Here is a 57,671-nt window from a genome sequence, read left to right as displayed (position 1 = left end):
CAAGAAACGAGTGAAATCCCAGCTAGTGGGGTGTTCATCTACGTTGGAAACCTACCAATTACCGGTGCTTTTGAAGACCTAAACATCACTGATGATAAGGGTTGGATCAAGACCAATGATAGAATGGAAACCGCTAAGCCAGGGATTTTTGCAATTGGTGACGTGCGGGCGAAGGAATTAAGACAGGTGGTTACTGCCGTTGGTGACGGTGGAATTGCTGGGCAAAACGCCTTTCATTACATTCAAAATATGTAAAGTGTTTATTCTTTCAAAAATAGATGACCGTGTTAAAATAAAAATAACGAGTGGGGGAGGGTACCTTCCCCACTTTTTATTACGCAAAAATATTAATAGATTAATATTGAACAATTAAAGGGGGATAATTAGATGGCAACCATTAATCGAATTATGAATAATAAATTCGACTTAGTTTCAGATTACCAGCCAACTGGTGACCAACCAAAGGCAATTCAAGAGCTGACGGAAGGGGTCAAAAAGGGTGATAAAGAGCAAATCTTGTTAGGGGCAACTGGAACTGGGAAGACGTTTACTATTTCTAATGTGATTAAAAACTTAAACAAACCAACCTTGGTTTTATCCCATAATAAAACCCTAGCGGGGCAACTATACAGTGAATTGAAGCGCTTTTTCCCGCACAATGCAGTTGAATACTTCGTTAGTTACTATGATTACTACCAACCAGAAGCATACGTGCCATCTAGTGACACGTACATTGAAAAGGACTCGTCAATTAATGATGAAATTGATCAATTGCGCCACGCTGCCACGAGTGCGTTGCTAGAGCGAAATGATGTTATCGTAGTGGCATCCGTTTCCGCAATTTTTGGATTAGGAAGTCCTAAGGAGTACTTTGACCACACGATTCCGTTAAAGGTTGGTCAAGAAATCGACCGGGATACGTTACTCCGGGAACTGGTTAACATTCAATTCGACCGGAACGACATTGACTTTCAACGGGGGCGGTTCCGGGTCCGGGGGGACGTAGTAGAAGTCTTCCCAGCATCTGGGAGTAAGTATGCCTACCGAATTGAATTTTTTGGGGATGAAATCGATCGAATTAGGGAGATTGACACCCTAACTGGTGAGATTATCAGTGATAAGGAAAAAATTGTGATTTTCCCAGCCACCCACTTTCTCGCGGATGACCAAATTATGGATCACGCCCTGGATGGAATCCAAAAGGAATTAGACACCCAACACGCTAAATTAGAGGGGGAAGGGAAGTTGCTAGAAGCGCAACGGCTAAAGCAACGGACCACCTACGATATTGAAATGATGCGCGAAATGGGCTATACCAATGGGATTGAAAATTATTCCCGGTTTATGGACGGTCGCAAGCCCGGTGAACCACCATACACATTGATGGACTTCTTCCCGAAGGACTTTTTAATGGTCATTGACGAATCCCACCAGACAATTCCGCAGGTCGGTGGAATGTACAATGGTGATAAGGCGCGGAAGGAGCGGTTAATTGAATATGGATTTAGACTACCTAGTGCGATGGATAACCGGCCCCTTAAGATGCCCGAATTTGAAGACCATATCCACCAAGTGATCTACATGTCCGCAACCCCAGGCCCATACGAATTAAAGAATGCGGATCAAGTTGTTCAACAAATCATTCGACCAACCGGCCTACTGGATCCAATCGTCAAGGTAAGGCCAATTATGGGACAAATGGATGACCTCGTGGGTGAAATTAACAAGCGGATTGAGCGGAACGAACGGACCTTCGTGACGACTTTGACCAAGAAGATGTCTGAAGATTTGACTGACTACCTTAAGGATCTGGGAATTAAGGTGCGCTACCTTCACAGTGACATTAAAACGCTAGAACGGACCAAGATTATTCATGACTTACGGGCCGGGAAATTTGATGTGCTGGTAGGGATTAACCTACTGCGGGAGGGAATTGACGTGCCCGAAGTATCGTTAGTAGCGATCTTAGATGCCGATAAGGAAGGTTTCTTAAGAAATGAACGTTCGTTGATTCAAACGATTGGGCGGGCTGCCCGAAACGAAAATGGAGAAGTTATCATGTACGCTGATGCGATGACCGACTCGATGAAAAAGGCAATTGATGAAACGAAACGGCGGCGTGAAATTCAAGAGCAGTATAACCATGAACATGGCATTACGCCACACACCATTAAAAAGGCCATTTCACCAGTAATTTCTGTCAGCGGCGATAAGATTGAAGAAGAAAATGCTGATACTAATAATGAAATCATCGAAACGGACTTTAAGAAGATGACGAAGCAAGAAAAGAAGGCAATGATCAGTCGGCTCGAAGATGAAATGCAGAACGCTTCAAAGCGGCTTGACTTTGAACACGCTGCTAATCTTCGGGACACAATCATTGAACTACAAGCAAAAATGTAAGGAGTGGGGTTAGTTGCTAAATGATAAAATTATTATTCGTGGGGCGCGTGAGCATAACCTAAAGAACATTAACGTTACGATTCCTAAGAATAAGTTGACCGTAATGACCGGTCTTTCTGGATCCGGGAAAAGTTCCTTGGCGTTTGACACCTTGTATGCGGAGGGCCAACGGCGTTATGTTGAAAGCCTTTCTTCGTACGCTCGTCAATTTTTAGGCCAGATGGATAAACCCGATGTGGATTCAATTGAGGGGCTAAGTCCCGCAATTTCAATTGACCAGAAAACAACCTCCCATAACCCCCGTTCGACGGTCGGTACGGTTACGGAAATTAATGATTACTTTCGGTTGCTTTGGGCGCGGGTCGGAACCCCGATTTGTCCTAACGATGGCACTAAAATTACTAGTCAATCGATTGACCAAATGATGGGGGAACTATTAAACCTTCCCGAACGAACGAAGCTCCAGATCCTAGCGCCAGTGGTGCGGGATAAGAAGGGCCAACATAAGGAACTGCTTAAAAAGATTAAGCGGGAAGGGTTCGTGCGCATCCAAATTGATGGAGAAGTGCGCGATTTAGATGATCAAATTGAACTAGATAAGAATAAACGCCATACCATTAACGTGGTAATCGACCGGATCATCATTAAGGACGGCATCAATTCCCGGTTATCAGATTCATTGGAAGCGGCTCTGCGATTAAGTGACGGCTACGCAATTGCTGATTTCATGGGGGCTCGTGACAACCTAGTCTTTTCTGAACACTATTCGTGTCCATTTTGTGGCTTTACGGTGGGGAAGTTGGAACCACGGCTCTTTTCGTTTAATTCCCCACTTGGGGCCTGTCCAGACTGTGATGGGTTAGGGGTTAAACTAGAAGTTGACAAGGACTTGGTAATCCCAGACCGCAGTAAAACGTTATCTCAGGGGGCATTAGCACCTTGGAATCCAATTAGTTCTGAATACTATCCCAACATGTTGAAGCAGGCCTGTGAACAGTTTGGCATTGACATGAATACACCGTTTAACAAGCTTCCCAAGAAGCAACGTGACTTGGTGTTGTTTGGCTCTGGAAAGCAACAGTTCCACTTTAACTTTGAAAGTAACTTCGGTGGGACCCGGGATCTCGATATGCCATTTGAAGGGGTTATGAACAACATTAACCGGCGTTTCAACAATACGAATAGCGAATTTACCCGGAAAACGATGCGCGAATACATGACTGAGTTGACTTGCCAGACCTGTCATGGGTACCGATTGAACGAACGGGCCCTCTGTGTAAAAATTAATGATCAAAACATTAGCCAGGTAGCGGCGATTGACGTTCAGAAGGAATTGAATTACTTTAGCGCCCTTAAATTTGGCGAAAAGGATTCGGTGATTGCCAAACCAATTATCAAGGAAATTATTGACCGTTTAACGTTCCTCAAAAACGTCGGGCTGGATTACCTAACGCTAGCCCGGTCTGCCGGAACCCTTTCTGGAGGTGAATCACAGCGAATTCGCCTAGCAACTCAAATTGGCTCTAACCTTTCAGGTGTGTTATACGTATTGGATGAACCATCAATTGGACTCCACCAACGGGATAACAACCGGTTAATTAAATCACTTCAATCAATGCGGGACTTGGGAAACACCCTCGTAGTTGTGGAGCATGATAAAGATACGATGGAAGATGCTGACTACATTGTGGATATCGGTCCTGGAGCTGGTCAAAACGGTGGAAAAGTGATGGCGGTTGGAACCCCCGCTGAAGTTGCAAAGAACCCCAAGTCGTTGACTGGTCAATATTTATCCGGGAAGAAGTTTATTCCAGTTCCGTTAAACCGGCGGACTGGTAACGGCAAGAAGATTACCATTACCGGGGCCCAGGAAAATAACCTAAAGAACGTTACGGTAAGCTTTCCACTGGGTGAGTTTATCGTTGTTTCCGGGGTCTCTGGATCGGGAAAGTCAACGCTAGTGAACATGATTTTAAAACGGGCGCTAGCACAAAAGTTAAACCATAACTCCACCCGACCGGGAAAGTACAAGTCAATTCGGGGCTACAAGAACATTGAAAAATTGGTTAGTATTGACCAAAGCCCAATTGGACGGACTCCCCGGAGTAACCCAGCCACTTATACCGGCGTATTTGATGATATCCGCGATTTATTTGCTGAGACCAACGAAGCTAAACTACGCGGGTACAAAAAGGGCCGCTTTAGTTTTAACGTAAAGGGCGGCCGGTGTGAAACCTGTCATGGGGATGGAATCCTTAAAATTGAAATGAACTTTCTACCAGACGTTTACGTTCCCTGTGAAGTTTGTCATGGGAAGCGTTATAATGCGGAAACCCTGGAGGTAGAATACAAGGGGAAAAACATCGCCGACGTATTAGACATGACGGTCAGCGAGGCCCTGGACTTCTTTAAAGCAATTCCAAAGATTACCAGGAAGCTAAAGACGATCGATGAAGTCGGTCTGGGCTACGTTAAGTTAGGGCAATCCGCCACCACGCTTTCTGGTGGGGAAGCCCAGCGGATGAAGTTATCAGCTGAACTCTATAAAAAATCGAACGGGAAGAACTTCTACATCTTAGATGAACCAACGATCGGGCTGCACACCGATGATATCGGTAGACTGTTAAACATTTTACATGAATTAGTTGATAAGGGAAACACCGTGTTGATTATTGAACACAGTCTAGACGTGATTAAAACTGCTGATTATCTGATCGACCTTGGTCCTGAAGGTGGGGACGGCGGTGGTCAAATCATTGCTACGGGAACTCCCGAAGAGGTATGTAAGGTAAAGGATAGCTACACTGGCCAGTATTTAAAGCCGGTCCTTGAGGAAGATACTGCACGGACCCAAAAGTTAAATAAGTGATAAGAAAAAGCCGAATGTTCGTCTTTTTGTTAGTGAGTTCATAAAAGAAACACCAGGTATGTTATAATATTAGAGACGTCCTTTAACGGGCTTAAAATAAACTTAACAAACCGAAAATAATTACCTGAATTCAAAAATAAGGAGCGTAATCAGAATGCCACAGATAAAGTCGCACCAACCCCGTATCGTTGTTATTGGTGGGGGGACTGGCGTTCCCGTGATTCTAAAGGCGCTTAAGGACACGGACGTTGACATTACCGCAATTGTCACCGTTGCTGATGATGGTGGATCATCTGGAATCCTCAGAAATTACATTAACGTGGTCCCACCAGGCGACATTCGCAACGTCATCGTAGCGCTATCTGATGCTGATCCTGAATTTTTAGATCTTTTTCAATATCGCTTTAAGGGAACTGACAAATTTTTAGCGGGGCATGCAATTGGGAACCTCTTGATTACCGCCCTATCAGAAATGAAGGGCAACATCTTCCAAGGGGTTCAAGACCTTACTAGAATTATGAGCGTTAAGGGGCATATTTATCCTGCCAGTGATGATTTAATTACCCTTCACGCAGAGTTTACAGACGGAACCAAATTAGCGGGTGAGTCTGAAATTACCAAGGCTAATAAAATGATTGAACGGGTATGGGTGGATCGTGACGATCAAAAGGGCGCTCCTAAGGCGGCGCAACCAGTGGTCGATGCGATTCTAAATGCCGATCAAATCGTATTAGGACCGGGGAGTTTATTTACTAGTATTCTACCGAACCTAATGATTCCAGAAGTTCATGATGCAATTTTACACACGAGTGCTGAAATTGTGTATATTTGTAATATCATGACGCAAAATGGTGAGACCAATGGATTTACTGATTCTAACCACGTGGCCGTTTTAAATCGCCATTTTGGCCAAAATATTGTTGATGCAGTAATGGTTAACAATAAGCGGGTTCCGGTAAATTACATTCGGCGGAATGAAGATGAAACCTCTAATCAGGTGACTCATGATCAAGCGGGCCTTGAACGGCAGCATTGTAAGGTCATTGCATCTGATTTCTTAAAACTACACAATCACGGAGCATATCATAACGGCGTAGCGGTTTCGAACGAGCTACTAAAGTTAATTGAAAATAATTAATGGATAACGAATGGAGTGACTAAAATGTCGTATGCTAGTCAAGTCAAAAAGGAATTGACGACGCTGAAGGTGCATAAAAAGAATGCCAAGGCCGAGTTAATGGCATTGATTAGAATGAATGGCTCTTTAACAATCGTTAACCATGATTTAATTTTGAACGTTCAGACTGAAAATCCCGCCATCGCGCGGCGGATTTATCGGTTATTATTGGAATTTTATGATGTTGAGAGTAATTTAATCGTGCGGAAACGCATGAAACTAAAGAAAAATAACGTTTACGTGGTGCGAATTACCACGAATACTAAGGAAATTTTGGATGATTTAGGCATTTTAAATGGCTATGAATTGGTGGAGACAGTTCCAGATTCACTATTGGCCAATGATTCGCAGGTTCGTTCATACCTCCGGGGCGCGTTTTTGGCTAGTGGTTCGGTTAATAACCCCGAAACATCGCGTTACCATCTGGAAATTTACTCTTTGTATGAAGACCATAATGAAATGATTACCCAGATGATGAATCGCTACCACTTGGAAGCCAAGACCACCAGTCGGCGCAGCGGCTTTATTACCTACTTAAAGGGCGCCGAAAAAATTGCGGACTTCTTACAGTTAATTGGAGCCACGAATTCGATGCTGCACTTTGAAGATATCCGCATTGTAAGGGATATGCGTAATTCGGTGAACCGCCTGGTCAATTGTGAAAATGCCAATATGAACAAGGTGGCAAATGCAGCGACGAAACAAATCGCAAGCATCAATTTTATTGCTGAAACGGTTGGGTTGGACCAACTACCAGATAAATTACGGGAAGTTGCTGAAATTCGGTTAGAAAATAAGGAAGTGACCCTAAAGGAACTAGGAGAACTAGTGCCTAGTGGGACCATTTCGAAGTCCGGAATTAACCACCGGTTGAAAAAGATTAACGACTTTGCTGAAAAGATCCGGGCGCAAACTGAAGAACGGATTGTAGCCATTAGCAATGATTAATAATTTGATACATTTCGAAAGCATCCTTTGCTTAAAATTAAAGGGTGCTTTTTATTTTGAAATCACGGATAATAGACATTAAGGATATCAATTTTTTATTTTAATTATTTATGATAAGCGGAGGAATTGTAAATGGAAACTGGATTTCAAAAGATTGAAGCAAACCTTAAAACCGACCGCCATACGGTCAAATCATGGCTGATTTTTGCACTGGTACTATTTGTGATTGCGTTACTATCCAATCTCTTTATTTACGGTGGTGGGAGTAGTAATTCGATTGGAATGCCTAATGGGAATTCGTGGTTAGTTGCACTATCAGCGGGCGTGCGGATTCTGATTATTTACCTAGGATTATCATTAATTCCGGTGCCATGGATTACTAAGGCGCTCTGTTTTATTAGCACTGCATTGGTACTGAGTGGCTTTGCCGGGACCATTATGGGCTTTTCGTTTCCTAATCTGGGTGGGTTTTTAATTTGGGTTGGCTTCCGGATAAACTACGCCTGGCTGATTTTTATGCTGGCAACGATTGCAGTTCAAACCATCAATAATCGTAAATATCAATCGACAGGTAATTACCTAGGGGATTGGTTTTCTGCCCTTAAGGGCGGACTAACTGATCACTGGGTGCCAACGGTGATTTCAATGGGGATTTACGTTGTCCTAATGGCAATTACCAGCGTTGCAATCAATTAATAACAAAACCGACTCGAAACTTACCGAGCCGGTTTTTTGTCCAAAAAATGGGTGGTCAACTATAGTTCGTAGCTAACCACCCATTAAAATTTAATTTCACCCTTATTAGAATGAGTTAATTATTTTTTAGTATCTTTATCTTGTTCGCTTTTACTAGTCATGATGCCATCTAGTAATCCATACTTAACCGCTTCTTCAGCAGTCAAGTAGTTATCCCGATCGGTATCCCGGTTAACCTTAGCAACCGTTTGACCAGAATTAGCAGCCAAAATCTTGTTTAACATCTTCCGTGCACTCAAAATGGATTCGGCAGCGATTTCAATATCACTTTGCTTCCCTTGGGCACCACCAGATGGTTGGTGAATCATAACTTGGGCGTGTGGTAATGCAAAACGCTTCCCCTTAGTACCAGATGAAGCAAGCACACTGGCCATTGAAGCAGCCATTCCCATAACGATAACTTGAATGTCTGACTTAACGAAGTTCATCGTATCGTAGATTGCCATTCCAGATGTAATCACACCACCTGGTGAGTTAATGTATAGGTAAATATCCTTATCAGAATCTTGAGCGTCCAAGAATAGTAATTGAGCGATGATTGAGTTGGCCATGTCATCTTCGATTGGACCAGATAACATAATAATCCGGTCTTTTAATAACCGTGAGTAAATGTCATAGGCTCTTTCGCCATTGGCGGATTGCTCAATCACAGTTGGGATTAAGTTCATTATAATTGTCCCCCTAAATATTGATTTAATAATTTTAAAATTTAAACTATATAAATTCTATCTTAATAGTCAGTGAAGGTCAAAACATTTGCCCACCATGAATGGTAGTCCTAATTAATGCTATTTTTTTAAACCGAATTAGCATCCTTATGAATCAACGATCAGTTGTACTAGTACCGTTCCGCCTCGATTTCAGCGGGAAACGTTAACAACTAAGACCATTAAATAGCGAGATCATTTTTAATTACTTGTGTAATAACGATAATGAGATAAACAATCCAATTGTAGCAACAATTGTTGCCACCACTAGCCAACCAAATCCGCCTTGTGGTTGATTATGGGCAATTACTGGTAATAGTGTCAATAACTTATGGTTAGCATTAGCTTGGATGATGATCCATGCATCCGCTAGATATAAAATAATGGTAATAAAGCCGATTATTAATGGAATTATTTTGCTCAATTTAGGGCACCTCATAAAAATATTACTTATAACTATTGCTAAAATTATTTTTTCCCGATTTTTTTAAACGTAATGCTGAATGGGGGTTGAACGGCGCTTCGATGGTAGCGTGCAATGATGGCAGTCATTAAGCGCCAGCAAATGAACCAATAAAAACCGTTAACAGCATGGCTGCTAACGGTTTTTTACTTAGTGCGCCTGGGGGGAATCGAACCCTCATCTCAAGAACCGGAATCTTACGTGCTATCCATTACACTACAGGCGCATTGATTTATCTATCAATCAAACAATATAAAACTATAGCGTAAAACAGTCTAAAATGCAAGGGGGATTATCAGAAATTTAATCAATAAGCGCTATGTTTTGCAAATTATGAAAGCGGTTGATATACTGCCCTTAAAGATAATTATTACTTAGTGTTTGTTTTTCAAGCTCCCGCGGTTCAAAAAAGATTATTGAGCACCAGGGCTGACACTAGCAGCAAAAAGTGGTAATATACTGTTGTACTGCTTTAAAATAATATTTATCTTATTATTTCCTAAAGGAGGAAAATTCAGTATGACTGTAAAAATTGGTATTAATGGTTTTGGACGGATTGGACGTTTAGCTTTCAAGCGGATCCACGAACTTAACTCAAGCGACATCGAAGTTGTAGCAATTAACGATTTAACTACTCCATCAATGTTAGCTTACTTATTAAAGTATGACTCAACTCACGGTAAGTTCCCAGGTAAGGTTTCTTCAACTGACACTGGTATCGTAGTTGATGGTAAGGAATACCCTGTATACGCTGAAAAGGATGCTTCACAAATTCCTTGGGTAAAGAACAATGGTGTTGACTATGTTCTTGAATGTACAGGTTTCTACACTTCAGCAGAAAAGTCACAAGCTCACTTGGACGCTGGCGCAAAGCGTGTTTTAATTTCAGCACCTGCTGGTCAAATTAAGACTGTTGTTCCTGGTGTTAACTTGGATTCACTTAATGCTGACGACAAGATCGTTTCTGCTGGTTCATGTACTACTAGTAGTATTGCACCATCAGCTTACTTCTTGAACAAGGAATTCGGTATCAAGGTTGGTACCATGACTACTATTCATGCCTTCACTTCCACTCAAGCTATCTTGGATGGTCCTAGAGGTAAGAAGATGAGAAATAACCGTACTGCTAGTGCAAATACGATTCCTCATTCAACTGGTGCCGCTAAGGCTCTTGGTTTAGTTGTTCCTGAATTACAAGGTAAGCTAAACGGTGTTGCTCAACGTGTTCCATTAGTAGATGGTTCATTAACTGAATTAACTGCTATCTTGGACAAGAAGGTTACTGCTGACGAAGTTAACGCAGCAATCAAGAAGCACACTGAAGGAAACGATGCATTCGGTTACGCTGAAGATCCAATCGTTTCAAGCGATATCATTGGTGATACCCACGGATCCGTATTCGACCCTACCCAAACTGATGTAACTACTGTTGGCGATGACCAATTAGTTAAGGTTTGGACTTGGTACGATAACGAATGGGGCTTCACTTGTAACATGGTTCGTACTTTATTGAAGTTTGCTCAACTATAAAAAGCAGTTTTAACTAATTAAATAAATTAAAACTAATAAAGGTGGGGGAGGTTTACTCTCCCACCTTTTTATTTATATCCTTAACATTTAAATGTGGCTAGCCTTTTGTTTTGAGATTAGGGGTTAAATGCTGTATCATTAAGGGTGTTAAGTTACTATCTATTTAGGAGGTATCTAAATTGGCTAAATTAACTGTTTCTGATTTAGATTTAAAAGATAAAAAAGTATTAATGCGTCTTGATTTCAACGTTCCAATTAAGAACGGTGTGATTGGTGACGATAATAGAATTGTTGCCGCTCTTCCAACTATTAACTACGTGATTGATCATGGTGGTAAGGCAATTATCTTCTCTCACCTTGGCAGAATTAAGAGTGAAGAAGACAAAAAGGAACTTTCACTTCGTCCAGTTGCCGAACGGCTTTCTAACCTATTGAACAAGCCAGTAACTTTCGTTCCAGCTACTGAAGGTCCTCAATTAGAAGATGCTATCAATAAGTTGAACGACGGCGATGTTTTATTAGTTGAAAACACTCGTTTTGAAGACGTTGTAAATGGTGAATATGTAAAGCGTGAATCCGGTAACGATCCAAAGCTTGGTGAATACTGGGCTTCACTTGGGGATGTATTCGTAAACGATGCATTCGGAACTGCTCACCGTGCCCACGCTTCAAACGTTGGAATTGCTAAGGCAATGGAAGCTGCTGGTAAGCCAGCTGCTGTTGGATTCTTAATGGAAAAGGAAATTAAGTACCTTGGAAATGCTGTTAACGATCCAAAGCGCCCATTTGTTGCCATCTTAGGTGGTGCAAAGGTTTCTGATAAGATTACCGTTATCGATAACTTATTGGATAAGGCTGATAAGGTGATTATCGGTGGTGGAATGACTTATACTTTCTACGCTGCTAAGGGAATCAAAATTGGTAGTTCATTAGTTGAAAAAGATAAAATCGATTTAGCTAAGCAAATTTTGCAAAAGGCTGGCGATAAGTTAGTATTACCCGTTGATAACGTGGTAGCTGACAAGTTTGCTAATGATGCAAAGACTGAAATTGTTGAAGGTGACATTCCTGATGGAATGATGGCTCTAGATATCGGTCCTAAGTCAATTCAAGAATTTGAAAGCGTTCTAAGAGATGCTAAGACTGTTGTTTGGAACGGACCAATGGGTGTGTTCGAAATGAGCAACTTTGCTAAGGGAACCTTAGCAGTTGGTGATTTCTTAGCTAACCTTAAAGATGCGACTACAATCGTCGGTGGTGGTGATTCCACTGCTGCTGTTAAGCAATTAGGAATCGCTGATAAGTTAACCCACGTTTCAACTGGTGGGGGTGCTTCACTTACTTACCTTGAAGGTAAGACCCTTCCAGGAATTGCTGCTATTTCTGACAAGTAATTAGCTAGTTCATAATTGAGAAGTCGTACTTTTAGTACGGCTTCTTTTTGCTTACATATGTTTTCATTAAGTTTCCGCATTCAGTGGGGGGACCAAGTAGATTTATAGTAAAATTAGATGGGTACGAATTCAATCGTTCGTGCCAATATCCTGATAAGGGGGAGCTTTTTAATGGTTGCCAATAAACGAATCCCATTCATTGGGGCCAATTGGAAGATGTATTTAATGCCGAACCAGGTAATTCCATACATTGAAGCCATCAAGCACAATATTCCACGGCCAAGTGAGGCTCAGGTAATGATTGCTGCTTCGCCACTGTACCTATGGCCACTACTGGAACACGCTAAGCAATCCGACGTGATCATCGGGGCTGAAAATTGCGATTACCATGATACCGGTGCTTATACTGGTGAGGTAAGTCCGAAGGCCCTTGCTGAAGCGGGCGTTACCTACTCAATCGCTGGTCATTCTGAACGCCGGCACTACTTCGATGAAGATGATGAAGTGGTTAATAAAAAAGTGCATGCACTACTTAGAAATAACATCAAACCAATTGTATGTTGTGATGAAACATTGGTCCGCACTGAAACTCACGATGGCGTTCACTGGGTGGTCAGCCAAGTGATTGCAGCGTTTAAGGATGTTTCAGATAAGGATGCTTTGAAGATGATGATCGCATACGAGCCCCGGTGGGCAATTGGAACTGGAATTACCGCTAGTGCTGCGGAAGCAGAAGAGGGTTGTGCATTGATAAGACAAACCATCAGCCGGATTTATTCACCAGCAATTGCTGATGCGGTCCGGGTCCTGTACGGGGGGAGTGTTACGCCTAAAAATGTAAAGGCGTTGATGGAACAACCCGATATCGATGGAGTTTTAGTTGGGAGCGCTAGTTTAGACCCGAATGAATTCCTAAACTTAATTCATTATTAATTTTTCGAATAATTAGCTATTAATTATTGGTTTTAAAAATCAAAAAATGGTATCATAAAAGTGTAAATGATGAGTAGATTTTATATTTATTCAGTTTTAAGGGGGCGTTGAACAGTCCCTAGTAAAATGTCTCATTTTTGCGATAAGCTTTGCATTTCAAAGCAGTTCACATTTATCACCCGCCGTTTTGAACGGTGGAAAATTAACTTTCACTTAAGGAGAGAATACAATGTCAATTATTTCCGATATTTTTGCTCGCGAAGTCTTAGACTCACGTGGTAACCCTACTGTTGAAGTAGAATTATATACTGAAGCCGGTGCTTTTGGCCGTGGAATCGTTCCATCTGGTGCCTCAACTGGTGAACATGAAGCTGTTGAATTACGTGATGGCGACAAGAACCGTTACATGGGTAAGGGTGTTCTTAAAGCTGTTGACAATGTTAACAACATCATTGCAAAGGAAATCGTTGGTTACGATGTAACTGACCAATTAGCTATTGACGAAGCTATGATTAAGCTTGACGGTACTCCTAATAAGGGTAAGTTAGGTGCTAACGCTATTTTAGGAGTTTCATTAGCTGCTGCTCGTGCTGCTGCTGACGAATTAGGCGTTCCATTATACAACTACTTTGGTGGTTTTAATGCTCACTTGCTTCCAACTCCTATGATGAACGTTATTAATGGTGGTAAGCATGCTAATAATAAGGTTGACTTCCAAGAATTCATGATTATGCCCGTTGGTGCTAAGAGTGTTAAGGAAGCTATCCGGATGGGTTCAGAAACTTTCCATAACCTAAAGAACATCTTAAACGACCGTGGTTACTCCACTGCCGTTGGTGATGAAGGTGGATTTGCTCCTGACCTACAAAACAACGAAGAACCATTCGAAATCTTAGTAGAAGCAATTACTAAGGCTGGTTACAAGCCAGGTAAGGACATTGCAATTGCCTTTGACTGTGCTTCATCAGAATTCTACGATCCAAAGACTAAGAAGTACAACTTAGTTGGTGATGGTAAGTCATACTCAGCTGATGAATTTGTTACTTTACTTGAAAGCTTGGTAGATAAGTACCCAATCGTTTCAATCGAAGATCCATTGGATGAAAACGAATGGGAAGACTGGCAAATGGCTACCCGCCGTTTAGGTAAGAAGGTTCAATTAGTTGGTGATGATTTATTCGTTACTAACACTGATTACCTAGCTAAGGGAATTAAGATGGGTGTTGCTAACTCCATCTTAATCAAGCTTAACCAAATTGGTACTTTAACTGAAACTGTTCGTGCCGTTGAAATGGCTAAGGAAGCTGGCTACACTGCTATCATCTCACACCGTTCTGGTGAAACTGAAGATACTACTATCTCAGACTTAGTTGTTGCGCTTAACGCTGGTCAAATTAAGACTGGTTCAATGAGCCGTGGCGAACGGATTGCTAAGTACAACCAATTAATGAGAATCGAAGACCAATTAGGAAACGTTTCCGAATACAAGGGTATTCACTCATTCTACAACTTAAGCGAACAAGCTCGCGAAAACATCATTAACAAGTAATTCCATTACTTGTTAATCGAAAGCTTTGGAACCTAGTTCCAAAGCTTTTTTGTTGTGTTATGATAATTAATATCACGATGTGGGGGCTTAATTAGCAAATGCAAAGATTAAATTGGAAACAAATTGCGTATTTATGGGATGGAGCAATCATTGGGCTTGCTGTGGGTGCGGTGGTCAGTCTCTTTCGATGGTTAATTGAAACCGATTTAAACTGGGTCAAGGAACTTTATCAGTGGACGCATGCTAATCACTGGGGAATGGTTATAATTTTAATGATCAACCTCATAATTTGTTTTATTGTGGGGCGGCTCATTCAAGCCACCCCTGATATCAAGGGTTCTGGAATTCCACAGGTGGAAGGTCAATTAGCTAATCAACTGGATTACCCGTTCTGGCCGGTTCTTTGGAAAAAGTTCATCGGCGGGGTGTTAGCAATCGGTAGTGGCCTGTTTTTAGGGCGTGAGGGACCTTCGATTCAGCTGGGGTCCACTACTGCCCAGGGGGTTGCCAAACTGCAGGGGTTGAACGGTAGCGCTCGGCGGGTGGCGATTGCAGCCGGTGCAGCGGCAGGACTAGCTGCTGCTTTCAATGCACCAATTGCAAGTTCGCTATTTGTGTTGGAGGAAATTTACCACGAGTTTCCGTTGCGCGTCTGGCCCACAACGATATGTGCATCAATCGCTGCAAACCTGGTTTCGACTGAACTATTTGGATTAACCCCGGTGTTGCATATTGAATACGCCCACCCGTTCCCATTGAATCAGTACTGGATTTTAATTGTGTTGGGGATTTTACTAGGGTTGAGTGGAATTATTTATCAACAAACCACCCTGCACCTAGACCGCTTTTATCGTCTTTTTAATTGGATGCCAAGTCAATATTTAGTGGTGGTGCCATTATTGCTAGTGATTCCAATTGGCTATTTCATTCCTGATACGCTAGGTGGGGGGAATGGCTTAATTCTATCGGTAGCTCATTCAGTTCCTGGTTTGGGAATCCTGTTGGTTTATTTACTAGTTCGATTTATCTTTTCTGCCATTTCCTATGGTTCAGGGGTTCCTGGTGGCATTTTTCTCCCGATTTTAACGTTGGGAGCACTATTGGGAGCGCTTTATGGTCAGGGTCTGGTTGTTTTACATTTAATGCCTGCTGGATTGGTAATTAACCTAATTATCATTGCAATGGCAGCGTATTTTGCTTGTATCACCAAATCACCGTTTACTGCAATTTTACTGATTACTGAAATGGTGGGGACAGTAACCCACTTGATGTCGCTTGCGGTGGTATCTTTGATCGCCTATGCGGTGGTTGACTTATTGAACGGGAAACCAATCTACAGTCAAATGCTTACTAACCTTTTAAAAACCAAGGCTAAAAACTAGTTGAATTGGAAAGAGTTACTTAGATATGTTAAAATGTTGAATAGTAGATTGAGCCTTGAAGAAAATAGGAGGCATTATTTTGTATAACTTTTTGATGGTAATTTTTTGGATCATTAGTATTTTGATTATTATTGCGGTACTAATGCAACCAGCTAAAACTAACGATGCAATGTCATCACTTACTGGTGGTGCTGACGACTTATTCGCTAAGTCAAAGCCACGTGGATTTGAAGCATTTATGCAACGAGTAACTACGGTTCTCGGTATCTTATTCTTTGTTGATGCACTTGCATTGGTTTGGATCTCATCACATTAATTAGGAAACCTTCTGTTTGATTGCGGAAGGTTTTTTATTATATTAAGGTTATTGAATTACTTTAAAATTAAATAATGTTAGAATATAAAGTAGTTAATAACCGAAATTAAAATCGATTGAAATCGAAATCTATAAATAATAATGAGGAAGATATTTTGGAAGATAATAAATTAAAAGATGAAATTGAAGCGGTCCTTAAGCAGAATGCCAAGACCAGCTTTGAAGTTAGTGAAATTTCTGATGAGTTAGGGTACCACGGCTCGGAAGCCTTTAAACTGATTATTCAGGAACTAGCTAGACTGGAACGAGAAGAAAAAGCCCTTGTTACTGAAGAGGGGAAATTTACCGTTAACCCGAAGTCAATGAAGCCCCAGGGGATTTTTCACGCTAACGCAAAGGGATTTGGATTCGTGGACTTTGATGAAACTGAATCGGACGCCTTCATTGCGCCTGACTATACGATGCATGCAATGAACGGCGATACCGTTGAAATTGAAATCCTAAAACCAGCTGCGCCTGGCTCTGATCAAGGGCCCCAAGCAAAGGTCACTAAGATTTTGGAACATAATTACACTCAAGTAGTTGGTGAATTTATTCAAACTGGTGATGACAACGGCTACTACGGTCAGGTCCAATTAAAGGATAAAAAGATCATGAACTACAAGTTCTACATTACCGAAGTGGGACTAAAGCCCACTGCAGGGGAAGTAGTAACTGCAGAGATTACCGAATACCCTAATGACGACCATCCAGATTCCATGGTCGGAATTGCAAAGCAGGTGATCGGAAGTGTCGATGATCCTGGAATCGACATCCTACAAATTGTCTATGCCCATGATATTCCAGCCCAATTTCCAGAGGACGTCCTTCAAGAAGCAGATGCGATTCCAGATCACGTTTTAGATTCAGAACTAGCGGGTCGTGAAGATATCACGGATCAAAATCTAGTTACTATCGATGGTGAAGCATCAAAGGATTTGGATGATGCGGTTACTGCTTGGAAACTACCGAATGGGAACTTTCATTTAGGGGTACACATTGCTGACGTTAGTCACTATGTGAAACCAGGTAGCTTACTTGATGAGGAAGCCTACAAGCGGGGGACTTCAGTTTACTTGACCGACCGGGTGATTCCAATGTTACCACGCCGATTATCGAACGGAATTTGTTCGTTAAATGAAGGGGTGATTCGGTTATGTATGAGTTGTGATATGGAAATCACACCAGCTGGAAACGTTGTTAAGCATCGGATTCACCCTAGCTTTATGCGTTCGAAAGCCCGGATGACTTATACCGCCGTTAATAAAATTCTAGAATCAAAGGATCCCCAAACAATGCAAGAATACGCAGAGTTAGTGCCAATGTTTGAAACAATGGGCGAACTCCATAAGATTCTTTACAAGCACAGAAAACAACGGGGTGCAATTGACTTTGACGATCGGGAAGCAGAAATCATCGTTGATGAAAAAGGGCACCCAATTGATATTAAGCTTCGGGTGCGGGGAACGGCTGAAAAGATGATTGAATCCTTTATGTTGGCCGCAAACGAAACGGTTGCCCAACACTACAGCGAAAAGCACGCTCCATTTATCTACCGGGTGCATGAAACGCCCGATGCGGACCGTGTAAAGAAGTTCTTTGAATTCTTAACCGCCTTTGGGATTAACGTTAAGGGTGATCCTGCTAAGCTTAAACCAAAGATGCTCCAAAACATCCTAAAGAAGGTTGCTGGCAAGCCCGAAGAAGCCGTTGTTTCAGTGATGATGCTACGGAGTCTTAAGCAAGCCCGGTATTCTGATCAATCACTTGGTCACTTTGGTCTGGGAGCTGAATTCTATACCCACTTTACTTCGCCAATTCGGCGGTATCCAGATACGACTGTTCACCGTTTAATTCACCATTACGAAGAAAATGGAATTAATAAGGAAAGTAAGGCTAAGTACGGGGGCCTCTTGGAAGAAATTGCGTCCCATTCTTCTAAGTGTGAACGGCGTTCAATTGATGCTGAACGGGATACTGATTCAATGAAGAAAGCTGAATACATGGCTGATCACATCGGTGAAGAATTTGAAGCGACGGTTAGCTCCGTGCTTAAATTTGGGATGTTCATTGCATTACCAAATACCGTTGAGGGATTGGTTCACATTAGTCGGATGAAGGATGACTACTACGAATACGTTGAAAAATTCCTAGCATTAGTTGGTCGGCGGACGAAGCGGACCTATAAGATTGGGCAAAACGTCAAGGTGAAGGTAATTGGTGCTGATCCAGCCCAAAGTACCGTTGACTTTGAAATTGTTAATCCAGAGGATACCCCAACCAGTGATTTACTACCTAAACAAAGTCACGGTCGCGGGAACGGCAACCGGCGCTCTAACAATAACCGCAATGGCAACCGGAATCGTAACGGTGGTGGTAACCGTAATGGGAACCATGGCAATAATCACAATCGATCAAACAATAGTCATTCCAATGGTAATCACCGTGGTAACGGTCAGCACAATAATAATCACCGTTCCCACTAATCAAGCAAGGTGAGGTGAAAAGCGATGGCTAAAAAGAAACGTCAACCAAATAACGATAATTTAATGGCGCAAAACCGGAAGGCCCGTCATGACTATACGATTGAAAGTACAATGGAAGCCGGCATGGTCCTAAAAGGAACTGAAATTAAGTCGATTCGGGACCGACGCGTTAATTTAAAGGACGGATTCGTTCGAATTCGGAACCATGAGGCGTACCTCGAAAACGTGCACATTAGCGAGTATGCAGAGGGAAATCAGTTTAATCACGACCCCTTACGGAATCGAAAGTTGTTGTTACACAAAAAGGAAATTACCCGCTTGTTGAATGACACGAAGGCTAAGGGAATCACAATTGTGCCCCTAAAACTCTACATTAAAAATGGCTTTGCCAAGGTGTTAATTGGGGTTGCTAAGGGGAAACATGAATATGATAAGCGTGAGACACTGAAGAAGCGCGATCAAAACCGTCAGATTGATCGTGTTTTGAAACACTATTAAAAAGCGATTCTTAAGTTTTTTGAGAACCGCTTTTTGTGGTTAATGATGTTAATCAAAATTTGAAAATTTACTGGAGGGCGGACAATGAAGCAGTTTATTCATAATGACTGGTGGCCGGTTTTAAAGCCAGAATTTGAGAAGACTTACTACCAAAACCTACGGCGCTTTTTGGTGGATGAATATAATCACTACCAAATTCATCCGGCAATGAACCAAATTTTCGAAGCTTTTAATTGGACCCCGTTTAGTAAGGTGAAGGTCGTTATTTTGGGTCAAGATCCATACCATGAACCCAACCAAGCAGTCGGACTCAGTTTTTCCGTAATGCCGGGGGTGCAAATTCCACCTTCCTTACAAAATATCTATAAGGAACTTGATAATGACCTCGGGATTAAGCCGGTGAACCATGGCTTTTTAGAGCAGTGGGCTAAACAAGGGGTGTTACTTTTGAACTCCGTTTTAACCGTTAGAAACGGGGCCGCCTTTTCGCATAAGGGGAAGGGCTGGGAGGAACTAACTGATGCCGCAATTCGTAAGCTATCCGAGCGTAAACAACCAGTCGTGTTCATTCTTTGGGGCCGTGCGGCTCGCGATAAGGTTAAGCTGATTAATACCAACACCAATATCGTATTAGAATCAGCACATCCTAGTCCGCTTTCTGCTCATCGGGGGTTCTTTGGTTCGCGACCATTTTCCAAAACCAATGAGGCGCTAGTTGCAATGGGGGAAACCCCCATCAATTGGCAACTACCTGAACACGTTAACGTTGATCAAGCACGGGCGGATTTAAATGCCCAGTAATGGAGGATTAAAAATGGATTTATTTGAAAGTTTAAAGCAAAAGGTCAGCCAAGACCAAAAAACAATCGTATTTCCAGAGGGAAACGATATTCGCATTATCGAAGCAACCAGCCGACTAGCTACTGATGGAGTTGTAAAACCAATTTTATTAGGCGATCCAACCGAAATTAAAAAAGTAGCAGTTGAAGCCAGTGTGGACTTAACTGGGGTAACCCTATTTGACTACCAAAACCTCCCCGTTGATGAAGCAGCTGAATATGTAACCGCATTAGTTGAACGGCGGAATGGAAAAACCGATGCAGAAACTGCTAAGAAGTGGTTAGCCGATCCTAATTACTTTGGGACGATGATGGTGTACTTAGCTAAGGCTGATGGAATGGTTTCTGGTGCGGCTCATCCGACTGGTGATACGGTACGTCCAGCGCTACAAATCATCAAAACTAAACCCGGAATTAAATTAGTGAGTGGCTGCTTTATCATGATGAAGGGGGACCAACGCTACGTTTTTGCTGACTGTGCCATTAACATCGAATTAGATGCCGCTGGAATGGCTGATGTTGCGCTAGAAAGTGCTGAAACTGCCAAGCAATTTGGCATTGATCCTAAGGTAGCAATGCTTAGCTTTTCAACCAAGGGGTCAGCCCGTGGTCCAATGGTTAAGAAGGTTCAAGAAGCTACTGAGCTAGTGCACGCTAAACAACCAGCACTAGCTGTTGATGGAGAATTACAATTTGATGCAGCCTTTGTCCCTGCAGTAGGGGCTAAAAAGGCACCAGATTCTAAGGTTGCGGGACAGGCAAACGTTTTTGTATTCCCAGAACTCCAATCCGGAAATATCGGTTATAAGATTGCCCAACGTTTCGGTGGCTTTGAAGCTCTTGGTCCAATCTTACAAGGGTTAAACAAGCCCGTATCAGATTTATCACGAGGATGTAACGCTGAGGATGTTTATAAGGTTGCCATTATCAACGCCCTTCAAGCTATGGACTAGGATAAGGGGGTGGATTAGATTTGAAAACGATCACTGTTGACACTCCTGAAGCAACGATGAAACTTGGCAGGGCAATTGCTTCGCATCTAAAGCCAGCGGACCTCATCTTATTGGATGGGGACTTAGGCGCTGGTAAGACTACCTTTACCAAGGGGTTAGCTGCGGGCTTAGGAATCAAACGCAACGTTAAAAGCCCAACGTTTACAATCATTCGTGAGTATCAAGACGGTCGCTTACCGCTTTATCACATGGATGCTTACCGCCTAGATGACGGGAGCGGTGATGAGTTAGGCCTTGATGAGTATTTTAATGGGGATGGCGTAAACGTTGTTGAATGGTCTAAGTTCGTTGCAAACGAATTGCCAGATAACTACCTGCGCATTGTTTTTAAACGCAATGATGACTTGGAAGACAACGCCAGGACGCTGACGTTCGATCCCCATGGAAATCATTTTGCAACCATTTTAAAGGAAAGCATTGATGAAGATGGCAAATAACGAAGAGCAAGTTTCAATTGGACTGGCTACCGGCGAAGACGCTGCGGCAGTCTTAAAATTAATGAACCAACTAATCACCGAATCAGATACATTTACGATTGATCCGGGGCTGGCCGAGTTGTCAGTTACTCAGGAACAACGTGAAATTATGTTAGTTAACCAGACTCGCAGCAATGTAATTTTAGTGGCCCGTTTAGGAGCTGACATTATTGGAATTGTTACCGTTCAACAACTAAATGATTCGCAAGATGGTGAGTTAGGGGTTGCGGTTTTGAAACAATTTTGGAACCACGGGTTAGGAACCGCTTTAGTCGATGAGGCCCTTAACTGGGGAACGTCCTTTAGTAACCTTAATCAGATAGTACTAACGGTGGAAAACCGTAATCAAGCTGCAGTTCATGTTTACCACCAGCTAGGGTTCATTGATAATCCCGGTCGGCGCATTATTCCAGTCCCTGGCAATGAAAAGTCAACCACTGAGATGACCTATAATTTAAAGTAAAAAGCTAATCGCCGTGTGGCGACTAGCTTTTTTTACTTAATGACCTGGACGAACGGTTTTAATTGATCGTCACCAAATTGGCGTTGTTCGTAGCGCAGGATGTTAGCACAGGCCAGACTATCATCCAATGCATTGTGGTGGTGATTTAATTCGATGTTTAAATTTTGGCAGATGGTGTTTAGCTTGTGATTGGTAAATTCAGGAAATAGAGCTCGACTTACCGCTAGGGTATCTAATGTTAAGTACTGCGGTTGGACTAGATGGTAACGTTCTAGGCTTTTTTTCAAGACACTATTATCAAATCTAGCATTATGGGCAACGATGAGTCGATTTGGGGCGAAAAATAGCTTGATTTTGTCCCAAACCGCTGGAAATGTCGGCGCATCTACAACGTCAGATTCATGGATCCCGTGAACCTGAACGTTACGCCAGAAAAACGGGACTTCAGGGTTGATTAACGTGTAAAATTCACTGGCAATTTCGTTATTACGGACAACCGTTAGGGCAAGTGAGCATGCACTCGCACGGCTACCTGCTGCGGTTTCAAAATCAATTGCGACAAAATTCATAATTAGAATTCCTTTCTATTATTTTTATAAACGGTTATTCATAATTGAGAGCTTATTTCATGGTAAAATTATAGTATATCGATTTAAGAAGGACGATTTCAATGAATAATTTTAACCCAAAAATAAAAGATTTAACCATTAAAACCAACGAACCGCTTTCCAATTATACGTTTACAAAGACTGGGGGCAACGCCGATTACCTCGCACTGCCCGATAATGAAGAACAATTGAGCCAGCTACTAGCAGTGGCTAATGATTCCGGGATTGCAATTACGGTGCTAGGCAACTCCAGTAACTTAATCGTGAGCGATCAAGGGATTCGCGGTTTAACGGTCATTTTGACCCACCTAACAGCGATTAAGGTATCTGGAAACAACATTAGTGCTGAAGCAGGGGCAGCGTTAATTGATGTAGCAATTGCCGCTCAAGAACATGGCCTTTCTGGCCTAGAGTTCGCTGCTGGGATTCCCGGCAGCGTCGGTGGGGCCGTCTACATGAACGCGGGTGCCTATGGTGGCCAAACTGCAGATGTAATTAACTACGCAAAAGTAGTTGGATTTGATGGAGATGTAAAAACATTAACCAACTCCGATTTAGAGTTTGACTACCGCCACAGTGTGATTCAAAACGGGCACAATGCCGTTTTAGCTGCTGAATTTGAGCTAACTCCTGGCGATCCTAATTTAATCTTAGCTAAAATGGACCACTTTAACGCCCTGAGGGCTTCAAAGCAGCCCCTTGAGCTACCATCCTGTGGAAGCGTGTTTAAGCGTCCTAAGGATCATTTTGCTGGCAAGCTGATTCATGATGCTGGGCTCCAAGGCTACCGTTTTGGTGGGGCCGAAGTATCAACTAAGCATGCCGGGTTTATTGTTAATGTGGGTGGAGCAACTGCCACCGATTATATCAACGTTATTCGTCACGTTCAAGAAACAGTATATCAAAATAGTGGGATTCATTTAGAAACCGAAGTAAAGATCATTGGTGCCAAATAATCTTATAGAATTGGAGATGATTTTATAAATGGTGATTATCGAGTTAATCATTCTATTAGTTGTACTACTGTTAATTTCAACGGTAATTGGACATTATTTACCGTTGATTCCGGGAAGCTTAATTCAAATTGGATTAGGGCTATTACTGTCAATATTTACTAACTTCCAGATTAATTTTGAAACGGAGTGGTTCTTGCTCCTCTTTATCGCCCCATTACTATTTAACGATGGAAAACGATTTCCAAAACGAGAGCTGTGGCAGCTCAAGCTCCCGATTTTTGTTAACGCGATTGCATTAGTGGTCATTACCATGGTGGTAGGGGGTGTGATTATTAACTGGCTAATTCCAGAGATGCCATTCGCGGTTTGTTTTGCGTTGGCGGCGATCCTATCACCAACCGACCCAGTAGCGGTTCAATCGATTGCCAAACGCTCCAACCTCCCCAGTAACATTTTGCACTTGGTCAGTGGGGAAAGTCTGATCAATGACGCCAGTGGACTAATTTGTTTTAAGTATGCGTTGGCAGCTACGTTAACTGGTCAGTTCATGCTCAGCAATGCAGTTGGTGACTTTTTCTATATTAGTATTGTAGGGCTGTTTGTTGGAATTGTGATGATGTACCTATTGGTTCAAGTCCGTGATCACCTCTATAATCACGGCGTTAATAACATCGTCTTTTTCACCGTGGCGTACTTAGTGACACCGTTTGTAATTTATTTTGTCAGTGAAGATTGGCTGCATGCATCTGGGGTAATTGCGGTGGTAGCTGCCGGAATTACCCTCCATCTAAAAGACTTAAGGGGAACCGCAGTGAATCCAGAGCTAACGTTAGTTACTGAAAAAACCTGGAATACCATTATTTATATTTTAAATGGAATTATCTTCATATTGCTTGGCTTTTCGCTTCCCCAGGCAATGGGGAAGAGTATTCAAACCATTCAGCTGGGGACGATTGAGCCCATTATCTATTCAGTGCTTGTTTGGTTGTTATTACTGGCGATTCGAATTGGTTGGACGATTGTTTATAAGTTATTTGCTACCAATTGGGATTTTAAATCCATTAACCTAAGAATTGCCACTCTATCAGGATTATCTGGAGTCCGAGGTGCTGTTACAATGGTCGGGGTACTATCAATTCCACTACTAACCCCGGCTGGCAAACCGTTTCCAGAGCGGCCAATGGTTCTCTTTATTGCTGCAAGTGTGATTATTTTAAGTTTAATTAGTGCAATTGTTTTCATTCCACTTTTAACTGATAATCAGCCGGTTGAAATTGATGATGATCAGTCAATTTCAGAGGAACGCGCCCAAATTCAGATGGTCCAAAGTGCGATTAATGAAATTCAAAGAAGTCAAAATGAGCATAATCAGCAGGCTGCTTTTGATTTGATTTTTCAATACCAACTAATGCTTAGGAAGTTAAATCACGACGTACGCTCCAATCGGGTTAACGACTTCAGTTTTAACAACGAATTAGCGTTGCGTAGAATTGCGTTTAGTGGTGAACGGAAGGCCGCGCTTAAGATGTATGAAGAAGGGGTCATTAAAAAGGATGAGTATGGAGCCGTAATCCAGATTATTAACAGAAGGGAAACGGCGATGTTTGATTCAATTGGGATGAATAAATCTAGTTCTAACATTATTAACGATATTAAGAGTTTCATTTCTGGAATGAAGAAGTTTTTCCTCTCAAGCCGTCGCTTTAAGCATCATCAAGATGAAGCGCTACGGCGTAAATGGGCAATGATAATTGAGACCATAAGCCAATCGGCAATTCAAGAGATTCGTAACTACTTAAAGCGTAATGACATTGATGCTAGTTCATTTGAACCCCAAATGGTTGATCATATAATTGGATTTTATCGGAATCGGATTAATCGTGTTAATTCCGCTAATAATGACGACTATGAACAACAATATGATAATTTGCAGGTAAAGGGCTTTGGGGCTCAGCGCCTTGAAATTCAACACCTGCTAGAAACTAAGCAAATTAACCAATTGACTTCCAACGACTTAAGACAACACATTAACTACCTAGAAAATATTATGATGGCTAGTCCAGCTTCTGATGAAGATTAAATAAATAAGCGTCCACGAATCTTAGATTCCGTGAACGCTTATTTTGCTTTTTGATTAATCATAATGACCCAGTAAATAACAAGTTGAACTGCCATCATAGTTCCGGTAAACATCAACATTTCTGGTGTCCACATCTTAATTAGTGGCGTGATGAATAACCGGGGACTCAGTAATAAGTAAAGGGTGTGGAGCCGAAGAAATCGCCCGATAAAAACACCCACTGAGGCGGTAAAGGTAAAGCAAATAACGAGGAGGGCATATACCCACTTAGAATTCAAATGGAGCTTATTCATTAGGGAGTTCATGGTAGTTGATAGCGACCAAGCGCCGATAAATGCACACACGATGGCGCTAATTACTAACAACATGAAGTTAATCCACATCGGATCGGAGAGACGGAGTAGCCCGGTTGTCTTATCGTATGGATTTAATAGCGAAAGGTGAAATAAATCCGTTAAAATATATGGAGCATTGGGATAAAATAATATCCAAATAATTAATAATGGCCAGTATAAAATACTCTCTTTAATAAGCTTTGAATTTAAATTAAGCCCAATTTCAATTGGAATGTACGCTAAGAACGTATTTAATAATAGGAAATTAAATGGTTGCCTAACGAACCATCCCACAATGACAAACCAAACGATGAAAAAGATGCGAATTTGCCAATTCTTGGAAAGATGCAATCGAAACCCTCCTTTTTAATCAATTGTATTTTATTTAATTCTAACAAAAATGAACTAACTTTAGAACGATGTTTAAAAATAAGTTCTTAATAACGTGATATAATAAACCTAGTGTTAATATTTGGAGGTTATATGATGAGTAACTTTTGGAATAATTTGTTTACTCTTGGCCATTTTAGCAGTTTAATTGATATTTTAGTAGTTTGGTTCATTACATATGAATTAATCATCCTGCTACGTGGTACAAAGGCAGTTCAATTATTCAGAGGAATTATCGTGATTGCGATAATTAAAATTCTGAGTGTGCTACTGGGGCTTGGAACCGTTTCTTGGATGGTTGACCAGGTAATTAATTGGGGATTCATTGCAATTATCGTGATTTTCCAGCCAGAAATTAGACGGGGGCTAGAACACCTCGGTCGGGGATCATTAATATTCCATTCTAAGAACCAAAATGAAGAAACCGAGCAAATGATTGATAGCTTAGATAAAGCAATTCAATATATGTCTAAAAGACGAATTGGAGCACTAATTACAATTCAAATGGAAACGGGGCTAGAAGACTACATCGAAACTGGGATTGACTTAGATGCCCACATTTCAGGAGCCCTATTAATCAATACTTTTATTCCTAACACCCCCCTTCATGATGGTGCTGTGATTATTAGAAATCATAGAATTGCGGTGGCTGCTGCATATCTACCACTATCACAAAGTACGATGATTCCTAAGGAACTAGGAACGCGACACCGGGCAGCAGTTGGAATATCTGAAGTTACCGATGCATTGACGATCGTAATTTCAGAGGAAACTGGTGAAGTTTCAATTACTAAGGATAATGAGTTACTAAGGGGAATGACGCAAAAGGATTACTTGAAGTTTCTTCATGACCAATTAATTGAAAAGCAACAAGTGAGTCATAATATCTTTACAGCGATTGGGAGTTGGATCAGTAACCTTAGTAAAAGTGGAAAGGGGAATTAGGAATGCGAAAATTCTTCAATAGCACATTCTTCTACTTGATTCTTTCTTTTATTTTTGCAATTTTACTATATGCGTATGCTAATCAAGATAAGCTCAATTTTACCAGTGATAATAATAGTAATATTACCAAGTTAGCATCAACAAAAAAGGCGAGTGTGTCTGCTAATTTACAATTAAACGTTAATAGCAGTAAGTATTTTGTAACTGGATATCCAGATAAAGTAAATGTCTCCTTAAGTGGCCCGACTGCATTGGTGACGACTACCACTAATACCCAGAATTTCCATATCTATGCTGATTTAAGTAAGTTAGGAGTTGGGAAGCATCGGGTTAAGCTTTCGCAGGATGGTTTAAACTCGGAGTTAAATTATAAGATTAATCCATCCTATATCACCGTTAATATTCAGCCCCGGCAAACGGTTTCACTACCTGTTAGTGCTAGTTATGATAAAAATATGATTGCTTCCGGCTACCATGTTGGTAAGGTGGTAGTCTCTGACGCAAAGGTAAAGGCAACTGGGGCTTCAAGTGAGATTAGTAAAGCGGTTAGGGTAATTGCTAAACTCAACCTATCCCAAAATACTAATAATACGGTTAATTCGCAGGCGATTTTAGAAGCTGTAGATCGGAAGGGCAATACCGTGAACGTGATTTTAACCCCTGCCACTACCAATGTGTACCTACCAATTAGTAGCGGTAACTTTAAGGAGTTACCAATTAAATACAGGGTGGATAATAAGGCCTCTAATAAGACCTATACGATTACATCCAGCACCAAGAAGGTTAAGGTCTTTGGGACCTCCAGTGAGTTAGATGGTTTGAACGACGTTACCGTGGCAGTGGACGTTAGTCGAATCACTTCCAATCAAACGAAGACCGTTCAGCTTGATAAATCGCTGAACAAGGTCAGTGGCTTTAACCCAAACAAGATCAAAGTAAGTATTGAAGTAAAAGATAAGTAGGAAATGAGGAATAGATAATGAAATATTTTGGAACCGATGGAGTTAGAGGAGTTGCTAACCGCGACCTAAGTCCTGAGTTAGCTTTTAAGTGTGGGCGTGCTGGTGGCTATATTCTTACTAAGCATTCTGACAGTAAGATGCCCCAGGTGCTAGTTGCCCGCGATACTAGAATTTCAGGTCAAATGTTAGAAGAAGCGTTAATTGCAGGATTACTATCAACTGGAATTGAAGTGCTCCGTTTGGGGGTAATTACCACTCCCGGAGTTGCATATTTGGTCCGGACGCAAGATGCTGCTGCCGGGGTCATGATTACCGCTTCCCATAATCCAGCTGAATACAACGGAATTAAGTTCTTTGGTTCTGATGGATATAAGCTTTCAGATGAATTAGAAGAAGAGATTGAAGCCATCTTAGAAGAAGATCACGATGATTTACCACGTCCTTCAGCTGAAGGATTAGGAACTGAGGATGACTTCTCTGAAGGGGCCCAAAAGTACATTCGTTTCTTGAATCAAACGGTCTCTGATGACATTGCTGGAATGCATATTTGTGTTGATGCGGCTAATGGTTCCACTAGTAACTTAGTTTCACGCCTCTATGCCGATGCAGGGGTTGAATTTGATACGATGGCTACTCAACCAAATGGAATTAACATTAACGATAACGTTGGTTCGACCCATCCAGAACAACTTCAAAAAATGGTGGTTGAAAAGGGAGCCGAAGTTGGCTTTGCGTTTGACGGTGATGGTGATCGTTGTATTGCGGTTGATGAAGAAGGAAACTTGGTTAATGGTGATAAGATCATGTTTATTTGCGGTAAGTACATGTCCGAACATGGCCGTTTAAAGCAGGATACGATTGTTACAACGGTAATGAGTAACCTTGGGATGTACAAGGCCATGGAAGCAAATGGAATGAAGAGCAAGCAGACCAAGGTGGGGGACCGTTATGTAGTGGAAGAAATGAACGCTGGCGGCTATAATCTTGGTGGTGAACAGTCTGGTCATATCGTATTTTTAGACTTCAACACGACTGGTGATGGAATGTTGACCAGTTTACAATTACTCCATGTAATTAAGGCTACCGGGAAGAAACTATCAGAACTTGCAGCGGAAATGAAGACTTATCCCCAAAGTTTGATCAATGTTAAGGTCGCTGACAAGAATTCTGCACTGGATAATCCTTCCGTGAAATCCGTAATTGAAAACGTAGAACATGAGATGAACGGTGACGGTCGGGTGTTAGTAAGACCTAGTGGGACCGAACCACTCCTCCGGGTAATGGTTGAAGCATCCACCCAGGAACTATGTCAAAGTCACGCTGAGAAGATTGCAAAAGTGGTTGAAAAAGAATGTGGTGTAAAGTAAGATTATAAATTATTAATGAATACTAAAAGCTCGCTTAGCGGGCTTTTTTATTCGCCATTTATATTTAATTTATATATACCAATCTTAATTTTTAAATTGTTGACATATCGCTATAAGCGTTGTAAAGTATCTACTTGAACGATTGAATACGATATTAATTATTGTCTATACCAATTTAATTTAAAAATAAAAAGGGGCTTAAAAATATGTGTGGAATTGTTGGAGTAACCGGTAATGATAATGCCGTTAAACTTCTCATTCATGGACTTGAAAAACTAGAATACCGGGGGTATGATTCTGCCGGAATCTACGTTAACGATCAAGACGGGAAGGATTACCTAGTAAAGCGCAAGGGTGCAATTTCCGAACTAAAGGCTGCAATTACTCCTGAAGTTCACGGAAGCACTGGAATTGGTCACACGCGTTGGGCCACCCATGGTGGCGTAACCGTTGAAAACGCCCATCCGCAATTTTCACAGGATGACCGTTTCTACTTGGTTCACAACGGAGTGATCGAAAACTACAAGGAATTAAAGAATCAATACCTTTCAGACGTTAACTTCACTAGTCAGACCGACACTGAAGTCGTAGTTCAACTAGTTGATCACTTTGTTACTAAGGAAGGAATGGCAACCAAGGATGCCTTCTTAAAGACGATTTCACTCCTTAAGGATGGGGCTTCCTATGCATTCCTATTAATGGACCGTGAACAACCAGATACGTTGTTCGTAGCTAAGAATAAGAGTCCACTTTTAATTGGACTTGCTGATGGTTTTAACGTGGTTTGTTCTGACTCCGTTGCCATGTTGAACGTTACGCATGAATTCCTGGAACTAAAGGATGGGGAAGTAGTTACTGTTAAGCCCCATTCAGTCGACATTGAAGACCGGGAAGGCAACCACATTGAAAGAAAGCCTTTCCACGTCGATACTGATGCTTCCGAAGCTGATAAGGGGATCTATCCTTTCTACATGCTAAAGGAAATCAACGAACAGCCAAACGTTTTAAGAAAGCTATCCCAAAAGTACCTTTCTGACGATGGTGATTCCAAGGTTGATTCTAAGATTTTAGATGCAATGAAGGCTGCTGATCGGCTCTACATTGTGGGAGCCGGAACTAGTTACCATGCTGGATTAGTTGGAAAGAACCTCTTCGAAAAATTAGTGGGGATTCCAACTGAAGTGGAAGTGGCTTCTGAATTTGCGTACGATGATCCATTGTACTCTGAAAAGCCATTCTTCATCTTCCTGAGCCAAAGTGGTGAAACCGCTGATAGTCGGGTGGTTCTCCAAAACGTTACAAAGCAAGGATTCCCAACCCTAACGATTACTAACGTTCAAAATTCAACCCTTTCTCGGGAAGCTGATTACACGTTACTACTTGATGCGGGTCCAGAAATTTCGGTTGCATCAACTAAGGCTTATACCGCTCAAATCGCATTGGAAGCAATCCTTGCTAAGTCATTGGGTGAATCATTAGGCCTTAAGCGGGCAATTGACTTTAACCTCAGACAACAATTAGGGGTGGTTGCTACTGGAATGCAAGCTGTAATTGATGAAAAGGAAAAGCTTGATGAAGTTGCTAAGAAGTACTTCGTTAAAGCTACCAAGGCCTTTTACATTGGCCGGGGAATTGATTACTACGTTTCATTAGAAGCTGCCTTGAAGTTAAAGGAAATTTCCTACATTATTGCTGAAGGATTTGCTTCTGGTGAATTAAAGCATGGGACCATTGCCTTGATTGAAGAGGGTACTCCAGTAATTGCAATTGTGACCCAAGCTAAGACCGCTGGTTTAACTAGAAATAATCTTGAAGAAACTAAGTCCAGAGGTGCAAAGACCTTCACGATTTCCACCGAAGCCCTTGCTGAAGATGGTGATGAAATGGTCTTACAAGATGTTGATGAAATGTTAACGCCATTGTTAAGTGTTGTGCCAGCTCAACTACTAGCCTACTACACTAGTTTAAACAAGGGATTGAACGTTGACCGTCCTCGGAACCTAGCAAAGAGTGTAACTGTCGAATAGTTTAAAATTTAGCAGTTAGGGATTGAATTGTGTTAGACTAATAATAGTTGTTCTCTAGATTAGAGGTGTTTACACAATGAAATATACTAAAAAACGTAAAGCTAGTAAAAACGATCATCGTAAGCAGGCGACCTGGGAAAAATTTAAGAACCAACAAAACAAATTAAACGCTAGTCGTCGTGGTGTTAAAAATAGATAAGTAATTTAAAATCCTTAAGGTTATTTTTAATCTTAAGGATTTTTTTTGCAATTTCTTAAACTGATTATGTTATTCTATTCATTAAATAAGAAATTAAAGAGAGGCAGATCTAGATAATGAGTCACAAACTTAGGATAATGTTCATTGGGGTATTTACCCTAGTACTTAGTGTTAATTTTATGGGGGTTCATACTGCAAAAGCAGATACCGCTTCGGACTTTATTAGCAAACTGTCGCCAGTTGTTAAGACCGTTGCTAAAAAGTATAATTTATATCCATCATTAATGCTGGCTCAAGCGGCCTTAGAAAGTAGCTACGGACAAAGTTCCCTTGCTACAAATGATTATAATTACTTTGGGATTAAGGGTAGCTATAATGGTCAATCTGATACCTTAAAGACGGCTGAGTATGATAGTAGTGGTAATATTTACTACGTTAATTCTAGTTTTAGGAAGTATCCCAATGCGCAGAGCTCGTTAGAGGATTATGCTAATTTAATTCGAAACGGACTGGTTGGTGCTTCGAATTTTTATTCTGGGACCTGGAAGGAAAATGCCAAGTCAGTAAATGATGCCGCAACTGCTTTGGTTGGTAAATATGCAACTGATCCTAACTATGCCAATAAGTTGATTAGTATCATTAATAAGTATAATTTAACGAGTTTGGATAGTGGGATTACCGAGCAAAGTAATACCGTTGCTAACGGAGATACTAACACTACAACTAGTGGCACGACGACAGTTAGTACAACCACTAATAATACAACAACTGCTGCCAGTGATAACGTTAAAGTGAGCTACTATGATGGTGATGGCAATGAACAGGTGCCGTTATCGAGTGGATTTAAAAAACAGGTTCTTTATGATCAAATTAGTGGGACTGCTAGTAACGTAAAGAGTTATAACTGGAAGAGTAGCTTAAAAGCGGGATCCTTAGTTTATGCTGATCGAGTTGGTTACGTTAAGGGAAATTCTGGAAATCAGACGTGGTATCGAATTCGTTTTACTAACGAGAGCAACGCTAAAAGGTACTGGGTCAAATCTCAATCGCTAAAGTTTCCAACTGTAAAATACTTTAAATTTGCCCCAACCGTTACCGCTAATTTGCTTAGTAAGCGGGTTGCTTACGACCACGTTTACGGAAGTAATACGCTTTCAAGTAAGATTACCGACCCAGATATTGCCAGTCGGGTAAAATACACCGCGAATATGATTGGGATTTCCGGAAGTAAGAATAACGCTCAGGTATGGATTCGCTATAAGTTAAGTAGTGGCAAGAATGCCTGGATTCAAATTAAGCGGGTAAGTGGAATTCAAACGCTACCTGTGAGTGTTAGCAAGCGGCTAAGTGCTCAGTACGGTAAATACGCCCTATATAATGGAATTCCGGGGACCAGTGGCGTTCAAGAACAAAGTTGGAATACAGTCTCAGAATCATCTATCTCAACCGTTAATGTCGATTCAATTGCAGTTGACGCTAACACTAAAACGATCTGGGCTGAAATTAAAATTGGCAATCAAAAGTATTGGATCAATAATAACGCTTTATATTAATTAACCTTTCAGAGTCGGATTATGTTTGTTATAATGTTACTTTGTTGTATATCAAGTTAACGAAATTAAATTTAGGAAGTATTAAAATGGCTGAAGAACAATACAAAATTAAGGTTCAAAATGTAACCAAGGAATATGATTTATTTAAGACCCAAACTGATAAGCTAAAGTCTTTCTTCTCAATCAATAATAAAAACGTACCGCACTTCTGGTCGTTAATGGGGGTTTCATTTACGGTTAAACCGGGTGAAGCACTTGGGATTATTGGAGTGAATGGTTCTGGTAAATCAACAATTTCAAACATTATTTCTGGAATCATTCCCCAAACCACTGGACAGGTGGATGTGAAGGGTGATACTTCCATCGTTGCGATTAATTCTGGACTTAAGAAGAACTTGACTGGTCGGGAAAATATCCGGCTAAAATCATTGATGCAGGGGTTGACCAACCAAGAAATCGATGCAATGATGGACGACATTATTTCATTTGCTGATATTGGGGACTTCGTTGACCAACCGGTTAAGAGTTATTCTAGTGGGATGAAGTCGCGGCTAGGGTTTGCGATTGCCGTTCACATTAAACCCGATATTTTAATCATTGACGAAGCCCTATCAGTTGGAGATGATACCTTCTACCAAAAGTGTGTCGATAAGATTTCAGACTTCCGAAAAGAAGGCAAGACGATTGTATTCGTTAGTCATGCACTCAAACAAGTGGAATTACTTTGTGATCGGGTGGCTTGGATTAACTATGGAAAGTTAAAGCAAATCGGCCCAACGGAAGAGGTCATTAGTGAATACCGGAAGTTTACGACTTGGTTCAAGAAGTTAACCAAGAAGGAAAAAAAGCAGTTTGAAAAGAAGCAAAAGGACATTCAAAAAACCTTTGATATCAATGCTTATGAAAAAGAAGTAGTAAACGAAACTGAAGCCGCTAATCCGAGTGATAAGAATGTTCCAAGTGAAATTAATCACCGTTTTTATGGTTCAGTATTGAGTGAAAAGATGACATGGTCCGCCAAGTTGATGACATTCTTAGTTGCTGTCGCAGTTATCTTTTTCTGTTTGGTCAATGTTTCTGGCCACCCAATTAGTCACATTGTGGAGAAACCAGCGAGCCTATTTAAGCCGACTAAGGTGTTAGAAGTTCCGAATAATCGGACCCATACAACAAAAATTGTCTACAAGAAAACTCATGATAAGAAGTAAGCAAAGTGAATAGGGGCGCATTAATTGGCTGATGATGAATATAAGAGTCATGAAACTCTGACCCTGATTGAAGAAATCACCCGGTTAGATGGTTCTAAATACATTGAAATTAGCAATATGGTTCAAAATGGGCGGGCAGAATTAGCTGCCGAACGGAAGTTGATTCAAGAAGTTCGGATTATTCAACTGAACATTCCGCATTCAATCCACGTGGCTAAGTATGAGGACTATATTAATAAAAGTTATTCAATGCCGACTGAACATTTCGATCGCTTTACGGAGTGGAAGAAACCACCTGCAATGCAGGCGGAAATTGCTGCAATCCTAAAGGAAAATCACGTCGGATAGTTAATAAAAAAAACGAATCAATTAACCTTTAGTGAGGTCGATTGATTCGTTTTTTAGTTCGAAAAAAGGGCAGTCATTTAAGTTGACTGCCCTCTTGAATATGTGTCTGATAAATTAGTAGGTGCGAAAGAGAAATAGATATACCAATCATCAGTAGACTGAAATTATGTATTCATTTTACTATCTTTAAACTTCTTAAGATAAACTTATCATTTACAATATATATAATAACAAATCGTCCCATAAATATCAATGGCAATTACCTGAAAATTGTAATTTTTTTCACAAAGCGTCAATAAGTCTGATTTGACAACTTTAAAAAATTCGGGATATAATAAAATAAATAAATATAAATCGGTTGGAGCACGTGCTTTCAAGAATGGTTCTGTTTTGGGTTGGCAGAACGTTTTTGGAGTTCGTGCTTTTTTGTTTGGATTTTAGGAGGGCGTAAAATGACGTTTCTATTTGATGTAATTTTAATTTTAATTAGTGCTTTTCTGGGTGGTCAATTGGCTAGACGCTTCAATGTTCCAGTCGTGGTGGGTCAATTAATTGCTGGGCTGATTATTGGTCCCGGGGGGCTTAATTTGGTCCACTTAACCCCTTCAATACAAGCATTAGCAAACTTAGGGGTGATTATCTTGATGTTTTTAGCGGGTTTGAATAGCGATATTCAATTGTTAAGACGGTATTTAAAGCCGAGCTTGGTAATTGCAACGTTAGGGATTCTGGTGCCAATGGGACTGACCAGTTGGTTTGGAACCCTAATTGGTTGGCCAGTCAAGGACGCCCTCTTTTTAGGGGTTATTTTTAGCGCCACTTCGGTGTCAATTACGGTGGCGGTTTTAAGGGAAATGAACCAATTAAGGAGTCGGGAAGGGACTACAATACTAGGGGCAGCGGTGGCTGATGATGTCCTGACTGTCATTCTATTGGGCTTAACCGTTACTTTGACTGGGGAGCGGCTAAGTGGACAAATTACGGCAGGATTGAACAGTTTGCTAGTGATCACTATGCAGGCGCTGTTCTTTGTAGTCGTATTTTTGGCGGCTAAATATGTGATTCCTAAATTATTGAACCTAGCGGGGGCAATTGAGACCCCATATGCAGTTACGTTAGTTGCATTAATAGTTGGATTAGTTTTTGCTGAAGCTGCTGAACTAATTGGATTAAGTGCAATTACCGGTTCCTTTTTTGCCGGATTAGCAATTAGTCAACACCCAGTCCAAAAGCGCGTTGATAATCAGATAAGTGCGCTGGGCTACCTCTTGTTAATCCCCATTTTCTTCATTAGCATTGGATTAGAAATGAAGGGGGCGGGAGTCATTCAACAGTTGCCATTATTTCTAGCATTAACCATTTTGGCTGTTATTACAAAATTAATTGGGGCTGGATTTGGCGCACACTTAATGGGATTTAAATGGCAGAGTAGTTTTATGATTGGGGCCGGAATGGTTTCCCGTGGGGAAGTGGCATTGATTATTGCTCAAATTATATACGTTAATAAATTGCTATCAATTGACCAATATTCAGCAATTATTGGAGCTGTAATTGCTTCCACTATTATTTCACCGTTTATCCTAAAGATGAGTCATAAATTGCTTAAAGCACACTAAAAAAGGATGCCCATAGGCATCCTTTTTTAATATTAATCCCTAGTATTCCGAGTTTCTCTAGAATGAATTGGATGTAAAATCCGCTTTTGAACTAGGTATTGATCATGTTGCATGTTAAAGAATAGTGGTGAAATCTCTTGTACGGTATTACTGAACTCTAATCCATACCAACTAACTGGTGAAGCAGTGATGTTTTGAAGGAAAATTCTTCCAGAAATCAACTGCTTATCCAACTGACTAACCTCCGTATTTAGGGCTAGGTCTGACGGCCGTTCGTTAATCAAGATAAACTTGAAATCCCCAACGGTCCGGTTTTTAATGGTGGAATAGTGTTGAACTTGTTTTTCAATAACGCCTTGTTCGATTAAGTTGTTAACGATTTGGTGGAGGTAAACACTAACCGTTTGGGGTTTTCTAAATCCAAGGTAGAGTTGAACATCCACTACGTTATCAGTTTCTAACATATCGACGGTGTAGTTACTTTCGTATGGAGAACTAGTTTCGTTCACGGTCACGAACCAGTAAACTTTGGCTCTTTTCGGTTCCTTATCTAAAATCGAATATATTGTATTCCGCTTGATTTGGTAATCCTTCTTAATCTTAGTCATGTAGACTAGGTTAGAAGTGTAATATGGAATCGTACTATCCTTGCTAAGGGCGCTTAGCTGATCACGGAAGGTAAGGAGTGATACGTACTCACTTTCTCTTTCGTAGTGATCACGCCGCTTGTTTCCGAAGAACCAGATAATCATTACGTAAAGAATGGCCATCATAATGAAGAAGGTTACGTAGCCACCCTTAACGAATTTAACTAAACTAGCCAGGAAGAAGATCGATTCAATTACCGCAAAGAATGAAGCAATCGAATAAGCTAAAATCCGATTAATTTTAGAAGCTAGGAACTCAAACAGTAGAATCGTGGTTGAAAGCATCGTAATTGTAATTGCCAATCCGTATGCGGCTTCCATTTTTTCAGAACTACCGAAGAACCAAACTACAAATAGGGTCACCCCACATAAAATCCAGTTAACGGTGGCGATGTAGATTTGGCTTCGAACGTTACTAGGGTGCTTAATGATGAAGCGGGGTAGGAAACGTAATCCGATGGCTTCATCCACTAACGTATACGACCCAGTAATTAACGCTTGTGAGGCGATGATAGCAGCTAGGGTTGCAATGATGATTGCAAATGGCCGAACTTCATTTGATAGCATTGCATAGAATGGATTGATACTTTCCACTGCTGCATATGCAGGATCCTTAGCATGGGTGATTACCCATGCTCCCTGACCGAAGTAGTTTAAAATTAATGCTAGGTAAACTAGTGGCCATGTAAAGTAAATGTTTTTCTTACCAACGTGTCCCATATCAGAGTACAGCGCTTCAGCACCGGTAGTTGCTAGGAAGATACTTCCTAAAATGAAGATTCCAGCTTTATTACCGGGACTAAATAGCACTTCAAATGCATAGTAGGGGTTCAAAGCTTTGATAATTTCAGGATACTGAGCGGTATTTATTAATCCGGCAACGGCCAGAAAACCAAACCAAAGAACCATGATGGGTCCGAATGACTTTCCAATCGTTCCGGTCCCGAACCGCTGAATTAGGAATAATCCCAACAGAACACAGGTAGTAATAATCAACACATCTGATTGTGAATTACTAAAGTGAATTCCTGCGATAGTTTGATTTTTTAACCCTTCAATTGAAGACGTAACGGTAACGGCTGGGGTTAACGTTCCATCAGCAAGCAGGGCGGCCCCACCAATCAATGCTGGCCAAACTAGCCATTTGGCTCTTTTTCTAACTAATGCGTATAGCGCAAAAATGCCACCTTCATGGTTATTATCTGCCCGCATTGTGATAATCACGTACTTAACAGTAGTGATTATCATTAACGTCCAAAAAATTAATGATATTGCTCCAATGATGTAATCAGGGGTGGTATCAGCCATCTTTCCTTGATCACCAATGATTGCATTCATTACGTAAAGTGGCGATGTACCGATATCACCGTAAACAATCCCAATGGCAATTAAAGTTCCCGCCAGGGTTAGTTTATTTAAGTTAGCCTTCATGACTAAGCCTCCATAAAATTTGGTTATTTAGCTCAATATCGATTAAGATAAGTAGGTGAGCTTTTTTAAAGAATATGAAAAGATTATCACTAATTTGTGCTTTTTGAAAGGAAAATTTAGACTTTTGTTTAATCATTTTAAAAAAATATTCACAGATAAGTTATTAATAATTTCGTTTGCCGTCTTATTACTGGTTAATCTGGTTGGTAGAATGCGCATCACAGATATTGATTGGGCAACGATTGGCACCCTTTTTTCTTTGATGGTCGTAATTCAATTAATGAACGGTTTAAATATTTTACGGGTAATTAGTGACCGTTTGATTAAAGTGGTTAAGAATAGCCGCCAGTTTGCGCAGTTAATGGTAGTAGTTGCATTTATCGGGGCCATGGGAATGACTAATGACGTAGCGATTATTTCCATTCTCCCGCTATACCTATTTACTGCTAACCAGTACCGATTGCCAATTCTAATGCCGGCAACGTTAATCACGATTGCGGCTAACTTAGGAAGTGTCCTCACTCCGTTTGGAAATCCGCAAAACCTATTTTTATTTAGTGATTACCACTTTAGTGGAGCCAATTTCTTTGTAATTACCACTCCGATTGTGTTGGTTAGTTTAATTTTAACGCTCCTATTAACGTTATGGATTCCTAAAAATGCACTGGTGATCAATGAAAAGTCCGTTCAACTTGGTGGCACCATTCCATTATTGGTAACGAGCCTCTTGGCAGTAGTGGTTTTAGCAGGGGTGTTCAACTGGCTGCCAATTCCACTGACTGTTATTGCTGCCATTATCGTGGCCTGGCTAATTGATCGCCACCAGCTTTGGAATGTTGACTATTCATTATTATTAACATTTGCCTGTTTCTTTTTAATTGCTGGGATTTTGAGTCGGAATGAATTTATTAATGAGCATTTAGCAGCACTAATGCGAAATGCGACCGGAACCTACTTAACGGGAATCGGGGTCAGTCAAATAATTAGTAACGTTCCGGCTGCAGTTTTGTTATCTAACTTTACCGGAAATGGCGCTGCTTTATTATTAGGGGTCAACGTGGGGGGCCTAGGGACCTTAGTGGCCTCACTAGCCAACCTTTTAGCATTAAAGCAGGTCTCAACATTCAATAAAGCGGCAACCGTTAAGTTCATTCAGTTATTTACGTTATTAAACGTGATTTTATTGATTATTTTAGGATTTATTGGCTGGTTAATGCTTATAATTTGATATTAGTAATTTCAATGTGAGATAATAATAATATTAATAGTCTGAAGCGAAAGGATCGTGAAAAAGATGTACGATGATTTAAATGGAAAGGTTGCTGTAATTACCGGAGGTTCTAAGGGAATTGGGAAGGCAATTGCAGAACGGCTAGCGAAAGAACACATGAAGTTAGTTGTTAACTATAATTCAGATTCAAAGGGTGCAGATGACACTGTTGAACTAATTAAGAACAATGGTGGCGATGCAGTTGCTGTTAAGGCCAACGTTGCCAATGAAGCAGACGTTCAAAAGATGTTAGACACTGCCATTGAAAATTTTGGTGGATTAGACCTATGGATTAATAACGCCGGACTTGAGAATCGTGTTCATACCCATGAAATGTCATTAAAAGATTGGAATAAGGTTATTAGCGTGAACCTGACCGGGACCTTCTTAGGATCTCGAGCTGCACTTAAGTACTGGATTGATAATAATCAGACTGGTAACATTATTAATATGTCATCCGTCCATGATCAAATTCCATGGCCAACGTTTTCTCACTACGCTGCCTCAAAGGGTGGGGTAAAGATGTTTACTGAAACCATTGCCTTAGAATATGCTAAGCGTGGAATTCGGGTTAATGCAATTGCACCAGGGGCAATTAATACCCCAATTAATGCTGAAAAGTTTGCTGATCCTGAACAATTGAACGATACGAAGCAATTAGTTCCAATGGACCGGATTGGAAAGCCAGAAGAAGTGTCTGCTACTGCTGCATGGTTAGCCTCGACTGAATCTGGTTATATTACCGGTGATACCATCTATGTTGATGGTGGAATGACCCTCTATCCTGATTTTGAAGAAGGTAAGGGTTAAAATTTAATTTTGAATTTAAATCGTTGGAGTCACACTGTTGGTGTGGCTCCTTTGTTTTTGTTGATTGTTGTTGATATAATATTATCGTTGTGCCTGTAGCAGCACTAATCACTGAGGAAAGTAGTGAATAAACAATGCAAAACTATATTTTTGACTTTGACTTAACACTGATTGATTCCGGAAGGGTAAACGTCCTCTCCACCCAATCAGCATTTGATAAAATGGGGTGGCCAAAGCCATCTGCTGATGCCGTTAGCTACTATACTGGGATTCCGATTGAGACGTCCTTTCCTAAGATGGCTCCGCAAAACGCTAGTCAGGCTGATTTACAAAAGTTGATTAAGGTATTCGTGAAGGAGTATGAAAAATTAGAACCGGGGAATTTACAGCTATTTCCGGGAATTAAGGAAGTTTTAGCTAAGCTCCGTGCTGATGGTAAACAACTATTCGTAGCCACTAGTAACCGCAGCGAAGTTGTAATTAGAAACATGAAGGCGCTCGGCGTTTTACAGTATTTTACTGAAATTGTTGGTTTTGACATGGTTGAAAAAGCTAAACCAGCTCCTGATACGGTACTGAAGATTATCGCTGATCATCATTTGAAAAAGGATGAGACGATTATGATTGGGGATGCAACCTTTGACCTGGAAATGGGGAAGAACGCTGGTGTACACACTGCCGGGGTAATTTGGGGGGCTCATGATACTGAGGCCCTTAAAATGGTTCATCCAGACTACCTATTAGATCAGGTGCCCCAACTATTGGATATTAAATAAGCTTGGCCATGGAAATTTCCGGACCAAGCTTTTTAAGATTAAATGGCGTTATTACCGATGGTTTTAGGAACCAGTAGCGTTTCAATAAGGGGATAGAGCATTAGAGCTGCTAAAAACACGAACCCTAGTTGATATGCGGTACTAGTGGCGGTAACGGTTGCAATCATGCTAACGACTACCGTTGTTAACGAAACCCCTAATCCCTGTGAAAGGGTTTGGGAAACGGCATTGATGGTATTAGCACTGGTCCGGTCCTTGAATCCAATATCTGCAAACGAAAGAGCGTTGTATGCAGTTAGAGCAAGCGAACGGCCCACTCCGTTAATGAATCCTAAGATCATTACTAGTGTGGCAATCGAACTAGCGGTTACGAACGCGAATCCTAGTGATGAAACCAGGATAATTATTACTGATAATAAAATTGCGGGTCTAAAATGTATTTTCTTTACCAACTGATTGGCAAATGTTTTAGCCACAATGTTACCCAAAAAGATAAAAATCACGTAAAATGATGCCCGAATCGGTGAATAGTGTAAAATGGTTTGAAGGTAGAGGGTCAGGAGATATGGCATTGACCCCAATGAAAGCCATAGGAACGATCCACCAGTTTGAAAAATCCGAAACGACGTCACCTTTAATGATTTAACGGAGAACAGTGGATTTTGGCTGTGGACAAGGTGGAATCCTGCGATAATGGTAACGATAATTCCCACTAGCACCAGGATGCCAGCCCGGCTCCATTCACTTTGGCCGTGGGTGGCAATTTCAGCCCCCACTAAAATTAACCCGGATGCAATTGCTAATTCCAAAAATCCAATTAGGTCAAACTTAGCTTCCGGATGTTTTTCATTATGTGGGATCAGTTTAATTCCGAACAAGATGCTGATTAACCCAATTGGGAGGTTAATCAAGAATATCCAACGCCATGACAGATAATTAACGATTAATCCTCCAATTACCGGAGCAATCGATGGAGCAATTAGTGCTGGCCAGATTAGATAGGTGGTAACTGCTAATAGCTTATCTGCAGGTGCTTTTTGCAACACGATTAGCCTAGAGGTCGGCACCATTAGTGATGCTGCAACCCCTTGAAAGAACCTACTAATTAAGACGAATGCAAATCCAGGAGCAATTGCATTTGTAAAGGAACTTGCGGTAAATAAGAATACCGCAATCATCCAGGTAGTTTTTTGGCCATAGCGATTGGCAATCCAGCCGCTGAGGGGGATGAAAATGGCCATCGTAATTAGGTATACACTGACCACTAACGAAATGGTGGCAGAACTAACTGCCAGGTCCTGACTCATTTTAGGGAGGGCCGTTGTAACGATGGTGGAATCCATAATTTGCATAAACAAACTAGATGCCATCAGTAGAGCTAATTTACGGTTGATAATATCAGCCTTCCTTCTTAATAATATAACTTATTCATGATAACACTAAGAATGTTATAAGGGTAGTTGGTAGATGAATGTTGTACCGAAATAATATGTTAAACTTATCATAATTAATTAATAAGGGAGGATTAATAAAATGGGTTCTGTTTTTAAAATATTGTTGATTATATTTTTAATTTTATTTGTGGTTACCCTACTAGGAGCTTTAATTCAAGGGATCCGGACTAAGAATCAATCTAGTAAACGATTTGGGTTATCTGCATTAATAATGGCAATTTTAGCAGTTGGTAGCTTTTGGGGAGCGAGTGCTGCTAGCCACGGAAATCAAAATAGTGCTAGTAGCTCTCAATCAACAACTAAAAGCAGTTCAAGTACAGATACTAGTTCATCAGCCTCAAATGAAACTGATTCTAAAACTAGTTCCAGTTCTAGCGCTAGTTCTCATTCCCACTCAAAAAAGACTACTGAACAACAAAAAGCGAAAGCTTCATCAGCAAGTAGTCAGCGCAAGCAAAATCAGCGGGATCAACAATTTGAAGCTAGTGATATGCGGCGACGCGATATGGAAAACCGACGGCAAGAAAGAATGTTTGCTAAACGGGGAACTGATAAAAAGGGCTACGAAAAGAAGATCAAGGGAATTCCGGCCCAATCTTCGCACGTAGTTGAAAAGGTTACCTATCAAGATGGTAAGACAGTTGCAATCATCTCTAGCGACTTAACGATGGGCAACCGGCGGGAAAATGAACACAATGCCTTTACCGTTTGGAACGGAATTAAGCGCTTAGCGTTCTTATACCGTGTGAAGACTAACGTAATTATCAAAGATCATAAAGGTAAAGAGATTGCTAATACTAATAATAATCGGTTTAATTATCTAGAGTAATAATGATATAATCAATATCAATAAATATATGCGAGGTGCTATAGATGGATCCACAAGTAATTGACTTATTTAAAGACTACTATGTAAAAAATGAAACCCTAATGAGTAAATTTGAAGATAATGACGATATCGCGAAATTAAATGATGCAATGGCTTCACTCAATAAAGAATTTGTCGACCAATACTTCGTAAAAACCGGTGAACGGGTCGATCCAGATAAGATTTCTGATTTAATTGCAAATACAATTGCTAAGGAAGACGATGAAGATAATTCGTCTAAGTAATTAATAAAGCATAGCACTTTTGGCTACGCTTTTTTTATTTTTAGGATTTAAATTATTCTTTATTTGGGGTTAAGATGATAGACTGTTAGTTGGAATTAATTTTAATTGAAAGAAGTGAATTGAATGTTTGGGGATAGAAAGCAATTTAACCCATTTTCATTATTTGTAGGAATTTTATCAATTATTTTAGCATTAGTAATTGTTAAGAATCCATTGAGTTCCACGTTTTCATTAATTTATATGATTGCAATTTTATTAATTATTGACGGATTTTCCCGTTGGAGTGATATCAAAGCAATTCGCACTTATAATAAGACCTGGCTGTACGTTGGTGCAGGTTACGATATCTTTTTGGGAGTAGTAATGTTCTTTGCGCCATGGGTCGGAGTAGTTCTAATTTGGTTCTTACTTGCCGTCTCGGTTATTTTTAATTCAGGGTTGGAAATTTGGTTAAATCAGCGTGCCTTTAGTGATCATAATGGTGGTTATTGGTTTAACCTAGTATTAGGTGTCCTTGGTGTCATTGCTGGAATTATTATTCTATTTAACCCTTACTTAGCACTATCGATTACCTTATTTACGATTTCATTTTTCTTAATGTTCTACGGGGTCATCAAAATTATTCGTTCAGTTTAATAACCCTAAAAAAACTGGTTCCAGTTCAAATACTGGGACCAGTTTTTTTAGTTAGATTGAGTTAGTATTTCGAACCAATAAAAAGTACATCATATTCATTTGTTCTAAGACGCCACCGATTTCCGTGAGGGTTTTAAATGGAAAGATGATTTTTGGAACCGATGAATCGTGGTCAATAAACGGCTTGGTATGATTGGATTGATAATATTGATCGATTGAATCCTTGTAGATGCGGTTCGCAATAATTGGATCAATGTCGCTACCGTGTTGATCACGGTAAATGACATTGATTACCTTATACGCATCTCCGTCATCAGAGAGGACAATAAACTCATTGTTAGACCTTAACGTTAGGGCTTCTTGAAACCCAAAGTCGGCGTCCATATCATTCCAGATCGTTAGATTAATGATTCCAGTCTGTAAATCAGTATAAAAGGTCCCATGAATGGTTTCAAAGTGTCCCTTCAACCGTTTTTGAACCTGCTTGGTAATTACGTTAAATTCTACCTGATCGGTAAATGTTAATGGTTTTTTTCGCAAGGCAAAACGCTCCTTTAAAACGATTTTAAATGAATTTAAGTCGGCTTAATCAAGTTAATTACTTGGATTGAATTAGACTTAATGCGCCACTTTGTCTTAATAACTTAATAATGCCAAGGGTTAAAAAGTCACTAACTACAAAAATTGAGATGAACCGGACACAGAATAAAAGGGTCAGTAGTCCCAAGTTCAAAAACCGGTAGCCATCAAATAACCAGCTATATCCAAACGTGGAAACAGTGGTCAATAAACTAGTGAGTGCCAACGTAAAGTGGTTGTACTTCCGATATCCGGTAATCAAGAATCCTAGTTCGGTTCCAATTCCATCAAAGATTCCGCTAACGGCATCCATGATTCCACCCTTATCACCAATAAAGGTTTCAATGATTGATGACAGAAATTGACCGAAGAATGCTGAACCGGGCATTTGAAATAGACATCCAATTAAAGTCCCCGCTAGGATCCATGGACCCTGAGTAAGATCATTTGCCATTGGAGCAAGCCCGAATGGAGTAAGAATTGCTGAACAGAAGGTATATAGAAAACTAATTAACCAGTAGATAACCCCACAAATCAATGCTGTTAAGGTCATTAGGATGATTGTTTTAAGGTTCCACTTAGATTTCATATTTAAAACGCCCCTTAATTGAAATTAAATATTACACAATAATCATACTGGTAAATCCGAACTTAATCAATTATTAATTTATTAATTGCTAATTAAAGCGAATTAAAACCTAATCAAATAAACATTTAGTGCTTTTTTATAGCTGCATTTTCATTGGTATACATCCACAAACGTTGATAAAACAACATTTATAATGGAATTTTCAAATTGGTATTGTCTTTAATCAAAATTTAATGTATAATTCATTGAAATTAAATGAAAGTAGGTTTATCTTATGGCAAAGAGTACCAAGTTAGGTTTTTGGAGTATCGTCTTGATGGGAATTAACATCATCATCGGTTCAGGAATTTTCTTGATACCCGGAACAGGGGTAAAATTATTTGGACCAGCTAGTATTTTAGTCCTTATTTTTGATGCGATGCTCATTTTTATGGTTGGGCTTTGTTTTGCAGAGTGTGCAAGCCACTTTAGTGAAAATGGTGGGGCGTATGTATATACTAGAAAGGCATTCGGTAATTTTTGGGGGTATGAGGTTGGAATTGCTACCTGGGCCACTAGAATTGTTGCTGAGGCCACGATCTATGCAGGATTAATCACTGCACTGAGTGGGGTTTTCCCTCAATTACAGAATCCAGGACCAAAGTATGCACTGATTACGGTGATTGGATTAGCGTTGATTACGATCAACATAATGGGAATTAAAATTTCAAAGGTGTTCAACAACATCCTCACGGTTTCTAAGTTACTTCCATTACTGTTATTAATTGGCGTTGGCATTTTTTTCCTCAAGCCAACCAACTTTCAGCCATTCTTCCCACCTGAAGTAACCCACATGTCAAACTTTTCAACTGCTGCGGTAACGTTATTCTACGTTTTCGTTGGGTTTGAAGGGTTGGTAGTAGTTGCCGGTGAAATGAAGAACACTAAGCGGAATTTACCATTAGCGCTGTTAGTAGTTTTACTATCTGTTACAATTATTTATTCACTAATTTTTGCAGTTTCAATCGGGGTATTGGGTTCTAACCTATCAAACACTCCCGTTCCACTCCAGGCGGTTTTCTCAGCAATTGCTGGTCCAACTGGAAAGTGGATTATCGTAGTCGGTTCAATTCTCTCAATGGGGGCGATTGTGGTTGGTTCATCCTTTGTAACCCCGCGGGCTGGGGTTGCGCTTGCTAATCACGAAATGATGCCTGCTTTCATTAAAAAGACTAACAAACGAGATGCTCCATATGTTGCAATCATCATCTCTACCTGTTTAGTAATGTTAATTGCTTATTCTGGTACGTTCGTGGTATTAGCGCAAATTGCATCGGTTGCTAGATTTGTTCAATACATCCCCACTTGTTTATCGGTCATTCGGTTCAGAAAGATTATCGATCACGATCCAAATGCGTTTAAGGTGCCGTTCGGGATTGTAATTCCGGTTGTAGCGACTCTAGTTTCACTATGGTTACTAATCAATGCTAAGCATGAACAATTATTACTAGCAATTGGATTTTTATTACTGGTTTCACCTTTCTATCTATTAACTAATGTGCGTAAAAACCGCGCTGCTAATAATCACGAAACTGAGTAGAACACGTTTGCATTTTTGGGTAACTAGTGTTTAAATATTATCACTGTAAATTAATTTAATTGAGGTGAATAATAATATGGCACTCACTTATTTAAGAAAAGCAGATATGAATGATTTTGAAGCAATTTGGTCAATTGTGGAATCCGCGAAACAATTTTTGAAGGAACAAGATATCGATCAGTGGCAAACTCCTGACTACCCTAATAAGAAAGTAATTACTGACTTGATTAATCAACAAATGTACTATGTGTTAATTACCGATGGGCAAGTTTCTGGAACGGCTTATATTGTTTTAGGGCATGACGTTAACTACGATTATTTGACTGATTCTACGTTAGATGAAAGTTATGGTGATAACCACATGACGATCCATATGATTTCAGTATCAGATAAATTCCGTGGCCGCCATTTAACTTCCTATCTAATGAGTGATTTTATTACATTAGCTAAGGCTCATGATTTACATGATATTAGAATCGATACGCATGTTGATAATCAAATTATGCAACACACGATTGAAAAAACGGGCTTTGAAAAGCATGGAATGATCAGGCAACCACTATATACTGGTTATGCTTATCAGTTAATTATTTAAATCTTGATTATTTTAATATTAAAGTAGGCATTGATTTGAGGCTTAACCTAAAACAATGTCTATTTATTTTGATAAAATATCAGTTTAAAATTTTGATTTTGTTGTACACAAAGTATACGATTAGAAATAGAAAGATTTATATCATTATAAGTAATACATAAATATATATATTAAAAATTGTTTGGATATAATTGAAATGAAACATGGTGATATTTATGATGAATAATAAAAATGGCAATTTTAAAAAATTAAATGAAAAGAAGCTACTTAGAAAGGTAAAGAAGCAATGGGTTGTTGTTTCAATCGCATTCTTTGGAATCGTTGGGACCAGTGCTTTTCAGCCCCATCAAATTGATGTAAAAGCAGACTCTAACATAAGTAGTACCGTTATCAACGACAGTAATAGTCAAAGGCAAAGTAGCGCTACGGAAGCAAGTAGTGAATTGACGGCTTCAAGTTCTGCTAACGTTAATTCATCAGCTAATGTGAGTGATAATATTTCTGATGCCAATTTGAACGATCGGAATGCTGACAATGCAACAACTTCCAGTTCAAGCAATGATTCCAGTAGCGATACAACAAGTCCTAGTTCAAACAGTGCTTCCGGTAACAATACAGCAAGTCCTAGTTCCAGCAACACTTCTAGTAACGATACAACAAGCGCTAGTTCCAGCAATGCTTCTAATAACGATACGACAAGTGACTTAGAAGTTGAAAACAAATTGGGTACTGATCAATCTAACGGGACTGATGCCAATTCTGCAGCTATCGCTTCCGCTGCTAGCGCCTCTGTTGCTTCATCGCAACGGGCAGCGGTGCAATCAATCGCTTCTTACGTTGATCAGGCTGCAGCTGCAATCTCAGCAGTCAATTCATCGGCAAACGCTGCTTTAAGTAGTAATCAAAGTACTACTGGTAGTTTTATAAACCAGCAGTCATCTGCTAGTCAAACTGCTGATAGCCTTAGCCAAAAAATTAACTCAATTGTAAATGATCAGCAGGTGCTTAATAGTCTGGCATCAGCTAATCCTAGTGATTCGGATTTAACCAAAGATATCAGTGCCCTTAGTGATGCTTATTCCGCTGCTAAGACCACCCTTCAAAATATTGATGCGTTAGCTAGCCAACTCGCTAATTATTCAAAATCGGCTAGTGACTTTCAAAATGCTGCATCTGCAAATGCAACTTCAATTAGTAGTGCTTCAGTGGTTGCCAGTCAACAATCATCAAATGTGGCTAGCATTTCAGCCAGCTCAATTTCAGCTAGTGAACTAAGTGCGGCTCAAGAAACCGCAAACTCCGTTCAATCAGCTAGTATCGATGCCAGTGTTGCGGCCAGTAATTTTGACTCTAACTCAGCTCAATTTTCTGGAGTCGACGTTAGTTTTAATTCGGCTTTAAATAGCTTAAGCGTTGCTGTTGATTCGTTTAATGCCAGTGTTGATGCATCCGATAAGATTGCAAGCAGCGCAACCGTTAATCAGTCCACAATCGTTAATAGCATGGCCCAATCTGCGGCTAGCTCAGCAGCAGCGGCTGGAAAATCCGCATCTACAGCGGCTCAATCAGTTAGTGTGGCAAACCAAACAGCTAGTGCCAATGTTTCAATGAATACGCAGTTGTTAAGCAGTGCGAATGCTTCATTAAGTTTAGCAAGTAGCGCACTGGCTTCACTTAGTTCGTTGGCTTCAAACAATGCCAATGATATTCACGTTAGCAGTGCATTGGCTTCGGCTCAAGCTGCCTATCAATCAGCAAGTCAGGCCTACAATTCAGCAGCCACTTACTCAGCTGCTGAAAGTAGCTTTGCTGGTGAATTGAACAGTTTGAATGCTTCAGCCCAATCCTTAGTTTCACAGACTAATTCGGCCTATACCTCAGCTCAATCAGCTAGCACAGCAGTCTCACAGGCTGCTAGTGCCAGTGATTTTAGTGCGGCGTTTAATATGGTGAAAAGTGTAATTGCACAAGCGAATTCAGTAACTAGTTTGGCTAATCAAACCAGTCAAACTAGTGCATCGGCGGTTCAAGCGACTCAATCCGCAGGGAGTTTAAGCACTGCTGCGCAGTCTGCAGCTAGTGATGTTGCAAATCAGTCGAGTGCAGTTACTAGCTACCTAGCTAGTGCTAACGATTACGTTAACCAAAGTAATTCAGTAGTTATGAATTCCATTTCGAGTAATAATAATAGTTCGATTGCTAGCATGAGTGCATCGAATAGTGTCGCAAATAGTAATAATGTTGCTACAAGTATTTTTGTTAGCAACATCAATTCATACTCATCCGCAGCTAATTCCGAAAACGTTATATTATCGAATGCTGGGAGTCTTGTTAATAGTTTGAACTTTTATAACTTCCAAAATTCAGCTGTCTCTAGCGCTTCATCAGCCATTTTCTCAATGGCAACCCAAACCTCCATTGCTAATTTTGACCTAACTCAAAAACAAAGTACTGCTAATAGTGCTAATCAGGTCCTATCAAAGAATTTAAATTTGGCAAACTCAGCGGCAATGATCGCTCAATCATATTCTGCAGTTGTGGATAGTTTGAGTGCGTTTGTTAGTTCTGTAACTGCTAACCATGGGAATGCTTCTGAAACAGCTTCTGCTATTTCAACCGCGGCTTCATATGCAATAAACATTACCGCTGCAGCTTCCGTTGCCAATTCATATGCTACTACTATTAGTTCTGCTGAGGTGGTTGCTAGTGAGGCTAATTCATTAGCCAGTGCTGATCAATCAAGTATTGCTAGCCTCGCACAGTCAGCCAGTGATGCAGCTTCGTTAGCAAGCAGTGTTATTAAATCCGGAACTGACAGCGCTAGTAGCATGGCCGCTAGCGTTAGTTTTAGTGCAGCAACTACCAATTCCATTGCTAATGGCGCCCTTAGTGGTGCGGAAACTAACCTTAGCTCAGCCACAAATGGAACGAGTGCAATTACATCCGTTACCCAAAGTACGAGTTCATTAGCGAGTGCCGTTAACTCAATTAATAACTTGGTGACGAGAAGTAGTTTTAATAATTCAGCGAACAAGAATATTAACAGTGATGCAATCATTGCAAGCAGTGCTAATCTGGCTGCAAGTGCTGCCAATGCTACTGTGCTTAGTGCCGGTAGTAATGCCCAATTACAAAGTAGCCAGGTAACGATAAATATTTCAGCGGCTTCTTCGGCTGCATCAGTTGCCAATTCATATACTTCATTAGTCAATAGTTACCAAGGTCTAACTAAAACGGCATCTGCTGCTCAAAATAGTGCGTTAGCATCCTCATATGCTAATATAGCATCTCAAATGGCCAACCTAGCTAGTTCTGCTACCGTAAGTGCGACGGGCTTTTCTAGCGCTGCTAGTCAGGCAGCTAATCAAATTAGCAACTACCTATCAATTGCCAACAGTGCGAATTCAGTTGCCACTTCCGCTCTAGCTACCATTAATTCTGCTAGTTCTAACATTACCAGTGAAATCAATTCAATTGCTTCGGCACAATCGACAACCACTGCGATTGCAAGTAGTGCTGGGGAGCTTACCAATAGTGCCGCTAACGATAATTACTGGATTGGAAAGAATTCCAGTGGGACTAGTTCAAACTCATCAAATGATGCCATTGCTTCTGATGTTGCTAGTTCAAACACCATTGTTGCATCTAGTGGTGCAGATAAAGCGTCTTGGGCAAGTAGTATCGTTCCTGATAATTCTGACATCAAAAGTGACGCGAGCGTTGCAAGTAGTGAAAATCAACAGGCTTCACATGCCAATAGCGTTATTAACAGTGTTCATGCTTATGCGAACCAAGCTCAATCGGATGCGACATCATATTCCAATCAAGCAACGACGTTATTTAGTGATATTAATAGCTATAACGCGATTGCTTACTCTGCATCTGCCACTGCAATGAGTTTTGCAAGTTTAGGGGAAACTAGTAGCGCGAACCAATACATTGCTTCCGCCAGTACAGCATTGGCTTCCTTAAGCGCTTATTATGCACTTCTTAGTACTGCTAATTCGGTAGTTTCATCTGCTAGTGCTGCCCTAGATAGTTTAAATGCAACCATCAATTCTTACTCTGCAATCGCTACTGATGCTCGGAATACCGCCAGTTCTGCCGCCAGTGATGCGTTAAGTCGGTTGGCAGCATTAACTGGGTCTTCCGGTGGTTTTGGTGATCGGGGAAGTATTGTTGCTTCTAACGCTGCTAGTCAAGCCATTGCGAATAGTTCTGTTGCGATTTCAGCTGCTAATAAGGCTGGCTGGGATAGCAGTACGATTCAAAATAATATTAATTCTAATATTAGTAGTAATGTTTCATTAATTAGTAGCGCTAATTCGATGGCTATTTCCCAGGCATCATTATATCCAGATAATAGTAAAATTTCTGCAGTGGTTGCGGCTAATACTGCCTTATCATTACAGGCAAGTGCTGATTCTGCTTCTGCAGATTCAGCAAGTTTGAGCGCTTCTATTGCTAAATCTGCAGCTGATTCTTTCAGTATTATTGCCATTAGTAATGCAGTTCTTACTAGTATAGCTAATTCGAAAGTTGCTTACGATATTTCAATGTTTAAATCTGCTTCTGTGGCTAATGATAGTGCCGCAATTCAACAGTGGATTGATAATACCTGGAGTGATACCAACACGGCTGATAGTTATCAAGTTTTAACTAGTAATGCGACCAACAGTGCGTTAGCTCAACAAACGATTGCTGATAATGCCAGTAATGCGGTTCAAAGTTATGCTGATTCAATTGGTTCGTTGAAAAACGCGATTGCTTATAACGCAAGTGTGGCGGTCGATGCCGGAATTGCTGAGTCTGCTTACCATGTTGCCGTTGCCAATGCCAACACTGCAAATACTGGAACGGTCTCTGCTTCCAGTGCTAATAGTGCGGCTAGTGCGGCTCAAAATGCACTAAGCTCGGCAAATGAAAATGCAATTTCTGCCTCCAATACCAAATATTCAGTTGATTCTGCGATTGCTGACATTAATAGTGCCGCTAATTCTGAAAGTGGCCTTGGTGGCAATCAGGTCAGTAGTGAAGGCTCAGCCGCAACTAGTTATTCAACGGTAGCTTCTTCCAATGCTTCGGCCGCACTAGCAGCTGCCAGTGATGCAGACCATTACAACGCATTAGCTAGTTCTGCTGCAATAGCCGCTAAGAATGCAGAGTCACTACTAACTGGATATCGAAACGATGCCACTTCTAAGGCTAATGCTACTTATGGCATGACCGGGATTAATGGTGAATATCCTAATGCTATCCAAGCTCAAATTAACGCTACCAACACTTCCAATGATGCGAGTGTGGCAGTAGTGGAACGTTCAATTCTGGATAGTGCTAATTCAGTAGCAGCGAGTTATGCTAGTTTAGCCCAAACGGCGGCTAGTTCTGCAAGCAGTTATAATGACAACGCCAGCACTGCCAACTCCAACGCGATTGTGGAGGCGAACCGCGCAGTTACTAATTTATACTCGTTGCAAGCTTCTTCCAATGCCGTACAGGTATCAAGTGCATATTCTAATGCACGATCAGCTTCTCAATCAGCTCAATCAGTCAGCAGTACTGCTGACGTCATTGCCAATCGCTTAAGTGCTGTTTACGCCAGTGCTTCTGCCGCCTTGCAAAGCGCTCAGGATATTTACAACAATGAAGGTGGCAGCAATGATCGAGGAAGTGTCTGGATTTCTAGTGCGGTTAGTCAAGCTAGCTCCGCAGCTTCAGTCGCTAGCTTAGCGTTCTCTAATGCTCAAGCGGCATCCATTAATGCAAGCATTGCCTATTCAAGTGCATCTAGTGTTGAGGTTGTGATTGCTAGTCAAAATTCAATTGCAGTTTCTGCTAATAGCATTGCCCAAAGCGCTTCAGCTACCTCTGACCGGAGTGTCGGTAGTTATGCTGCATCACTTGCCTTTGCTGCATCCTCACAAGCCGCGCTTAACAGTAATATCGCACGGGTTGCGTTATCATCTGCGCAAAGTGATAGTACGCGGACTAGTTCTGCGGCTTCCGCTGGAAATGAAATGGATTCGATTGCTGAATCTAACTATTCAGCTGCTTCTGAATTCCACCAAGCCCATCAATCAGCTAATTCGGCTTCTGATTCAGCAACGACTGCGAATAGCGATGCTCAAACGACTTCCCAAGCTAACAGTGTAGCGGGAAGTGTTAATGGTGCGGTTAATAGCCTATCAAATGCCGGAAGCGTCTCTTCGAGTGCAATTACCGCCGCTTCAAATGGAGTGGACTCCAATGTAGTTACGTTCAATTCTTTGAACATTCATAACCACGTTGATTCTTCAGTTTCCAGTTGGAGTGAAACGGTTAGCTCCGCTGCAACCGTATTGAGTTCTGCTACTTCAGCTGCTAGTTCAGCGACAACGGCCCTCAGTAGCGATAGTGCGGGAGCTAGTATCCAGGCTAGCATCGCAAGTAGCGCTAATTCAGTTGCTAGTTTGAACGCTTCGTTGGCCAATAGTTACTATAACTTGGCATCGTCCTTTGCTACTAATGGGGATGGTAGTTTGTCAGGATCACTAGCCTCCAGTTTGGCTAGTTCCGCTTACTCAACGGCATCGATCAGTACCTCGATTGCTAACTCTGAATCTGCAATTGCAACCTCGGCATCTGCTTCAGCTAATGATTACTATAATAATGCCAGTGTCCAAGCAGATGTTTTAAGTGTGGCTAATTATAATGCAATTAGTGCTTCAACTGCCGCAAGGACAGCGACTGTTTCTGCGGTAAGCTATGTAACCAGTGAAATGAGTAGTGCATCTACTACCGCAAGTACCGCAAGTGATACCGCAAGTTCTGCTAGTTCTCAAGCTAGCTCAGCTAATTCTGGTGCCCAAATTGATTCAGCAATTGTTGATACTGATAATAACAAGACGGCTGAAACGAACAAGGGGCTCTCTAGTTCAACCAGTAGCGCAAGTAGTAGTCGGGATGATGCTAACTCGGTTGCTAGTTCAGCGATTTCAATGGCTTCTGGGCACGCAGGAGCATACAGTAATAGTGATCTTAATCGCTATGTTTCCAACGCTAATGATAACTACAGTGTGGCCGTTAGTAATAGCATTATCGCTTCTTTAGCAGTTACTACTGCTAGCTTAGCTAATTCAGTTGCTAATGAACATGCTAATAAGGCTTCAGTTGAAGCTTCTCAGGCTGCTAGTGAACAAACGAGTGCTAATGGTCTATGGAGTGCGACTAACTCTAACAACAGTGATAATAGTAATGCACCAAGTGCGATGTCGAGTGCTTCCGCTGCCGCAAATGCAGCAACGTTAGCTAGTTCGTATAATAGTGCAGCGCTTTCTGATTCAGCATTGGTTAGCGGAGTACGGGCAAGTGCTTCCATTGCTTTGAGTACTGCAATTATTGCTAGTAATGCTGCTTTAACGGCGGCATCATTAGCTAAGTGGAATGCTAGCATGGCATTAGCGAACCTGTATTCCCAGGAAGCTGCTAGTCATACTTCAGTTGCAAATTCTGACATTGCATCCATTAGTTATTATAATTCTGCCACAACTAGTGAAGCAATTTTGACTAGTGGCTTAACATCCAATACCATTTTCAACAACGATAGTGCCAATAGTTATAACGGTGGTGCTCAGTATAGTGCCAGCGCCTATCCTAATACGCGGGCTTCAGAAGCAGTCAAAAGCATTGCTTATGAAGCTGGGGTTGCCACTTGGGTTGCCGGTAGTGCCGTTAGCAATGCACTAATTGCTAAGTCGATTGCCTATTCTGCTGCTTCAGTTGCTTCTTCTGCAAACATCATTGCCCAGTCACTCAGTTCGGATGCAGCTAGTGAGAGTTCGGCTGCCACTAGTGCTTCAGCTGCTGGGGAACCGAGCATAGCTAGTTCGGTTGCCGTTGCGGCATCAACGACCGCAAGTCTAGCTGAATCTGCTTCAAAAGTGGCTTCCAGTGCACTATCAATTGCAGACGTTCAATCATCAAGTGCCGGTGCAGATTGGTATTTTGCAAGTTCTGCAAATACGTATACAGAATCTGCATCAATCTTTATCAGTAATGCCATTGCCGCAAATAGTTTTGCTGATGTTGCATCCAATAACGCTAACTCTGCTTCAGCTGATAGTGAAGCAGCAGCATCCAATAACCAATCAATAGTTGATCGTAGCGCATCCGTAACTAACACCAGCAACGCGATTAATGATTTGAACTCGTCTGCTAATAGCTATAGTACAGCAGTTTCTACAATGACGAGCGCTGTTGACAGTCTTGCTGGTTACAACTCGGGGTTACCATCATTTAGTTCTCAAATGGTATCAGCAAGTTCTGCTAAGGCAGCTGCTTCTTCAGCGAATGCATCAATTAGTGGAATTAATAGCTCAGTGGCTAGTGATATGAGCAACTATTCCAACGCAGTGAATGCTGCTAGCTCTGCTACCATTGCAGCATCAGATGCTGCTTCTAGAGCTGCTTCCTACTATAGTCAAGCATCGTTGTATGCTAACTCGTCATCAGCTTCGAACGGATCGTTAGTTCCATTTGTAGATCCATCTTCCGCATATTTCTTTGAGTCTGAAGCTAAAGCACAAATGGAAATTGCTAGTGCTAACAATTCAACGGCTGCTAGCGCGAACGCTGTTACTAGTGCTATTAGTAACCAAATGGTTTCTTACCAATCAGAAATTGCTACTCAAACAGTACAACTATCAACAGCATCGGAGACGGCTAGTCAAGCTTCATATGCGGCATCGTCAATTGTTTCATCCACCGTTGCAAGTGCTAGCACGGTAACTAGTTCACGTTCGAGTACGGCCCAAAGTTATCAAGTATCTTCAGCTAATGATTCATCAGCTTCCATCGCTTACAGTGTAACTATCTCTGTTTACCCTGCCATTTCTAGTTATGCTAGCACCACTAATTCAGCCAATATCGAAACCGCTTCGTTGGCAAGTTCATATGCCAGCAACGCAACCATTGGTGGATTGTTATCTTCATTTGCATCCAATACTAGTTTCGATAATTCGATTGCTTCCAATGCATTAAGTGATGCAGCAGTACAACTTAACAGTGCATCGGTTGCTTATAGTATTGCATCCAGTGCAACTTCAGTCGTTACTCAGGATTCCATTGCGCTGTCAAATGCTAAGAGTAAACTGGCTGCTGATAGTGCTTCAATTGCAACGGCAGAAGCCGAAAAGAACGGACCATTGGCAATTTCTGCTGCTAATGATGCGGTTACTCAACAGTCCTTTGCATCATCTGCTGAAAGTGAATCAAGTAGCATGGCTTCAATTGCTAATACAAATAATAATTTGGCAGTTTCATATCAAAAAGCGGCTTTAAATGACTATGCAACCGCAAGTGCAAAGGCAAATGATGCCG

The 57,671-nt window shown here is 40.9% G+C and carries 46 protein-coding genes and 1 tRNA gene (2 of these 47 cut by a window edge); 38 read left to right on the top strand and 9 right to left on the bottom strand.

Translation table 11 applies throughout. The features are described 5' to 3' along the window. The 6 genes from trxB to HZL42_RS06295 all read left to right on the top strand — a co-directional run. A protein-coding gene (gene trxB / locus HZL42_RS06320; RefSeq protein ID WP_219282738.1) for a thioredoxin-disulfide reductase crosses the window boundary here: on the top strand, nucleotides 1–255 show its end. Its footprint begins 663 nt before the window's first position; only the last 255 of its 918 coding nucleotides appear in the window; its start codon lies beyond the left edge, outside the window; the stop codon is at nucleotides 253–255. Between the two features lie 132 nt (nucleotides 256–387). Beyond that, the gene (gene uvrB / locus HZL42_RS06315; protein ID WP_305067553.1) at nucleotides 388–2,403 is read left to right on the top strand and encodes an excinuclease ABC subunit UvrB; all 2,016 of its coding nucleotides are present in this window, start codon (nucleotides 388–390) and stop codon (nucleotides 2,401–2,403) included. Nucleotides 2,404–2,416: 13 nt separating this feature from the next. Continuing rightward, the gene (gene uvrA, locus HZL42_RS06310) at nucleotides 2,417–5,272 is read left to right on the top strand and encodes an excinuclease ABC subunit UvrA (protein ID WP_219282737.1); all 2,856 of its coding nucleotides are present in this window, start codon (nucleotides 2,417–2,419) and stop codon (nucleotides 5,270–5,272) included. 154 nt (nucleotides 5,273–5,426) lie between these two features. Next, entirely contained in the window at nucleotides 5,427–6,410 is a 984-nt protein-coding gene (gene yvcK, locus HZL42_RS06305) for a uridine diphosphate-N-acetylglucosamine-binding protein YvcK (RefSeq protein ID WP_219282736.1), read from the top strand. Nucleotides 6,411–6,434: 24 nt separating this feature from the next. After that, nucleotides 6,435–7,397: a DNA-binding protein WhiA gene (whiA, locus tag HZL42_RS06300; protein WP_219282735.1), complete on the top strand. Its 963-nt coding sequence runs from the start codon at nucleotides 6,435–6,437 to the stop codon at nucleotides 7,395–7,397. A gap of 132 nt (nucleotides 7,398–7,529) precedes the next feature. Further along, the gene (locus tag HZL42_RS06295) at nucleotides 7,530–8,093 is read left to right on the top strand and encodes a hypothetical protein (RefSeq protein WP_219282734.1); all 564 of its coding nucleotides are present in this window, start codon (nucleotides 7,530–7,532) and stop codon (nucleotides 8,091–8,093) included. 119 nt (nucleotides 8,094–8,212) lie between these two features. Here HZL42_RS06295 and HZL42_RS06290 read toward each other — a convergent pair whose 3' ends face one another. The 3 genes from HZL42_RS06290 to HZL42_RS06280 form a co-directional block, all read right to left on the bottom strand. Then, nucleotides 8,213–8,821: an ATP-dependent Clp protease proteolytic subunit gene (locus HZL42_RS06290; RefSeq protein WP_219282733.1), complete on the bottom strand. Its 609-nt coding sequence runs from the start codon at nucleotides 8,819–8,821 to the stop codon at nucleotides 8,213–8,215. Nucleotides 8,822–9,065: 244 nt separating this feature from the next. Continuing rightward, a complete protein-coding gene (locus HZL42_RS06285) occupies nucleotides 9,066–9,284 on the bottom strand; it encodes a hypothetical protein (RefSeq protein WP_219282732.1) in 219 nt (72 codons plus the stop codon). 193 nt (nucleotides 9,285–9,477) lie between these two features. Next, nucleotides 9,478–9,549 (bottom strand) — tRNA-Arg (locus tag HZL42_RS06280). A gap of 293 nt (nucleotides 9,550–9,842) precedes the next feature. On the opposite strand from HZL42_RS06280, the gene gap reads away from it, so the two are divergent. The 12 genes from gap (at nucleotide 9,843) to HZL42_RS06220 (ending at nucleotide 22,241) form a co-directional block, all read left to right on the top strand. Then, nucleotides 9,843–10,853: a type I glyceraldehyde-3-phosphate dehydrogenase gene (gene gap, locus HZL42_RS06275; RefSeq protein ID WP_219282731.1), complete on the top strand. Its 1,011-nt coding sequence runs from the start codon at nucleotides 9,843–9,845 to the stop codon at nucleotides 10,851–10,853. 179 nt (nucleotides 10,854–11,032) lie between these two features. Further along, on the top strand, nucleotides 11,033–12,247 hold the full coding sequence (gene pgk / locus HZL42_RS06270) for a phosphoglycerate kinase (RefSeq protein ID WP_219282730.1): 1,215 nt from the start codon (nucleotides 11,033–11,035) through the stop codon (nucleotides 12,245–12,247). 171 nt (nucleotides 12,248–12,418) lie between these two features. After that, nucleotides 12,419–13,180, top strand: a complete 762-nt coding sequence (gene tpiA, locus HZL42_RS06265) for a triose-phosphate isomerase (RefSeq protein WP_219282729.1) — start codon at nucleotides 12,419–12,421, stop codon at nucleotides 13,178–13,180. A gap of 229 nt (nucleotides 13,181–13,409) precedes the next feature. Beyond that, entirely contained in the window at nucleotides 13,410–14,729 is a 1,320-nt protein-coding gene (gene eno, locus HZL42_RS06260; protein WP_219282728.1) for a phosphopyruvate hydratase, read from the top strand. A 98-nt stretch (nucleotides 14,730–14,827) separates the two neighbouring features. Further along, nucleotides 14,828–16,111: a ClC family H(+)/Cl(-) exchange transporter gene (locus HZL42_RS06255; protein ID WP_219282727.1), complete on the top strand. Its 1,284-nt coding sequence runs from the start codon at nucleotides 14,828–14,830 to the stop codon at nucleotides 16,109–16,111. A gap of 94 nt (nucleotides 16,112–16,205) precedes the next feature. Then, nucleotides 16,206–16,427, top strand: coding sequence for a preprotein translocase subunit SecG (gene secG, locus HZL42_RS06250; RefSeq protein ID WP_370629300.1), 222 nt, complete (start codon nucleotides 16,206–16,208; stop codon nucleotides 16,425–16,427). 155 nt (nucleotides 16,428–16,582) lie between these two features. After that, nucleotides 16,583–18,952 carry a ribonuclease R gene (gene rnr, locus HZL42_RS06245; RefSeq protein ID WP_219282725.1) on the top strand — a complete coding sequence of 790 codons (2,370 nt, stop codon included), beginning with the start codon at nucleotides 16,583–16,585 and terminating at the stop codon, nucleotides 18,950–18,952. A gap of 24 nt (nucleotides 18,953–18,976) precedes the next feature. After that, nucleotides 18,977–19,450 carry an SsrA-binding protein SmpB gene (gene smpB / locus HZL42_RS06240; RefSeq protein WP_219282724.1) on the top strand — a complete coding sequence of 158 codons (474 nt, stop codon included), beginning with the start codon at nucleotides 18,977–18,979 and terminating at the stop codon, nucleotides 19,448–19,450. Nucleotides 19,451–19,534: 84 nt separating this feature from the next. Further along, nucleotides 19,535–20,251, top strand: a complete 717-nt coding sequence (locus HZL42_RS06235; RefSeq protein WP_219282723.1) for a uracil-DNA glycosylase — start codon at nucleotides 19,535–19,537, stop codon at nucleotides 20,249–20,251. Between the two features lie 13 nt (nucleotides 20,252–20,264). Further along, complete coding sequence (gene pta / locus HZL42_RS06230; protein WP_219282722.1) at nucleotides 20,265–21,242, top strand: phosphate acetyltransferase; 978 nt, start codon at nucleotides 20,265–20,267, stop codon at nucleotides 21,240–21,242. 20 nt (nucleotides 21,243–21,262) lie between these two features. Next, a complete protein-coding gene (gene tsaE, locus HZL42_RS06225; protein ID WP_255552575.1) occupies nucleotides 21,263–21,739 on the top strand; it encodes a tRNA (adenosine(37)-N6)-threonylcarbamoyltransferase complex ATPase subunit type 1 TsaE in 477 nt (158 codons plus the stop codon). Then, nucleotides 21,729–22,241: a GNAT family N-acetyltransferase gene (locus HZL42_RS06220; protein WP_219282721.1), complete on the top strand. Its 513-nt coding sequence runs from the start codon at nucleotides 21,729–21,731 to the stop codon at nucleotides 22,239–22,241. The genes tsaE and HZL42_RS06220 overlap by 11 nt, the downstream gene beginning before the upstream one ends. A 32-nt stretch (nucleotides 22,242–22,273) precedes the next feature. On the opposite strand, the gene HZL42_RS06215 is transcribed toward HZL42_RS06220, so the two are convergent. Then, nucleotides 22,274–22,810 (bottom strand): 3'-5' exonuclease, encoded by a 537-nt coding sequence (locus HZL42_RS06215; protein ID WP_219282720.1) that lies wholly within the window; start codon nucleotides 22,808–22,810, stop codon nucleotides 22,274–22,276. Nucleotides 22,811–22,911: 101 nt separating this feature from the next. Between HZL42_RS06215 and murB the strand changes: the two genes are divergently transcribed. Further along, nucleotides 22,912–23,805 carry a UDP-N-acetylmuramate dehydrogenase gene (gene murB / locus HZL42_RS06210; protein WP_219282719.1) on the top strand — a complete coding sequence of 298 codons (894 nt, stop codon included), beginning with the start codon at nucleotides 22,912–22,914 and terminating at the stop codon, nucleotides 23,803–23,805. A gap of 28 nt (nucleotides 23,806–23,833) precedes the next feature. Continuing rightward, nucleotides 23,834–25,885 (top strand): sodium:proton antiporter, encoded by a 2,052-nt coding sequence (locus HZL42_RS06205; RefSeq protein ID WP_219282718.1) that lies wholly within the window; start codon nucleotides 23,834–23,836, stop codon nucleotides 25,883–25,885. Nucleotides 25,886–25,923: 38 nt separating this feature from the next. On the opposite strand, the gene HZL42_RS06200 is transcribed toward HZL42_RS06205, so the two are convergent. After that, complete coding sequence (locus HZL42_RS06200) at nucleotides 25,924–26,571, bottom strand: DUF1361 domain-containing protein (protein WP_219282717.1); 648 nt, start codon at nucleotides 26,569–26,571, stop codon at nucleotides 25,924–25,926. 135 nt (nucleotides 26,572–26,706) lie between these two features. Here HZL42_RS06200 and cdaA point away from each other — a divergent pair, with 135 nt between their 5' ends. The 9 genes from cdaA (at nucleotide 26,707) to HZL42_RS06160 (ending at nucleotide 36,835) form a co-directional block, all read left to right on the top strand. Then, nucleotides 26,707–27,555, top strand: a complete 849-nt coding sequence (cdaA, locus tag HZL42_RS06195; protein ID WP_219282716.1) for a diadenylate cyclase CdaA — start codon at nucleotides 26,707–26,709, stop codon at nucleotides 27,553–27,555. 2 nt (nucleotides 27,556–27,557) lie between these two features. Next, a complete protein-coding gene (locus HZL42_RS06190; protein WP_219282715.1) occupies nucleotides 27,558–28,517 on the top strand; it encodes a YbbR-like domain-containing protein in 960 nt (319 codons plus the stop codon). A 17-nt stretch (nucleotides 28,518–28,534) separates the two neighbouring features. Further along, a complete protein-coding gene (glmM, locus tag HZL42_RS06185; RefSeq protein WP_219282714.1) occupies nucleotides 28,535–29,884 on the top strand; it encodes a phosphoglucosamine mutase in 1,350 nt (449 codons plus the stop codon). 206 nt (nucleotides 29,885–30,090) lie between these two features. Further along, nucleotides 30,091–31,911 (top strand): glutamine--fructose-6-phosphate transaminase (isomerizing), encoded by a 1,821-nt coding sequence (gene glmS / locus HZL42_RS06180; protein ID WP_219282713.1) that lies wholly within the window; start codon nucleotides 30,091–30,093, stop codon nucleotides 31,909–31,911. Between the two features lie 76 nt (nucleotides 31,912–31,987). Further along, the gene (locus HZL42_RS08990; RefSeq protein WP_255552573.1) at nucleotides 31,988–32,110 is read left to right on the top strand and encodes a hypothetical protein; all 123 of its coding nucleotides are present in this window, start codon (nucleotides 31,988–31,990) and stop codon (nucleotides 32,108–32,110) included. A 116-nt stretch (nucleotides 32,111–32,226) separates the two neighbouring features. After that, entirely contained in the window at nucleotides 32,227–33,663 is a 1,437-nt protein-coding gene (locus HZL42_RS06175) for a glycoside hydrolase family 73 protein (RefSeq protein WP_219282712.1), read from the top strand. 86 nt (nucleotides 33,664–33,749) lie between these two features. Next, nucleotides 33,750–34,871 carry an ABC transporter ATP-binding protein gene (locus tag HZL42_RS06170; RefSeq protein ID WP_219282711.1) on the top strand — a complete coding sequence of 374 codons (1,122 nt, stop codon included), beginning with the start codon at nucleotides 33,750–33,752 and terminating at the stop codon, nucleotides 34,869–34,871. Nucleotides 34,872–34,895: 24 nt separating this feature from the next. Continuing rightward, a complete protein-coding gene (locus HZL42_RS06165) occupies nucleotides 34,896–35,219 on the top strand; it encodes a hypothetical protein (protein WP_219282710.1) in 324 nt (107 codons plus the stop codon). A gap of 452 nt (nucleotides 35,220–35,671) precedes the next feature. Then, nucleotides 35,672–36,835 carry a cation:proton antiporter gene (locus tag HZL42_RS06160; protein WP_219282709.1) on the top strand — a complete coding sequence of 388 codons (1,164 nt, stop codon included), beginning with the start codon at nucleotides 35,672–35,674 and terminating at the stop codon, nucleotides 36,833–36,835. A gap of 32 nt (nucleotides 36,836–36,867) precedes the next feature. Here HZL42_RS06160 and HZL42_RS06155 read toward each other — a convergent pair whose 3' ends face one another. After that, a complete protein-coding gene (locus HZL42_RS06155) occupies nucleotides 36,868–38,913 on the bottom strand; it encodes a KUP/HAK/KT family potassium transporter (RefSeq protein WP_219282708.1) in 2,046 nt (681 codons plus the stop codon). Between the two features lie 55 nt (nucleotides 38,914–38,968). Between HZL42_RS06155 and HZL42_RS06150 the strand changes: the two genes are divergently transcribed. The 3 genes from HZL42_RS06150 (at nucleotide 38,969) to HZL42_RS06140 (ending at nucleotide 41,769) form a co-directional block, all read left to right on the top strand. Next, nucleotides 38,969–40,141 (top strand): SLC13 family permease, encoded by a 1,173-nt coding sequence (locus HZL42_RS06150; protein WP_370629286.1) that lies wholly within the window; start codon nucleotides 38,969–38,971, stop codon nucleotides 40,139–40,141. Nucleotides 40,142–40,207: 66 nt separating this feature from the next. Beyond that, nucleotides 40,208–40,993, top strand: a complete 786-nt coding sequence (locus HZL42_RS06145) for a glucose-1-dehydrogenase (RefSeq protein WP_219282875.1) — start codon at nucleotides 40,208–40,210, stop codon at nucleotides 40,991–40,993. Between the two features lie 134 nt (nucleotides 40,994–41,127). Further along, nucleotides 41,128–41,769: an HAD family hydrolase gene (locus HZL42_RS06140; protein WP_219282706.1), complete on the top strand. Its 642-nt coding sequence runs from the start codon at nucleotides 41,128–41,130 to the stop codon at nucleotides 41,767–41,769. 38 nt (nucleotides 41,770–41,807) lie between these two features. Here the strand turns inward: HZL42_RS06140 and HZL42_RS06135 are convergent, their stop codons facing one another. Next, nucleotides 41,808–43,139, bottom strand: a complete 1,332-nt coding sequence (locus HZL42_RS06135; RefSeq protein WP_255552572.1) for an MFS transporter — start codon at nucleotides 43,137–43,139, stop codon at nucleotides 41,808–41,810. 163 nt (nucleotides 43,140–43,302) lie between these two features. Between HZL42_RS06135 and HZL42_RS06130 the strand changes: the two genes are divergently transcribed. The 3 genes from HZL42_RS06130 (at nucleotide 43,303) to HZL42_RS06120 (ending at nucleotide 44,972) form a co-directional block, all read left to right on the top strand. Beyond that, a complete protein-coding gene (locus HZL42_RS06130; protein ID WP_219282705.1) occupies nucleotides 43,303–44,052 on the top strand; it encodes a hypothetical protein in 750 nt (249 codons plus the stop codon). Between the two features lie 44 nt (nucleotides 44,053–44,096). Then, nucleotides 44,097–44,336 carry a hypothetical protein gene (locus HZL42_RS06125; protein WP_219282704.1) on the top strand — a complete coding sequence of 80 codons (240 nt, stop codon included), beginning with the start codon at nucleotides 44,097–44,099 and terminating at the stop codon, nucleotides 44,334–44,336. A gap of 123 nt (nucleotides 44,337–44,459) precedes the next feature. Beyond that, a complete protein-coding gene (locus HZL42_RS06120) occupies nucleotides 44,460–44,972 on the top strand; it encodes an HdeD family acid-resistance protein (RefSeq protein ID WP_219282703.1) in 513 nt (170 codons plus the stop codon). A 51-nt stretch (nucleotides 44,973–45,023) separates the two neighbouring features. Here the strand turns inward: HZL42_RS06120 and HZL42_RS06115 are convergent, their stop codons facing one another. Both HZL42_RS06115 and HZL42_RS06110 read right to left on the bottom strand, forming a co-directional pair. Continuing rightward, nucleotides 45,024–45,512 (bottom strand): hypothetical protein, encoded by a 489-nt coding sequence (locus tag HZL42_RS06115; RefSeq protein ID WP_219282702.1) that lies wholly within the window; start codon nucleotides 45,510–45,512, stop codon nucleotides 45,024–45,026. A 58-nt stretch (nucleotides 45,513–45,570) separates the two neighbouring features. Further along, nucleotides 45,571–46,140 (bottom strand): ECF transporter S component, encoded by a 570-nt coding sequence (locus HZL42_RS06110; RefSeq protein ID WP_219282701.1) that lies wholly within the window; start codon nucleotides 46,138–46,140, stop codon nucleotides 45,571–45,573. 274 nt (nucleotides 46,141–46,414) lie between these two features. On the opposite strand from HZL42_RS06110, the gene HZL42_RS06105 reads away from it, so the two are divergent. From HZL42_RS06105 to HZL42_RS06095, 3 genes are all read left to right on the top strand, one after another. After that, nucleotides 46,415–47,719 (top strand): APC family permease, encoded by a 1,305-nt coding sequence (locus HZL42_RS06105; protein ID WP_219282700.1) that lies wholly within the window; start codon nucleotides 46,415–46,417, stop codon nucleotides 47,717–47,719. 76 nt (nucleotides 47,720–47,795) lie between these two features. Continuing rightward, nucleotides 47,796–48,314: a GNAT family N-acetyltransferase gene (locus HZL42_RS06100; RefSeq protein WP_219282699.1), complete on the top strand. Its 519-nt coding sequence runs from the start codon at nucleotides 47,796–47,798 to the stop codon at nucleotides 48,312–48,314. 218 nt (nucleotides 48,315–48,532) lie between these two features. After that, nucleotides 48,533–57,671, top strand: partial view of an LPXTG cell wall anchor domain-containing protein gene (locus HZL42_RS06095; RefSeq protein WP_219282698.1) — the 5' portion only. The gene runs 7,211 nt beyond the window's last position; the window shows 9,139 of its 16,350 coding nt (coding positions 1–9,139); it begins with the start codon at nucleotides 48,533–48,535; the stop codon falls past the right edge of the window.

Origin of the sequence: Lactobacillus sp. Sy-1 (genome assembly GCF_019303535.1) — a bacterium.
Taxonomy (GTDB): Bacteria; Bacillota; Bacilli; order Lactobacillales; family Lactobacillaceae; genus Nicoliella.
The sequence above is the reverse complement of the archived record's forward strand: the minus strand, read 5'-3'. Positions and strand labels throughout refer to the sequence as shown.

Excerpts from the sequence above, each read along its gene's own strand:
- uvrB (WP_305067553.1), top strand. The coding sequence starts at position 388 with ATGGCAACCATTAATCGAATTATGAATAATAAATTCGACTTAGTTTCA.
- yvcK (WP_219282736.1), top strand. The coding sequence starts at position 5,427 with ATGCCACAGATAAAGTCGCACCAACCCCGTATCGTTGTTATTGGTGGG.
- whiA (WP_219282735.1), top strand. The coding sequence starts at position 6,435 with ATGTCGTATGCTAGTCAAGTCAAAAAGGAATTGACGACGCTGAAGGTG.
- HZL42_RS06295 (WP_219282734.1), top strand. The coding sequence starts at position 7,530 with ATGGAAACTGGATTTCAAAAGATTGAAGCAAACCTTAAAACCGACCGC.
- HZL42_RS06290 (WP_219282733.1), bottom strand. The coding sequence starts at position 8,821 with ATGAACTTAATCCCAACTGTGATTGAGCAATCCGCCAATGGCGAAAGA.
- gap (WP_219282731.1), top strand. The coding sequence starts at position 9,843 with ATGACTGTAAAAATTGGTATTAATGGTTTTGGACGGATTGGACGTTTA.
- tpiA (WP_219282729.1), top strand. The coding sequence starts at position 12,419 with ATGGTTGCCAATAAACGAATCCCATTCATTGGGGCCAATTGGAAGATG.
- eno (WP_219282728.1), top strand. The coding sequence starts at position 13,410 with ATGTCAATTATTTCCGATATTTTTGCTCGCGAAGTCTTAGACTCACGT.
- HZL42_RS06255 (WP_219282727.1), top strand. The coding sequence starts at position 14,828 with ATGCAAAGATTAAATTGGAAACAAATTGCGTATTTATGGGATGGAGCA.
- secG (WP_370629300.1), top strand. The coding sequence starts at position 16,206 with ATGGTAATTTTTTGGATCATTAGTATTTTGATTATTATTGCGGTACTA.
- smpB (WP_219282724.1), top strand. The coding sequence starts at position 18,977 with ATGGCTAAAAAGAAACGTCAACCAAATAACGATAATTTAATGGCGCAA.
- HZL42_RS06235 (WP_219282723.1), top strand. The coding sequence starts at position 19,535 with ATGAAGCAGTTTATTCATAATGACTGGTGGCCGGTTTTAAAGCCAGAA.
- pta (WP_219282722.1), top strand. The coding sequence starts at position 20,265 with ATGGATTTATTTGAAAGTTTAAAGCAAAAGGTCAGCCAAGACCAAAAA.
- HZL42_RS06220 (WP_219282721.1), top strand. The coding sequence starts at position 21,729 with ATGGCAAATAACGAAGAGCAAGTTTCAATTGGACTGGCTACCGGCGAA.
- HZL42_RS06215 (WP_219282720.1), bottom strand. The coding sequence starts at position 22,810 with ATGAATTTTGTCGCAATTGATTTTGAAACCGCAGCAGGTAGCCGTGCG.
- murB (WP_219282719.1), top strand. The coding sequence starts at position 22,912 with ATGAATAATTTTAACCCAAAAATAAAAGATTTAACCATTAAAACCAAC.
- HZL42_RS06205 (WP_219282718.1), top strand. The coding sequence starts at position 23,834 with ATGGTGATTATCGAGTTAATCATTCTATTAGTTGTACTACTGTTAATT.
- cdaA (WP_219282716.1), top strand. The coding sequence starts at position 26,707 with ATGAGTAACTTTTGGAATAATTTGTTTACTCTTGGCCATTTTAGCAGT.
- HZL42_RS06190 (WP_219282715.1), top strand. The coding sequence starts at position 27,558 with ATGCGAAAATTCTTCAATAGCACATTCTTCTACTTGATTCTTTCTTTT.
- glmM (WP_219282714.1), top strand. The coding sequence starts at position 28,535 with ATGAAATATTTTGGAACCGATGGAGTTAGAGGAGTTGCTAACCGCGAC.
- glmS (WP_219282713.1), top strand. The coding sequence starts at position 30,091 with ATGTGTGGAATTGTTGGAGTAACCGGTAATGATAATGCCGTTAAACTT.
- HZL42_RS08990 (WP_255552573.1), top strand. The coding sequence starts at position 31,988 with ATGAAATATACTAAAAAACGTAAAGCTAGTAAAAACGATCATCGTAAG.
- HZL42_RS06175 (WP_219282712.1), top strand. The coding sequence starts at position 32,227 with ATGAGTCACAAACTTAGGATAATGTTCATTGGGGTATTTACCCTAGTA.
- HZL42_RS06170 (WP_219282711.1), top strand. The coding sequence starts at position 33,750 with ATGGCTGAAGAACAATACAAAATTAAGGTTCAAAATGTAACCAAGGAA.
- HZL42_RS06160 (WP_219282709.1), top strand. The coding sequence starts at position 35,672 with ATGACGTTTCTATTTGATGTAATTTTAATTTTAATTAGTGCTTTTCTG.
- HZL42_RS06155 (WP_219282708.1), bottom strand. The coding sequence starts at position 38,913 with ATGAAGGCTAACTTAAATAAACTAACCCTGGCGGGAACTTTAATTGCC.
- HZL42_RS06145 (WP_219282875.1), top strand. The coding sequence starts at position 40,208 with ATGTACGATGATTTAAATGGAAAGGTTGCTGTAATTACCGGAGGTTCT.
- HZL42_RS06140 (WP_219282706.1), top strand. The coding sequence starts at position 41,128 with ATGCAAAACTATATTTTTGACTTTGACTTAACACTGATTGATTCCGGA.
- HZL42_RS06135 (WP_255552572.1), bottom strand. The coding sequence starts at position 43,139 with ATGGCATCTAGTTTGTTTATGCAAATTATGGATTCCACCATCGTTACA.
- HZL42_RS06130 (WP_219282705.1), top strand. The coding sequence starts at position 43,303 with ATGGGTTCTGTTTTTAAAATATTGTTGATTATATTTTTAATTTTATTT.
- HZL42_RS06125 (WP_219282704.1), top strand. The coding sequence starts at position 44,097 with ATGGATCCACAAGTAATTGACTTATTTAAAGACTACTATGTAAAAAAT.
- HZL42_RS06120 (WP_219282703.1), top strand. The coding sequence starts at position 44,460 with ATGTTTGGGGATAGAAAGCAATTTAACCCATTTTCATTATTTGTAGGA.
- HZL42_RS06110 (WP_219282701.1), bottom strand. The coding sequence starts at position 46,140 with ATGAAATCTAAGTGGAACCTTAAAACAATCATCCTAATGACCTTAACA.
- HZL42_RS06105 (WP_219282700.1), top strand. The coding sequence starts at position 46,415 with ATGGCAAAGAGTACCAAGTTAGGTTTTTGGAGTATCGTCTTGATGGGA.
- HZL42_RS06100 (WP_219282699.1), top strand. The coding sequence starts at position 47,796 with ATGGCACTCACTTATTTAAGAAAAGCAGATATGAATGATTTTGAAGCA.